Annotated in this window: 53 protein-coding genes and 1 pseudogene (2 of these 54 cut by a window edge); 26 read left to right on the forward strand and 28 right to left on the reverse strand. The window is 70.8% G+C overall.

The features are described 5' to 3' along the window. Nucleotides 1–1,060, reverse strand: partial view of a hypothetical protein gene (locus BLU79_RS10750; protein WP_093905408.1) — the 5' portion only. It extends 842 nt beyond the left edge of the window; 1,060 of the gene's 1,902 nt are visible here — the first part of the coding sequence; its start codon is at nt 1,058–1,060; its stop codon lies beyond the left edge, outside the window. Nucleotides 1,061–1,255: 195 nt separating this feature from the next. On the opposite strand from BLU79_RS10750, the gene BLU79_RS48145 reads away from it, so the two are divergent. After that, nucleotides 1,256–1,405, forward strand: a complete 150-nt coding sequence (locus tag BLU79_RS48145; RefSeq protein WP_177000963.1) for a hypothetical protein — start codon at nt 1,256–1,258, stop codon at nt 1,403–1,405. Nucleotides 1,406–1,471: 66 nt separating this feature from the next. Here the strand turns inward: BLU79_RS48145 and BLU79_RS10755 are convergent, their stop codons facing one another. Next, nucleotides 1,472–2,716 carry a PucR family transcriptional regulator gene (locus tag BLU79_RS10755; protein ID WP_093905409.1) on the reverse strand — a complete coding sequence of 415 codons (1,245 nt, stop codon included), beginning with the start codon at nt 2,714–2,716 and terminating at the stop codon, nt 1,472–1,474. A 99-nt stretch (nt 2,717–2,815) separates the two neighbouring features. Between BLU79_RS10755 and BLU79_RS10760 the strand changes: the two genes are divergently transcribed. The 5 genes from BLU79_RS10760 (at nt 2,816) to BLU79_RS10780 (ending at nt 9,548) form a co-directional block, all read left to right on the forward strand. Continuing rightward, a complete protein-coding gene (locus BLU79_RS10760; RefSeq protein ID WP_093905410.1) occupies nt 2,816–3,265 on the forward strand; it encodes a nucleoside deaminase in 450 nt (149 codons plus the stop codon). Further along, nucleotides 3,246–4,223, forward strand: a complete 978-nt coding sequence (locus tag BLU79_RS10765) for an isopenicillin N synthase family dioxygenase (protein WP_093905411.1) — start codon at nt 3,246–3,248, stop codon at nt 4,221–4,223. Before BLU79_RS10760 ends, BLU79_RS10765 begins: the two co-directional genes overlap by 20 nt. A 113-nt stretch (nt 4,224–4,336) precedes the next feature. After that, nucleotides 4,337–5,749 carry a condensation domain-containing protein gene (locus BLU79_RS10770; RefSeq protein WP_093905412.1) on the forward strand — a complete coding sequence of 471 codons (1,413 nt, stop codon included), beginning with the start codon at nt 4,337–4,339 and terminating at the stop codon, nt 5,747–5,749. A 95-nt stretch (nt 5,750–5,844) separates the two neighbouring features. Continuing rightward, complete coding sequence (locus tag BLU79_RS10775; protein WP_093905413.1) at nt 5,845–7,965, forward strand: hypothetical protein; 2,121 nt, start codon at nt 5,845–5,847, stop codon at nt 7,963–7,965. After that, on the forward strand, nt 7,965–9,548 hold the full coding sequence (locus tag BLU79_RS10780) for a type 1 periplasmic-binding domain-containing protein (RefSeq protein WP_093905414.1): 1,584 nt from the start codon (nt 7,965–7,967) through the stop codon (nt 9,546–9,548). The genes BLU79_RS10775 and BLU79_RS10780 overlap by 1 nt, the downstream gene beginning before the upstream one ends. Nucleotides 9,549–9,567: 19 nt before the next feature. On the opposite strand, the gene BLU79_RS10785 is transcribed toward BLU79_RS10780, so the two are convergent. The 8 genes from BLU79_RS10785 to hemL form a co-directional block, all read right to left on the reverse strand. Next, nucleotides 9,568–9,972 carry an SRPBCC family protein gene (locus BLU79_RS10785; protein WP_093905415.1) on the reverse strand — a complete coding sequence of 135 codons (405 nt, stop codon included), beginning with the start codon at nt 9,970–9,972 and terminating at the stop codon, nt 9,568–9,570. Nucleotides 9,973–10,189: 217 nt separating this feature from the next. Next, nucleotides 10,190–11,290, reverse strand: a complete 1,101-nt coding sequence (ccsB, locus tag BLU79_RS10790) for a c-type cytochrome biogenesis protein CcsB (protein WP_093905416.1) — start codon at nt 11,288–11,290, stop codon at nt 10,190–10,192. Beyond that, nucleotides 11,287–13,044, reverse strand: coding sequence for a cytochrome c biogenesis protein ResB (locus tag BLU79_RS10795; RefSeq protein WP_093905417.1), 1,758 nt, complete (start codon nt 13,042–13,044; stop codon nt 11,287–11,289). The genes ccsB and BLU79_RS10795 overlap by 4 nt, the downstream gene beginning before the upstream one ends. Nucleotides 13,045–13,047: 3 nt before the next feature. Beyond that, complete coding sequence (locus BLU79_RS10800) at nt 13,048–13,821, reverse strand: cytochrome c biogenesis CcdA family protein (protein WP_177000965.1); 774 nt, start codon at nt 13,819–13,821, stop codon at nt 13,048–13,050. Between the two features lie 4 nt (nt 13,822–13,825). Further along, nucleotides 13,826–14,428 (reverse strand): TlpA family protein disulfide reductase, encoded by a 603-nt coding sequence (locus BLU79_RS10805; RefSeq protein WP_093905418.1) that lies wholly within the window; start codon nt 14,426–14,428, stop codon nt 13,826–13,828. 66 nt (nt 14,429–14,494) lie between these two features. Next, nucleotides 14,495–15,796, reverse strand: a complete 1,302-nt coding sequence (locus BLU79_RS10810) for a polysaccharide deacetylase family protein (RefSeq protein ID WP_093905419.1) — start codon at nt 15,794–15,796, stop codon at nt 14,495–14,497. Between the two features lie 110 nt (nt 15,797–15,906). Continuing rightward, nucleotides 15,907–16,638: a histidine phosphatase family protein gene (locus tag BLU79_RS10815; protein ID WP_371131840.1), complete on the reverse strand. Its 732-nt coding sequence runs from the start codon at nt 16,636–16,638 to the stop codon at nt 15,907–15,909. Next, entirely contained in the window at nt 16,635–17,969 is a 1,335-nt protein-coding gene (gene hemL / locus BLU79_RS10820) for a glutamate-1-semialdehyde 2,1-aminomutase (RefSeq protein WP_093905420.1), read from the reverse strand. The genes BLU79_RS10815 and hemL overlap by 4 nt, the downstream gene beginning before the upstream one ends. A gap of 585 nt (nt 17,970–18,554) precedes the next feature. On the opposite strand from hemL, the gene BLU79_RS10830 reads away from it, so the two are divergent. The 3 genes from BLU79_RS10830 (at nt 18,555) to BLU79_RS10840 (ending at nt 20,959) form a co-directional block, all read left to right on the forward strand. Beyond that, the gene (locus BLU79_RS10830; RefSeq protein WP_003974483.1) at nt 18,555–18,992 is read left to right on the forward strand and encodes a hypothetical protein; all 438 of its coding nucleotides are present in this window, start codon (nt 18,555–18,557) and stop codon (nt 18,990–18,992) included. A 228-nt stretch (nt 18,993–19,220) separates the two neighbouring features. Then, nucleotides 19,221–20,324 (forward strand): substrate-binding domain-containing protein, encoded by a 1,104-nt coding sequence (locus BLU79_RS10835; protein WP_256333242.1) that lies wholly within the window; start codon nt 19,221–19,223, stop codon nt 20,322–20,324. 116 nt (nt 20,325–20,440) lie between these two features. Then, complete coding sequence (locus BLU79_RS10840; RefSeq protein WP_093905530.1) at nt 20,441–20,959, forward strand: DUF6083 domain-containing protein; 519 nt, start codon at nt 20,441–20,443, stop codon at nt 20,957–20,959. Nucleotides 20,960–20,973: 14 nt separating this feature from the next. On the opposite strand, the pseudogene BLU79_RS10845 reads toward BLU79_RS10840, so the two are convergent. Further along, nucleotides 20,974–21,261 (reverse strand): annotated as a pseudogene (locus BLU79_RS10845) (family 1 glycosylhydrolase); the annotation flags it as partial. Between the two features lie 2 nt (nt 21,262–21,263). After that, on the reverse strand, nt 21,264–22,631 hold the full coding sequence (locus BLU79_RS10850) for a glycoside hydrolase family protein (protein ID WP_093905421.1): 1,368 nt from the start codon (nt 22,629–22,631) through the stop codon (nt 21,264–21,266). Between the two features lie 180 nt (nt 22,632–22,811). Between BLU79_RS10850 and BLU79_RS10855 the strand changes: the two genes are divergently transcribed. From BLU79_RS10855 to BLU79_RS10870, 4 genes are all read left to right on the forward strand, one after another. After that, nucleotides 22,812–23,831 (forward strand): LacI family DNA-binding transcriptional regulator, encoded by a 1,020-nt coding sequence (locus BLU79_RS10855; protein WP_093905422.1) that lies wholly within the window; start codon nt 22,812–22,814, stop codon nt 23,829–23,831. A gap of 95 nt (nt 23,832–23,926) precedes the next feature. Further along, nucleotides 23,927–25,285 (forward strand): ABC transporter substrate-binding protein, encoded by a 1,359-nt coding sequence (locus BLU79_RS10860; protein WP_093905423.1) that lies wholly within the window; start codon nt 23,927–23,929, stop codon nt 25,283–25,285. Between the two features lie 94 nt (nt 25,286–25,379). After that, complete coding sequence (locus BLU79_RS10865; protein WP_093905424.1) at nt 25,380–26,369, forward strand: carbohydrate ABC transporter permease; 990 nt, start codon at nt 25,380–25,382, stop codon at nt 26,367–26,369. 6 nt (nt 26,370–26,375) lie between these two features. Further along, nucleotides 26,376–27,218 carry a carbohydrate ABC transporter permease gene (locus BLU79_RS10870; RefSeq protein WP_093905425.1) on the forward strand — a complete coding sequence of 281 codons (843 nt, stop codon included), beginning with the start codon at nt 26,376–26,378 and terminating at the stop codon, nt 27,216–27,218. Between the two features lie 28 nt (nt 27,219–27,246). Here the strand turns inward: BLU79_RS10870 and BLU79_RS10875 are convergent, their stop codons facing one another. Continuing rightward, nucleotides 27,247–27,873, reverse strand: a complete 627-nt coding sequence (locus BLU79_RS10875; RefSeq protein ID WP_093905426.1) for an NAD(P)-dependent oxidoreductase — start codon at nt 27,871–27,873, stop codon at nt 27,247–27,249. Nucleotides 27,874–28,001: 128 nt separating this feature from the next. Further along, nucleotides 28,002–28,667: a TetR/AcrR family transcriptional regulator gene (locus BLU79_RS10880; protein ID WP_256333243.1), complete on the reverse strand. Its 666-nt coding sequence runs from the start codon at nt 28,665–28,667 to the stop codon at nt 28,002–28,004. Between the two features lie 146 nt (nt 28,668–28,813). On the opposite strand from BLU79_RS10880, the gene BLU79_RS10885 reads away from it, so the two are divergent. From BLU79_RS10885 to BLU79_RS10895, 3 genes are all read left to right on the forward strand, one after another. Beyond that, nucleotides 28,814–29,986 (forward strand): oxygenase MpaB family protein, encoded by a 1,173-nt coding sequence (locus tag BLU79_RS10885; RefSeq protein ID WP_093905428.1) that lies wholly within the window; start codon nt 28,814–28,816, stop codon nt 29,984–29,986. A 175-nt stretch (nt 29,987–30,161) separates the two neighbouring features. After that, on the forward strand, nt 30,162–31,688 hold the full coding sequence (locus BLU79_RS10890; protein ID WP_093905429.1) for an MFS transporter: 1,527 nt from the start codon (nt 30,162–30,164) through the stop codon (nt 31,686–31,688). A gap of 53 nt (nt 31,689–31,741) precedes the next feature. Beyond that, nucleotides 31,742–32,365 carry an ABATE domain-containing protein gene (locus BLU79_RS10895; RefSeq protein ID WP_093905430.1) on the forward strand — a complete coding sequence of 208 codons (624 nt, stop codon included), beginning with the start codon at nt 31,742–31,744 and terminating at the stop codon, nt 32,363–32,365. A 165-nt stretch (nt 32,366–32,530) separates the two neighbouring features. Here BLU79_RS10895 and BLU79_RS10900 read toward each other — a convergent pair whose 3' ends face one another. From BLU79_RS10900 to BLU79_RS10935, 8 genes are all read right to left on the reverse strand, one after another. After that, nucleotides 32,531–33,259, reverse strand: coding sequence for an FHA domain-containing protein (locus BLU79_RS10900; protein ID WP_256333244.1), 729 nt, complete (start codon nt 33,257–33,259; stop codon nt 32,531–32,533). Next, nucleotides 33,256–35,196 carry a serine/threonine-protein kinase gene (locus BLU79_RS10905; RefSeq protein ID WP_256333245.1) on the reverse strand — a complete coding sequence of 647 codons (1,941 nt, stop codon included), beginning with the start codon at nt 35,194–35,196 and terminating at the stop codon, nt 33,256–33,258. The genes BLU79_RS10900 and BLU79_RS10905 overlap by 4 nt, the downstream gene beginning before the upstream one ends. Nucleotides 35,197–35,335: 139 nt before the next feature. Beyond that, nucleotides 35,336–36,601 (reverse strand): ArgE/DapE family deacylase, encoded by a 1,266-nt coding sequence (locus tag BLU79_RS10910; RefSeq protein WP_177000966.1) that lies wholly within the window; start codon nt 36,599–36,601, stop codon nt 35,336–35,338. 68 nt (nt 36,602–36,669) lie between these two features. Next, the gene (locus BLU79_RS10915; protein ID WP_371131841.1) at nt 36,670–38,091 is read right to left on the reverse strand and encodes a sensor histidine kinase; all 1,422 of its coding nucleotides are present in this window, start codon (nt 38,089–38,091) and stop codon (nt 36,670–36,672) included. Beyond that, complete coding sequence (locus BLU79_RS10920; RefSeq protein WP_093905431.1) at nt 38,092–38,838, reverse strand: response regulator transcription factor; 747 nt, start codon at nt 38,836–38,838, stop codon at nt 38,092–38,094. Between the two features lie 73 nt (nt 38,839–38,911). Next, complete coding sequence (locus BLU79_RS10925) at nt 38,912–39,499, reverse strand: FMN reductase (RefSeq protein ID WP_093905432.1); 588 nt, start codon at nt 39,497–39,499, stop codon at nt 38,912–38,914. Beyond that, nucleotides 39,496–40,581 (reverse strand): LLM class flavin-dependent oxidoreductase, encoded by a 1,086-nt coding sequence (locus tag BLU79_RS10930; RefSeq protein ID WP_093905433.1) that lies wholly within the window; start codon nt 40,579–40,581, stop codon nt 39,496–39,498. Before BLU79_RS10930 ends, BLU79_RS10925 begins: the two co-directional genes overlap by 4 nt. A gap of 472 nt (nt 40,582–41,053) precedes the next feature. Beyond that, entirely contained in the window at nt 41,054–41,644 is a 591-nt protein-coding gene (locus BLU79_RS10935) for a TIGR03086 family metal-binding protein (protein ID WP_177000967.1), read from the reverse strand. Between the two features lie 62 nt (nt 41,645–41,706). Between BLU79_RS10935 and BLU79_RS10940 the strand changes: the two genes are divergently transcribed. Continuing rightward, on the forward strand, nt 41,707–42,522 hold the full coding sequence (locus BLU79_RS10940) for a helix-turn-helix domain-containing protein (RefSeq protein WP_093905434.1): 816 nt from the start codon (nt 41,707–41,709) through the stop codon (nt 42,520–42,522). A gap of 77 nt (nt 42,523–42,599) precedes the next feature. Here BLU79_RS10940 and BLU79_RS10945 read toward each other — a convergent pair whose 3' ends face one another. Continuing rightward, nucleotides 42,600–43,493, reverse strand: a complete 894-nt coding sequence (locus BLU79_RS10945; protein ID WP_093905535.1) for an NADP-dependent oxidoreductase — start codon at nt 43,491–43,493, stop codon at nt 42,600–42,602. A 132-nt stretch (nt 43,494–43,625) separates the two neighbouring features. On the opposite strand from BLU79_RS10945, the gene BLU79_RS10950 reads away from it, so the two are divergent. Beyond that, nucleotides 43,626–44,051: a winged helix-turn-helix transcriptional regulator gene (locus BLU79_RS10950; RefSeq protein WP_093905435.1), complete on the forward strand. Its 426-nt coding sequence runs from the start codon at nt 43,626–43,628 to the stop codon at nt 44,049–44,051. 27 nt (nt 44,052–44,078) lie between these two features. Here BLU79_RS10950 and BLU79_RS10955 read toward each other — a convergent pair whose 3' ends face one another. Next, a complete protein-coding gene (locus BLU79_RS10955) occupies nt 44,079–44,558 on the reverse strand; it encodes a hypothetical protein (protein WP_256333246.1) in 480 nt (159 codons plus the stop codon). 115 nt (nt 44,559–44,673) lie between these two features. On the opposite strand from BLU79_RS10955, the gene BLU79_RS10960 reads away from it, so the two are divergent. Then, a complete protein-coding gene (locus BLU79_RS10960) occupies nt 44,674–45,009 on the forward strand; it encodes a YnfA family protein (RefSeq protein WP_093905436.1) in 336 nt (111 codons plus the stop codon). 39 nt (nt 45,010–45,048) lie between these two features. Here BLU79_RS10960 and BLU79_RS10965 read toward each other — a convergent pair whose 3' ends face one another. Next, complete coding sequence (locus BLU79_RS10965; protein ID WP_093905537.1) at nt 45,049–45,477, reverse strand: ester cyclase; 429 nt, start codon at nt 45,475–45,477, stop codon at nt 45,049–45,051. Nucleotides 45,478–45,584: 107 nt separating this feature from the next. Between BLU79_RS10965 and BLU79_RS10970 the strand changes: the two genes are divergently transcribed. Further along, complete coding sequence (locus BLU79_RS10970; RefSeq protein WP_093905437.1) at nt 45,585–46,364, forward strand: SDR family NAD(P)-dependent oxidoreductase; 780 nt, start codon at nt 45,585–45,587, stop codon at nt 46,362–46,364. Beyond that, entirely contained in the window at nt 46,361–46,507 is a 147-nt protein-coding gene (locus tag BLU79_RS48150; RefSeq protein ID WP_177000929.1) for a hypothetical protein, read from the forward strand. The genes BLU79_RS10970 and BLU79_RS48150 overlap by 4 nt, the downstream gene beginning before the upstream one ends. A gap of 18 nt (nt 46,508–46,525) precedes the next feature. On the opposite strand, the gene BLU79_RS10975 is transcribed toward BLU79_RS48150, so the two are convergent. Then, nucleotides 46,526–47,719, reverse strand: a complete 1,194-nt coding sequence (locus BLU79_RS10975) for an RtcB family protein (RefSeq protein ID WP_093905438.1) — start codon at nt 47,717–47,719, stop codon at nt 46,526–46,528. Between the two features lie 216 nt (nt 47,720–47,935). Between BLU79_RS10975 and BLU79_RS10980 the strand changes: the two genes are divergently transcribed. From BLU79_RS10980 to BLU79_RS10990, 3 genes are all read left to right on the forward strand, one after another. Beyond that, nucleotides 47,936–48,823, forward strand: coding sequence for a hypothetical protein (locus BLU79_RS10980; protein WP_093905439.1), 888 nt, complete (start codon nt 47,936–47,938; stop codon nt 48,821–48,823). Nucleotides 48,824–48,960: 137 nt separating this feature from the next. Then, nucleotides 48,961–49,851, forward strand: a complete 891-nt coding sequence (locus tag BLU79_RS10985) for a DUF3558 family protein (protein WP_256333247.1) — start codon at nt 48,961–48,963, stop codon at nt 49,849–49,851. A gap of 166 nt (nt 49,852–50,017) precedes the next feature. Then, nucleotides 50,018–51,313, forward strand: a complete 1,296-nt coding sequence (locus tag BLU79_RS10990) for a DUF2637 domain-containing protein (RefSeq protein WP_093905441.1) — start codon at nt 50,018–50,020, stop codon at nt 51,311–51,313. A 71-nt stretch (nt 51,314–51,384) separates the two neighbouring features. On the opposite strand, the gene lysS is transcribed toward BLU79_RS10990, so the two are convergent. After that, the gene (gene lysS, locus BLU79_RS10995) at nt 51,385–53,121 is read right to left on the reverse strand and encodes a lysine--tRNA ligase (protein WP_256333248.1); all 1,737 of its coding nucleotides are present in this window, start codon (nt 53,119–53,121) and stop codon (nt 51,385–51,387) included. A gap of 263 nt (nt 53,122–53,384) precedes the next feature. Between lysS and argS the strand changes: the two genes are divergently transcribed. Then, entirely contained in the window at nt 53,385–55,142 is a 1,758-nt protein-coding gene (gene argS, locus BLU79_RS11000; protein ID WP_093905443.1) for an arginine--tRNA ligase, read from the forward strand. Nucleotides 55,143–55,234: 92 nt separating this feature from the next. On the opposite strand, the gene BLU79_RS11005 is transcribed toward argS, so the two are convergent. Then, nucleotides 55,235–55,690 carry a peptidoglycan-binding domain-containing protein gene (locus BLU79_RS11005; RefSeq protein ID WP_093905444.1) on the reverse strand — a complete coding sequence of 152 codons (456 nt, stop codon included), beginning with the start codon at nt 55,688–55,690 and terminating at the stop codon, nt 55,235–55,237. Nucleotides 55,691–56,008: 318 nt separating this feature from the next. Between BLU79_RS11005 and BLU79_RS11010 the strand changes: the two genes are divergently transcribed. Continuing rightward, on the forward strand, nt 56,009–56,685 hold the 5' portion of the coding sequence (locus BLU79_RS11010; RefSeq protein WP_093905445.1) for a peptidoglycan-binding protein. Its footprint extends 130 nt past the window's final position; only the first 677 of its 807 coding nucleotides appear in the window; it begins with the start codon at nt 56,009–56,011; its stop codon lies off the right edge, out of view.

Genomic DNA, 56,685 nt, shown 5'->3' on the forward strand with positions numbered 1-56,685 from the left:
CGCGGGCCGGAGGGGCGTCGTCGCTGGTCATGGGGTTGTCCGGGCTGGACAACCCGTCCGGTTCGTCCTGCAGCTCCTCCGCGAGCTGTTCCAGGCGTTCGGCACCGTCGTCCAGGATCCGTGAGGCCTTCATCAGGGCGACGTCGATGTCGTCGGACGCGAGGTGAGCGGACGCCGGGGCCGACACGGGCAGGTCCCCTTCAGACAGTTCGTCCGTCTCGGCGGAGAGCCCCTCGTGCGTACCGCGGAGCCGCGCCAGTTCCTCGGTGAGCCGGCGTACCTGCTCGGCCGACTGCTCCGCGAGCCGGTCGGCCTTCTCCCGCTCGGCGCGGGCCCGGGCGAGCTCCGTTTCCGCGTGCGCGCGCTGGGCTTCGCTGTGGTGCAGCCGTTTCTGGACGCCGTCGAGAGCGTCCTGGCCCGCCGGGCGGGTGTGCGCGCGGTCTCGTTGCGCGGTCAGCGTGGAGATGTCCCGATGCAGTTTGTCGACGAGGGCGAGCAGGATCAGCACCATCTGGTTGGCGTCGTTGCGCGCCTTCTCCAGCTCGGCGGCCCGCTCCAACGCCCTCATCAGTTGGTCCGACAGTTCCAGCGACTGCCTTTGCACGCAGACGAGTTCGGCCGTCACGGCTGCGGCGCCGGTTTCCTCCGTTTCCCCAGTCGTCCCGGCGCCCGTCCGTGCCCGCTTCGGACCACGCGGCTCGGTCCCCGACCGCTTGGCGCGCTCAGCTGCTTCGAAGAGCGGCCGTGCGCGGTCCGTCCGCCGCTTGCACTCCGCTTGGTCGCGGGAGCAGATGTCGGCCACCGCTTCCACGAAGTCCCATTGCAGGTTCACACCGGCCAGTCGGCCCGCGACGGTGGACCGGCCGGGCACGACCTTGCTGTTGAAGTGATCGGGGGTCAACTTCTCCACCAGATCGTCGAGTCGCAGGCCGGCGTCGTCCAGCCACTCCCTCAGGAGCCCCGCCAGCTCGTCCGCCTCGCTCGAGCGCCCGCGGAGCGGCGCCCATGGGCGCGTCCGGCGGCCCTTGCCGGTACCGACACCACTGTCCGCGCCGCCCATTTGTCCACTCACTGCGCTGACGACCCCGCACTTGTCCGCACTTGTACGCAGGACTTCCTGGACTAGTGGAGCCGGGAACGGTCGACCAGCACGCTGAATGTGTCGCTCGACACCCCGTCCGCAGCCGACCACGGCTCATACGACGGCGATCCCACGATCCTGAGGAGTCCCCCCATTACCGGCCAACTCAATCACGTGCTGTCCCTTCTCGCACACGGACTGCTCACAGAGCTGCCCGCGCAGCTCGCAACGGCCGCGGTCATGGCCGCGGCGACCGCCGCGTGGCGGTACACGAAACGCCGGGGAGCCGCCGAGGAGCGGGACCGGCCGGACGCCGACGCATGATGCGGGGCCGGGGGGAGAAGGGGCGAAGGTCGGGCCTTCGGGTTCAGGCCGCCGACCGCAGCCCTCTCACGGTGGGCGCCCCGTCCCCCGCACCACCCGGTGCGCGCATGCCGCCGCCAGCAGCTCCCCCAGCAGATCCGGATCTCCGATCTCCAGCCCTAGCAGCGACTCGATCCGCTCCAACCGCTGATAGAGCGACTGCCGGCCGATGTGCAGCAGGGCGGCGGTGCGGGTGGGTGAGCAGCCGTGGCGCAGATGCACCTCAAGGGTGCGGACGAGGTCGCTCGGATGGGCCGCCTCCCACTCCAGCAGCGGGCCCAGCGCGTGCTGGACCATCCCGGCCAGGCGTTCCCGGTTGGCGTCCACTCCGCCGCGTGTCAGCTCCCGTTCGAGGGCCAGCGCACGCGACGACGTCACCAACGGCCCTTCGGGTACGGCCGGTTCGGCGGGTGGAACAGTCAGCGCGAGCTCCAGTGTCGTACGGGCCGCCCGCAGGGTGTCACTCCAGCGCAGCCAGCCGCCGCCCGCGTCGACGGCATGTCCGACGGCGACGGTCAGGCCCGGCTCGGCGGCTGCCGTACGGAAGGCGTCCTGGACCGTGCGTACCGGGTCGCGGCGGGGGCGCGACGTCCCGGGGAGGGCGAGGATTGCCAGTACGTCGCCCGGGAAGGCGGCCCGAAGCACCCCCGCCCCGCCCAGCAGCCGTACGGCACGGTCGACGACCCCGACCTCGCGCGTGCCGTGCGCGGACACGCCGATCAGTTGGGCGCCCGGCCCCGGGTGGAAGCCGGCGAGTGCCGCCCGTGCCTCCACCTCCGGCTGGTTCAGCGCCGCCCGGTCCGCGAGGTCCGCCAGCAGGGCCGCCGTATGGTCTTCGCCCCACCCCCGTACCACCGACTGCCCGGACAGCCCGCGCGCGACGATCGCCCGGTTCGCCGCCTCCGTGATCCGTACGAAGGGCACCACCCGGTGCAGGGCCAGCAGCGGAAGCCCCAACCGTCGGGCCTCGTCGATCACCTCCGCCGGCATCTGCGGCAGGGAGCGGCCGACCTCCACGGCGAGACCGGCGGCATCGCGGGCGGCCAGCTCACGGACGTACCGGCGGCGGACCTCCTCGTCGGGGTCGGTCAGCCCAAAGCCATTGGTGAGGAGCAGCTCGCCACCGTCGAGGAAGTTGGCGCCCTCGTAGACCTCGCTGGAGTGGACCCAACGGACCGGGCGGTCCAGTACGGACTCCCCGGCGAGCAGCTCGGGACCCGCGGCGCGGACGGGGTCGAGGGCCAGTACTTCGCGGAGGGTGAGTGCGGGCACGAGTACCTCCAGGGCGCTGACAGTTCGTCCGCGGGCGGGCTGCCGGGAGAGTACTTTCCGCACGTTGCCCTCGTGTTTCCGCCACAGGAGAGTGGAGGCATGGATCTACCGAACCCGCGCATCTGGCTCGCCACCGCCGTCGCCGAGGCCCGTGCCGGGCTGGCCGAGGGCGGCATCCCGATCGGCGCCGCCCTCTATGGCGCCGACGGCACCCTGCTGGGCCGCGGCCACAACCGGCGGGTGCAGGACGACGACCCCTCGATGCACGCGGAGACGGCCGCGTTCCGGGCGGCGGGTCGGCAGCGGTCGTACCGTGGCACGACGATGGTGACCACCCTCTCGCCGTGCTGGTACTGCTCCGGGCTGGTCCGGCAGTTCGGGATCTCCCGGGTCGTGGTCGGCGAGGCCGCCACCTTCCACGGCGGGCACGACTGGCTGGCGGAGCACGGCGTGGAGATCGTGCTCCTGGACGACCCCGAGTGCGTCGCGATGATGCGCGACTTCATCGAGAAGAACCCGGCTCTCTGGAATGAGGACATCGGTGTCTGAACCCCGTATCCCCACCATCGATCTGCGGCCCTGGCTCGACGGCGACGCCGAGGCCCGCGCGGCCATCGCCCGCACCGTCGACGAGGCCCTCCGGACCGCCGGCTTCCTCCTGGTCACCGGGCACGGTGTGGACCCGGTCCTGCGCACCCGCATCCGGGAGGTGGCCCGTGCCTTCTTCCTCCTCCCGGCGGACGTCAAGCAGCCCTACGCCGTGGAGGTCGGCGCCCGCGGGTGGCTCGGCCCCGGGGCGGAGGCCAACGGCTACTCGGAGGGGACCGAGACCCCGCCGGACCTGAAGGAGTCGCTGAGCTTCGCGACGCACGAGCCCTTCGACGACCCGGTGATCAACGCCGAGTGGTACGCGCCGAACGTGTGGCCGGCCGAGGTGCCCGGGCTGCAGGCGCTGTGCGAGGAGTACCTGACGCGGATGGCCGAGCTGGAGAAGGAGTTGCTGTCCCTGCTCGGCGAGGCCCTGGGCCTCGAACCGGACTTCTTCTCACGGCACATGGACCACCCGACGTACGGCTTCAACATCAACTGGTACCCGGGGATCGAGGTCGTCGGCGAACCGGCGCCCGGCCAGTTCCGCATCGGGCCGCACACCGACTTCGGCACGGTGACGATCCTCGACCGGCAGGCGGGGAAGGGCGGACTGCAGGTCTACACCGACGAAGGAGGGTGGGAGGACGCGCCGTACGATCCGGACGCCTTCACCATCAACATCGGCGACCTGATGGCCCGTTGGACCGGTGACCGGTGGCGGTCGGGCCGGCATCGCGTGCTGCCGCCGCCCGCCGACGCGCCCGCCGAGGAGCTGATGTCCCTCGTCTACTTCGGGGAGTGCACGCCCGGGACGCTCGTGGAGTCCGTGCCCGCGCCGGTCGGGCGGGTGGCGTACGCGCCGGTCTCCTCGCATGTGTATCTGCGGGAGAAGCTGGACTCGATCTCCGTCGGCTGATCACGTCCGGCCCGCCTTCTGCTGATCGCGGCGAACCGTTTCTGAGCAGGGGTTGCCTCGTTGGGCGGGATACCACCCTTTCGGGTGTCCCCCCGCCGCGAACGGAGCCGCCTGTGCGAATCACTGACATCCAGCGCTGCGAGGTCCGGCCCGGACGTCTCGTCGAATGGACGCTCAGCCCGGCGACCGTCGCGACGGCGACCGACCTGCCCGAGGACACACGGCCACCTGCGTACATCCAGGAGTCGCACATCAGGACCGCCCGGTCCGTGCGCGACGGCGGCCTGTTCGTGCCGACCTGGCTCGGCGCCGCCTTCGACATCCCGGGCCGGGCCGACCTCGACGCGCTTCAGGAGGCGCTGCGCGGCTGGACGCTGCGGCACGAGACGCTGCGCAGCGGCTTTCGCTGGTCCGGCGAGCACGGCGACGAGATGCGCCGGTTCACGCTCGACCCCGACGCCGTGTCCCTGCGGCGCGTGGACGTCGGCGACTTCACCGACCCGGCGGCGCTGGTCGGGCACCTCCAAGACCGCTTCGACGCCACGGCGGACGCGCTGCGCTGGCCCAACCTGATCTACACGGCCGTCGTCCGGGACGACTCCACCAGCGTGTACATGGCCTTCGACCACAGCAACGTCGACGGCCACTCCATCCACCGCATCCCCGGCGAGATCCACGAGCTGTACGCGGCGGCCGTCGCGGGCCGGCCGATGGAACTGGGGCCGGTCAGCAGCTACGTCGACTTCTGCGAGATCGAGCGGACGGACGCCGACCGGATCGACGACAGCCACGACATCGTGGCCCGCTGGCGGGAGTTCGTCGGCCGCTGCGACGGCCGGCTGCCGAACTTCCCCGTCGACCTCGGCCTGGACCCCGAAGCCGGGCTGCCCACCCAGAGGTTCCTGCGCGAGCAGCTCACGGACCCGGACACCGCCGCCGCGTTCGACGCGTACTGCCGTCCCTACGGCGGCAGCGCGGTCGGCGTGCTGGCCGCCACCGCCCTCATCGTCCACGAGATCGGCGGCGAGCCCGTCTACCGCACCGTCGTGCCCTTCCACACCCGGGTGAAGTCCCGCTGGTCGGACTCCGTGGGCTGGTACGTGGGCGGCGCCCCCATCGAGATCCCGATGTCCGAGGCCCGCGACTTCCCCAGCGCCCTGCGGACGGTACGCGCCGCGCTGCACGCCAACCGGCACATGGCCCGGATGCCGCTCGCCCGGGTGCTGCGCCTGCTCGGCGCGGACTTCCACCCCACCTCACCCGACCTGTACTCGATCGTCTCCTACGTCGACGCGCGCGGCGTCCCCGGCTCCGGGCGCTGGGCCGACCAGAAGGCGTACGGGCTGATCAGGGTGTCGTACGGCGACCAGGTGTGCGCCTGGATCACCCGGCTCCACGAGGGCCTGTGGTTCGCGAGCCGCTACCCGGACACCGACGTCGCGGGCAAGAACATGCGGCTGTACGTGGAGCGGTTGCGGGACGTCATCGCCTCGACGACCCGGTCGGCGCCGCCACCGGTTTCGTAGGTGTCCCGACAGTTTCGTAACCCAACGGACATCACGCGATCTAGTCCGAACCAACTCCCCCTCCTTACCCTTGAGTTGAGAGCCTTTGGGGGGAGGTGCGGGTGGGCGGACGGTTGCACGGGCGTGGCGCCCTCTTCGACGCGGACCCCGCCGGTCTCGCCGCACGGCTCGTGGGCCTGCGTCCGCACCAGCACCGGACCACGAAGGCCGAGCATCCGCAGGAGCTGCCCTTCGTCGTGCTCACCGGTGCGCGCGGCCTCGGCAAGTCGGCGGTGCTGCGGGAGCTGCGGGACGCCTACAAGGGGCACACCCCGGTCGCGCTGATCGACTGCGGGCACGCCGAGTTCGCCGCCCCGCCGTCCGGGCGGCCCGCCGAGGCCTGGTCCCCGGTGTCGCAGGGCCTGCTGGTGATCGCCGAGCAGCTCGCCGAGCCGGTCACCGGGGCCGGGCGGATCCAGTTCCCGCGGCTGATGTCGGGGCTGGTCGCGGTGGCCGCGGGCGGCTGGCGGGACGCCGACTCCGAGCGCATCCGGCGCGAGGTGGAGCGGATCCTGCTGCTGAACGAGAGCGGGTCGTGGGTCGCCGGGTTCGCGGGGCGGTGGGCCGGGCGGGTCGCCGCCAAGGTGGCCGCTGCGGCGACCGGTGGCGGGCCCCTGCTGTCGTCCGCCGTGGAGGCCACGCTGGAGGCCATCTCCGACAGCGTCGTGCACCGGCGCCGGCAGCGGGCGTCCACCTGGTACCGCGACTACCCGAACGCGGGCGGCAACGCCCGGCGCGGCCTGATGCTGCTCTCCGAACACTTCCGGGCGGGCGGCACCTCCCGCGAGCACGCCGAGCGCTATCTCGTACGGGCCCTGCTCGCCGACCTGGGCGAGGCGTACGCAGGGATGCTGCCCCGGATGCAGCGGATCGGCCGGCCGCTCGTCCTGCTGGACAACGCGCAGTCGGCGCCCGGTCCGGGGCTCGTCGAGGCCGTGCTGCGGGACCGCTCCGAGGGCCTCGCCGACCAGGTGGTGTTCATCGGCGGCCTGCGCGGCGACCGCCGCCCCGCCCTGCGCAACGCCGTCCGCCGCGCCCTGCCCGAGGTCGCCCGGCGCAGCGACTGGACGCCCGACCCGGCCGCCCCCTCCTCACGGGCGCTGCTCGTCTCGCTGCCGCCGCTCAGCCCCGACGACACCCTGCACATCATCGGCGCCGTCTGCGCCGAGGTCCGGGTACCGCCCCAACTCCCGCACGCCACCCACCGTCTGACCGGCGGCAACCCACTCGGTATCGCCCTGCTCGCCGAGTCCGCCGCCCAGCACCTGCCGGGCGCGGCCTCCCTCGGCGAGCTGCTCACCGCGCACGTACGGCTGCGGGAGGACCACGACGGAGAGCCCACCTATCTCGCGCTCCTCGACCGGCTCGTTCCCGCCGACCGCCTCGACGAGCTGACCGTCCTGGCCGCCGCCCACGACCACGACTCCGCCTGCGCCCTGGCCGACGAGCTCCTGCCGGACGACTTCGGCCCGGCGGACGTACGGGCGCTGCAGACCCGGCTCGTGGCGGAGGGACTGCCCGAGGTGCCGGGGCAGTTCGTCGGGGCCCCCTTCGTACGGACCCTGCTGCTGCTCCGGCTGCATCACGGTGCCGCGATGGACGCCGACCACGGACAGTGGCGCAAGGCGCACGAGACGCTGATCGCGTACTACGCCGACGACGACAGCGGGGGCCCGGACGGCCGGGTGCGGTACCGGCTGCATCACGAACTCGCCCTCGGGGCAGCCGAGTCGGCGGTCGCGCACCTGCGGGACACCTTCCACACGATGGACACGCGCGCGTGGCTGCGTTCCCTGCGCTTCATCGCCTCCGCGCCGTACTTCCACGCCCATGACTCCCAGGGCCACGACTTCACCGGCCGGGACGACCGCCGCACCGCCATCGCGCTCGGCCGCACCGACGCCGACCACGAGCCGCCGGCCGGCGTCGACGCCGCGCTGCATCTGCGGACACGGCGGCTGCTGCACGCCGTATGGCAGCTGACCGACCCTCTGACGCTGCCCGACCAGAAGGTGTGCGACCGGCTGCGCTTCGAGCTGGAGCAGTTGTCCAACTTGCGGCCCGCGGGCAACGCGCTGCTGTGGCGGGCCTCGCGGGACTGGCCCGAGGACGCGCTCGCGGGGCGGCCGCTCAGGGTTCCGGACGAGGACGACGAGGACGGGGACGGGGAGGCGTGATGCCGGTGAGAGGTCTCGGGGTGTGGCTGCGGGAGCACGTCTGGGAGATCCCGCTGCGCCGGTACGTCGCCCTGCTCGTCGGCGCCGGGGTGGTGGCCGGGGGCGTCCTCGGCATACGGGTGCTCCTGCACGACGACCGCTCGTGCGCGCCCGGGGTGACGATGCCCGAGGGCAGCGACGAGTGCGTGGGCGTGTCGACGACCGACTACGCCTTCGGCCGGGACCGGCTGCGGGACACCGTACGGGCCATCGACCGGGAGAACCGCTCCATCAAGGGCGACTACGTCACCGTCGCCCTGTTCGAGCCCTTCACCGCGACCGACGCCGACAACCTCAACGACACCCTGCACGAGCTCCAGGGCGCCTATCTCGCGCAGTACCAGGCCAACCACGACTCCAACGGCGAGTCCCCGGCGATCCGGCTGGTGCTGGCCAACCCGGGCGCTACCGGGGAACACTGGAAGCACACGGTCGAGCAGCTGGAGCGGATGGCCGACGGGCCGCAGCGGCTGCGGGCGGTCACGGGCATCGGACTGAGCACCGCGAACAACAAGCTGGCCGTCGAGGAGCTCACCCGGCGCGGGATCCCGGTGGTCGGCACCTCCATCACCGCCGACAACCTCGCCAACGGCCAAAACGGCAAGGACCCTTACCCCGGACTCGCCCGCGTCTCCCCCACCAACACCGACGAGGCCCGGGCCCTGACGTCCTTCGCCAAGGTGAAGGCGGGCGAGGCGGTGCTGGTCTACGACAAGCCGGGCGACCCGTACACAACGACGCTCCAGGAGTCGTTCGAGAAGCTGCTGAAGGGGTCGCCGTACCAGCCGTGGGCGTTCACCCCGCCCGACGACCGCAGCCAGGAGGGCTCCACCGCCAACGACTTCCGGCAGATCACCCACCTCGTCTGCGACACGGCCGAGGAGACCGACACGATCCTCTTCGCCGGCCGCCACACCCAACTGCGCCAGTTCATCAACGCGCTCGGCGAACGCGGCTGCCAGGACCGGGCGTTCACCCTGCTCACCGGGGACGAGGGCTCGTATCTCACCGGCGACAAGGACCTCGACCGGGACGCCCTGAAGCACAGGCTCTCCGTCCGCTACACGGCCCTCGCGCACCCGGACGCCTGGCTGACCAAGAACCCGCCCGCGACCGGCGGTTCCGCCGAGGACGCGCGGCGCCTGGCGGACCTGGTGCGCGCGGCGCAGGAGCCGGAGGCGGAGGGCTCCGGGGCGCGGGGCGGGCAGCGGGTCGGGCCCATCGGCGAGGCCACCCTCGAGGACGGCCAGCTGATCACCGCCTACGACGCGATGACGCTGACCTACCAGGGCATCCGCGAGGCCAAGCCGGACGGCAAGGACGTCCCGACCCTCGCCGACGTCCACGACCAGTGGGAGCTGATGACGGGCTCGCAGCGCGTGAACGGGGCGAGCGGCTGGATCTGCCTGGACAAGCACGGCAACCCGTACGACAAGGCCGTACCGATCGTCGAGGTCACCTCCGAGGGCCGGGCGCGCTTCGTCACCCTGGCGTGGCCGGAGGGGAGGCCACCGGGGAAGGAGTGCCTGCCGCCGGCGTCGTAGCGGTCACGCTTCCCAGGTGTCACGGGCCCGCTTCGAGTACCTCGATCAGCCGCTCGAAGCGCGCCCGCCACCGCTGCTCCGACTCCTCCCCGCCCCGGAACTCATGGGTGAAGCGCAGGGCGCTGCCCGCGTCCCCGTCCCGCTCCAGATGGAACCTGAGCCGGCCGCCGCCCTCCACCGTGTACTCGACGACCCGCTCCACGTCCCACGCGGTGACCCGCCCGGATCCGACGTCACGCAGGGTGACCGCTCCGCCCAGCCGGGGTTCCAGGACGTCGACGGGCGTGAACCACGCCGCGAGCCCCTCCCGCGTCGCCAGCGCCGGCCAGACCGCCTCCATGGGCCGGGGGATCCGCACCAGGAAGTGCAGGATGTGCGTGTTCCCGCGGGCCTGGCCGGCGCCCTGTTCGATGGAACCGCTCATGGCACCAGCCTGACTCCGCCGGGAGCGATGCGCGACCCTTGGGGGCTAGGGCCGCTGACCTGCCTTGGCCCGGTAGAGGGCGGCGGCCTGTGCGGGCGGCATCAGGGACTCGCGGGCGAGGTCGCCGACCAGGACGAAGTCGGCCTTACGCGTCGAAGAGCTGAAGGCCGGTTCCCGTGACTCAGGTCACAGAGAACCGGCCTTCACCGTACGGGGCTTACACCCCGGCGTACGAGTGCTTGCCGGAGACGAAGATGTTCACGCCGTAGTAGTTGAACAGCCAGCAGCCGAAGGCGATGAGGGCCAGGTAGGCGGCCTTGCGGCCCTTCCAGCCGGCCGTGGCGCGGGCGTGCAGGTAGCAGGCGTAGGCGATCCAGGTGATGAAGGACCAGGTCTCCTTGGGGTCCCAGCCCCAGTAGCGGCCCCAGGCGTCGCCCGCCCAGATGGCGCCCGCGATGATCGTGAACGTCCACAGCGGGAAGACGGCGGCGTTGACGCGGTAGGAGAACTTGTCGAGGGACGCCGAGGCGGGCAGCCGGTCGAGGACGGAGTTGGCGAAACGGCCCGGGGTGCCGCCGCTGGCCAGCTTGCTCTCGTAGCTGTCCTTGAAGAGGTAGAGCAGCGTGGAGACGGCGCCGACATAGAAGACCGCGCCGCAGAAGATCGCCGTGGAGACGTGGATGTACAGCCAGTACGAGTGAAGGGCGGGAACCAACTGGTCGCTCGCGGTGTACAAGACAGTGACGGCGAGGCCGAGATCGAGGAGGACCGTGGTGATCAGGAACAGCCCGAGCCAGCGCACGTTCTTCCGCAGCGCGAGCAGCGCGAGGTACACCCCGACGGCGACGGTGGAGAAGGTGATGTTGAACTCGTACATGTTGCCCCACGGCGCCCGCTGCACCGAGAGAGCCCGCGTGAGCACCCCACCGAACTCGATCAGAAACGCGAGGACGGTGAGGGAGATGGCGATCCGCCCGTAGAGGTCGCCCTGCGCGTCCCCGCCATGCGCCCCGGGCCCGTCCGGCACGTCCCGCTGCCCGGCCGTGGCCCGCACGACGACCTTCGGCCGTTCCAGTACGGCGGTGGAGCCGCCCTTCTTCACGGTGACGGCCGGCGCGGCGGCCTTCTCGGCCTTCCCCGGGGTGAGCGCGGCAGCCGTGCGACCGACCTTGCTGCGGCTGCCGAGGAGCCATTCGGCGATGTACGCGAAGAAGGCCAGCGTGTAGACGGCCATCGACGAGTAGATCAGCGTGTTGCTGATGTTCGCGAGGTTTTCGTTGGTGGCGGCGGCCAGCTCGGTCGCGGCGGCGAGAGTCACTTGGGCTCAGCCCCTTCGGCGGGTGCGACTTGGGGGTCGGGGGAGGAAGGATCTGCGGGTTCGTCGTCGGGGTCGGGTGCCCCCGGCGCCTGCTCGTACAGGATCCCGGCGAGGTCGCCGAGTTCCTCGGGGACCTTGGCGGACTCGCTGCGGCCGAGGCCGGCCATCTCGACGACGGTGACACCGTCGGGGCCGGGGGCGGCCCGCACCCATACGCGGCGGCGCTGGATGAAGAGGGAGGCGGCGAGGCCGAAGATCGCGGCGAGGGCACCGGCGAGCGCCCAGCCGCTGCCGGGCTGGCGGGCTACCTGGAAGCCGGCCCACTCCTTGATCTCCTTCTCGAAGGTGATCGAGCCGGCGCCGTTCGGGAGCTTCATGGTCTCGCCGGGCTTGAGGTTCTCGCGGAGCTGCTCGCCCTTGGAGTTCTTGAACCCCTTCAGCTTCTGCTTGTCGAGCTGGTACACGCTCTGCGGGAGCCCGGCGTTGACACCGAGGCTGCCGTGGTAGGCCTCCAGGTTCAGCACCGGGTTCAGCAGCGCCGGGAACTGCGAGACCACCGCGGTGCCGGCGCCGCCGTACGACGGCAGGAAGAACGCCTGGAAGCCGAGTTGGTCCCACTTGCCCTGGGCGTCGCGGTAGCCGTCCATGACCTTGATCGCACCGGTCGAGGTGACATTGCCGTCGAGCGGAAGGAGGGGGACGGCGTCTTGGAAGACGATGGTGCCCTTGCCGTCGCGGACCGTGATGACGGGGGCGTAGCCGTGGCTGACGAGGTAGACCTTCGAGTCGCCGATCTCCAGCGGCTCGTTGACCTTGACGGTGGTCTTCCGGTCCTTGCCGTCGGCGCCCGTGCTGTAGGTGAGGTCGGCCTCGTAGGTGCGCGGGGTGCCGCGGTTGGGGCCGCTCACCTCGTAGGTGCCCTTGAAGTCCTTGAGGGTGAAGCTGAACGGGTCGAGGTCGTCCTGCGAGAAGAGGCTGCCGGCCTTGAAGTCGTCGTACTGGGTGAGGGTGTTGGAGAACCCGTCGCCCTCGACGATCAGCTTGTTGCCCTCGGACTTGAACAACTGGCCCCAGGCGAAGGCGATCAGCATCACGATCAGCGCGATGTGGAAGGCGAGGTTGCCGACCTCGCGCAGATAGCCCTTCTCGGCGGCGACGGCGTCACCTGCGATGGGGGCACCTCCCACGTCTTTAAGACGGTGGGGGAGGCTGCGGAAGCGGCGCTTCTTCAGCAGGGCGAGCGCGGCCTCGCGGACCTGCTCGGGGTCGGCCTCGGTGCGCCAGGTGGTGTAGGCGGGCAGCCGGGTCAGGCGCTTCGGGGCGGCCGGCGGGCGGCTGCGGAGCTGGCCGACGAACTGCCAGGTGCGCGGGACGATGCAGCCGATGAGGGAGACGAACAGCAGGATGTAGATCGCGGAGAACCACACCGAGCTGTAGACGTGGAAGAGGCCGAGCTTGTCGTAGATCGGCGCGAGCGTCTCGTGCGCCTGGCGGAACTCGGCGACCTTCGCCTCGTCGATGCCGGTCTGCGGGATGAGCGAGCCGGGGATCGCGCCGAGCGACAGCAGGAGGAGCAGCAGCAGCGCGACCCGCATCGAGGTGAGCTGCCGCCAGAACCAGCGGGCCCAGCCGATGACGCCGAGGGAGGGCAGGCCGGCGATCTCATCGGCGGGGGCGGTGGAGAGCTGGGAGCCGGCGGCGCCCAGGTCCTCGTCACCGGCGGCCGGGGTCGGCTCGGTTGTCGTCTTGCTCATCGATCAGATCCCCACAGTGAAGCCGTTGGACCAGACCTGCATCTCCTGCACGATGCGGTCCCACGCGCCGGTCAGCAGCAGCACACCGGTCACGATCATCATGGTGCCGCCGATGCGCATCACCCAGACGTAGTGGCGCTTGACCCAGGCGAAGGCGCCGAGGGCCCTGCGGAAGGCTACTGCGGCGAGCACGAAGGGGATGCCGAGGCCGAGGCAGTAGGCGACGGTGAGTATGGCGCCGCGTCCGGCGCTGGCCTCGTTGATGGCGAGCGTCTGCACGGAGGACAGGGTCGGGCCGATGCACGGCGTCCAGCCGATGCCGAAGAGGGCACCGAGGAGGGGGGCGCCGGCCAGCCCGGTGGCCGGCTTGGTGTGGAAGCGGAACTCCCGCTGGGTGAGCCAGGGCATCAGGCCCATGAAGAAGACGCCCATGAGGACCATGAGGACGCCGAGGACCTTCGTCAGGACGTCCTTGTTCTCCTGCAGGGTCGAGCCCCAGTAACCGAACAGCGCCCCGCCGGAGACGAACACGACGGTGAAGCCGAGCACGAAGAGAGAGGCACCGGCGACCATGCGCCCACGCCGGGCCTCGGCCAGGTCGGTGCCGCTGACCCCGGTGACGTACGACAGATAGCCGGGGACGAGCGGCAGGACGCAGGGCGAGAAGAAGGACACGAGCCCGCCGAGTACGGCGATGGGCAGCGCGAGCAGCAGGGCGCCGTTCATCACGGTGCCGTTGTAGGCCGGTTCCGCGGCGAGTGTGAGCACTGCGGTCACCGGTTCACTTCTCCGCGAGAACGGGCTTGATCATGCTGCGCAGCGTCTCCTCGCTGAGGGGCTGCAGCGTGCGCGCCGCGATCCCGCCCTTCCGGTCGATGATGAGCGTGGAGGGGATCGCCTGCGGGTTGAGCGTGCCCTTCTTGAAGCGGAGCATCTGCTTGCCCGTGGGGTCGTACAGGCTCGGGTAGGTGACCCCGAACTCCTTCTCGAAGGCCTGCGCCGGGGTGGTGCTGGTGTCCCGGGTGTTGATGCCGACGAACTCGACGCCCTGGCCCTTGAGGTCCTCGTAGACGGTCTGGAAGTTCTTCGCCTCGGCCCGGCAGGGCGGGCACCACGATCCCCACACGTTGATGACGAGGATCTTGCCCTTGTAGTCGGCGGTGCTGAGCTGCTTGCCGTCGATGGTCTCGCCGGACAGGTCCGGCGCCGCGGCGCGCTTGCCCTGCCCGACCGTGTCGATGCCGTTGCTCCCGGGCACGAAGTTGGCGCCGCCACCGCCGCCCGACGTACCCGATCCGCACGCGGACAGGGTCAGCGCGGCAACGGCGGCGCCGGTGACGGCGAGCAGGGCGGAACGGCTACGGGCGCGACGGGCGGCACTCATGTGAAAAGTTTCGCATGTCCGTTCCGGGGATCTTGCGCACCCCCCTCTCGGACGTAAACCCGCATTTCAGGCGGCGTTTGAGGGGCTCTCGGAGGAGGTCGCCCCAGCGCCGTTGCCGATGCCCTTCAGGAACTCCTTCCACCCACCGAGCGGCTGCTGCCCCTTGCCCAGAGTCCGCAGCTTGGCGAGGACTTCCGGCTTCTGTACGTCCAGCCAGTCCACGAACTGCCGGAAGGAGACGAGCCGTACGTCGGCGCCCTTCTCCTTCTCCCGCGCGATGTGCTTGAAGGCCTGCTCGACGGCGTCCATGTAGATGCCGCCGTTCCACTGCTCGAAGTGGTTGCCGACGAAGAAGGGTGCGCGGTTTGTCTCGTATGCCCGCTTGAAGCCCGCTATGTAGGACTCGGTGGCCTGCTTGCGCCAGCTCGGGTAGTTGTAGGAGGGCGCGTTGGTGGAGTTGATCGACTGGTTCGCGAGCATGTTGTAGTCCATCGACAGGACCTCGAAGCTGCGGCCGGGGAAAGGTATCCCCTGCAGCGGCAGGTCCCACAGCCCCTGCTTCTTCTGCGGCCACACCTGAAGGCCGCCGGACGAGGAGGCGTCGTAACGCCAGCCCAGTTCACGGGCGGTGGGCAGCAGATTGTCCTGGCCGAGGAGGCAGGGCGTACGGCCGCCGACGAGTTCCTTCTCGTAGTCGAAGGGCAGGGACGGCAGGTCGGTCCACCCGCTGTTGGTCCGCCACTCCTTGACGAAGCCCTTGGCCTGGTCGATCTCGCTGCGCCACTGCTTCGGCGTCCAGTTGCCGACGGTGCCGGTGCCGCCGCAGAAGTGGCCGTTGAAGTGGGTGCCTATCTCGTGGCCTTCGAGCCAGGCGCGCCGGACGTTCGTCAGCGTGGCCTTGACGTGCTCGTCGGTGAGGTAGCCGATGTCGGAGGCACCGCGCGGGTTGTTCGGGGGGTCGTAGAGCCGCTTCTTCGACTCGGGCAGCAGATACAGCCCGGAGAGGAAGAAGGTCATGGACGCGTCGTGCTCCTTGGCCAGGTCCAGGAAGCGCGGGAAGAGGCCGTTGCCGACCTCCCCGGCCCCGTCCCAGGAGAAGATGACGAACTGCGGCGGCTCCTGACCGGGCTCCAGCGGCTCGGGCTTGCCGGGCTGGTGCGGCTGCTTGCCGGTGTAGGAGGTGGAGCCGTCGCCTATGGGGCGGGCGCGGTTCGTGTGCGTTCCGGGCTTGTTGGCTCCGCCGTTTCCGGAACCCGAGGACTGGTTCGACCCGTCTGACGACGTGAGAGTGCCGCATCCGGCAAGCCCGACGGTGGCGGCCGCCCCCACACCGAGCCCGATGGCTCCCCTTCGGCTGAAGTTGCCCATGTCCGCCCAATCCGTCGCACTTCTCTGGTGGTCACCCAGTCAGAGGGCGCGACGAACGGGCGGGTTCCTCCGCATCACGGAGGTTTGGCAACAAATATTACAAACGTGTATCAGGCGCCGAATGCCTTGTCCTTCCCCTTCACCGGCTTGGCGCCGGCGCGGAGATGGACGGGCACGAGATCGATGGCGGGCTCGGAGTAGCCGACGGACACGACCCTGTCGCCCTGGTACGTGAAGCTCGTCAGGGACGCGAGCGTGCACTGCCGCTTGCGCGGGTCGTGCCACAGCCGCCGCTTCTCGACATAGCTCCGCACGATCCAGATCGGCAGCTGATGGCTGACCAGCACGGCCTCGCGCCCCCGCGCCTGATCCTTGGCGGAGTCGAGCGCCCCCATCATCCGTACGACCTGGTCGACGTACGGCTCACCCCAGGACGGCTTGAAGGGGTTGACGAGGTGCTTCCAGTTCTCCGGCTTCTTGAGCGCCCCGTCGCCCACCCCGAAGGTCTTGCCCTGGAAGACGTTGTCGGCCTCGATGAGCCGCACGTCGGTCGCGAGGTCCAGCCCGTGCGCCTTGGCGATCGGCGTCGCGGTCTCCTGCGCCCGCTCCAGCGGGGAGGCGCAGACGTAGGCGACGTCACGGGAGGCGAGATGCTCGGCGACCCGGTCGGCCATCTGCCGCCCGAGCTCGGAGAGGTGGTACCCGGCGAGACGGCCGTAGAGGATCCCGTCCGGGTTGGCGACCTCGCCGTGCCGCATGACGTGGACGACGGTGATGTCGCTGTCGCTCTTGTTGCTGTCGCTCTTGCTGTTGATGTCGTTGGTCATGGCGTTCTCGGTCATGCCGCCGTGGCCTCCGCCGCCGCTCGGGCCGCCGCCGGGAGGGCGTCGGCGATCCGCTGGACGGCCCGCTCGTCGTGGGCCGTGGAAACGAACCAGGACTCGAAGGACGAGGGCGGCAGATAGACGCCCTGCGCCAGCATCGAGTGGAAGAAGGCGTTGAAGCGGAAGGACTCCTGCCGCTTGGCGTCCTCGTAGGTGCGGACCTCCCGGTCCGTGAAGAAGACGGAGAACATGTTGGAGGCGTTCTGCACCCGGTGCACGACGCCCTCCTTGGTGAGGGCCTCGGTGACGAGCGACTGGATGCTCTCCGACACCGCGTCGACCTTGTCGTACGCCGCCTGGTCGAGAAGCCGCAGCTGGGCGAGGCCGGCGGCGGTGGCGATCGGGTTCCCGGACAGGGTGCCGGCCTGGTAGACGGGCCCGGCGGGCGCGAGGTGCGCCATCACATCCGCACGCCCACCGAAGGCGGCGGCGGGGAAGCCGCCCCCCATCACCTTCCCGAAGGTCATCAGGTCGGGCTTGACCCCGTCGATGCCGTACCACCCGGCGCGACTGGTCCTGAACCCCGTCATGACCTCGTCGGAGATGAAGAGGGCGCCGTTCTTGCGGCAGGCGTCCTTGAGTCCCTCGTTGAAGCCGGGCAGCGGCGGGACGACGCCCATGTTGCCGGGCGAGGCCTCGGTGATCACGCAGGCGATCTCACCGGGGTAGCGGTGGAAGGCCTCGTGGACGGACTCGAGGTCGTTGTAAGGGATGACGATGGTGTCGCCGGCCTGGGCGCCGGTGACGCCCGGGGTGTCGGGAAGGGCGAAGGTGGCAACCCCGGACCCGGCCGCGGCGAGCAGCGAGTCGACGTGCCCGTGGTAACACCCGGCGAACTTGATCACCTTGGACCGCTGGGTGAACCCGCGGGCGAGCCGGATGGCGGACATGGTGGCCTCGGTGCCACTGGAGACGAGCCGCACCTGGTCGACGGGCTCGATCCTGGCGACGATCTCCTCGGCGAGCTCGACCTCGCCCTCCCCCGGCGTACCGAAAGAGGTACCGCGGGAGACGGCGTCCTGGACGGCGGCGATGACCTCAGGGTGGGAGTGCCCGAGGATCATGGGCCCCCACGAGCAGACGAGGTCGACGTACTCGCGCCCGTCGGCGTCGGTCAGATACGGACCGGCGCCGGACACCATGAACCGGGGCGTACCGCCCACGGCGCGGAAGGCGCGGACCGGGGAGTTCACGCCGCCGGGTGTGACGGCGGCCGCACGGTCGAACAGAGCCTGCGAGGCAGGCGCATCGTATGGATAGGGCGTACCTGAAGAGGGCGCTTCGCTCATGACCTGCGACTACTCCGACCTTCTCTGACCTTCTCCGATGATCTCGGACTCCGGTTGCCAGTGACCTCCTCAGGGTAGGCCAGCGGGCGGGGACGGCAGCGGGGGCCACTGACCGCGCTCTCCTGCACGCTCTTGCGCACCCCCTCCCTCTCCACCCCCTCCGCTCTCCTTCACCACCGCTCCCTGTCCGGGATCTGCGAGACTGGACGTGATACACACAGCTCATGCGGGGTGTGGTGGTCGGAGACTGAAAAGATCCTGCGGACAGGTGTTTCAGCGCACGTTTCGGCGGGCGGCCGTGGGGGAGGTCACTGACACGATGATCGGGTTGCGCGGCGGGGGCCACGCGTCCTAGAAAAGCAGTCGGGTGGAGATATGCATCGCGGTGGCGGACTGGGCGAGGGGACTGATGACCTGGGTCCTCGACGTGCCCGGGGAGGAAAGCACCGGCGCGACGCGGAGGATTCGAACGAACCACGTCAGGGACACGTAGTACCGGATATGCCGGGTGTACCGAACGAGTCAGAGCGGGCCGACCGACGCAGTGATCGGGATCGGCTGAGGGTGAGCAGGAATGGTGGTCGGGTGGGGGTGACGTACAAGTACTTCGGCGCGCCCGACGGCGCGACCGCGGCCCGGGTCCCCATCTCGATGCGCCCCGAAGAACTCGGCGGCGACGAACTCGGCATGAACGGCATGTTCACCAAGATCAAGCCGGAGACCATGGCCGCGATGGTCCTGACGGGCATCGAAGGCGTCCCCCTGCACAAGGTCCCGCCACTGGAACTGGTCGTCCTGCACCCCGACTACGCGGTGGTCAAGCTCCCGATGACGGTGGTGGACCCGCTGCGGGGCATAGGAGAGGAAGCGGTCGGGGCGGCCGCCTTCATCTGGTCGACTGTGCCGGATCGGGGTGGACCCCGGGATGCGTTCAACGTGTATCAGTTGCTGCACGAGTGGCAGGACTTCTCGCACCGGCTTCATGAGGCGGGGCATCAGCCGTACTGTCTTGTGTGGCCGTGACCTGGGGTTTCACCGGTAGCGGGCGGGGTCTTCGGGCCTCGCCCTTTTTGGTGCGCACCTCCGCCCACAGCGGCAGGGCCGGCGTCTCCAGGGCGAGGAATGGCACCGAACACCCGTCAGGGGTTCACCCGATCCTCCGAACCTTGCCGCGGAGCGCACGCGCTCAAGGGCCGCGCGCAGCCCGCATCTCGCCACCAGGCCCCCTGGCGTAGCCTCGGAATGAACGGCATGCCGGCATTCGAACCGGAGGTCGGAGGAATGAACCCCCACCTGCGCGGTGCCGCCATCGTCGTGGCCGCTCTGTCTCTGACCGTGGGCCTCGGCGCCTGCGCAACCACCCGGGACTCCGGCGCAAACACCTCCGGCGAGGGCGGCATGAAGATCGGCCTGCTCCTCCCGGAGAACCAGACCGCTCGCTACGAGCAGTTCGACCGGCCTCTTGCCGAGAAGAAGATCAAGGAACTCTGCGGCGGCTGCGCGGTGGAGTACGCCAATGCCCGCGGGGATGTGGCCACCCAGATCCGGCAGATGGACTCCATGATCAACAACGGGGTCGACGTGGTGATCCTCGGCGCCGTCGACATCAGGTCCCTCCGCTCCGCGGTCGGCGAGGCGCGGGATGCGGATGTTCCCGTCGTCGCCTACGACCGGCCCGTCGAGGGTCCGGTCTCGGCCTACGTCTCCTATGAGAGCAGGACCATTGGCAAGGTCCAGGGCGAGGCCCTCCTCAAGGCTCTGGGCGGCAAAGCGAACGGCGGCCAGATCGTCAGGGTGGAAGGCCCCGCGATGACTCCTGACGCGATCTTCGTCCTGAAGGGCAAGGTGAAGATCAAGACCTACCAGGCCCCGGCATGGGACGCCGGCGAGGCCAACGCCCTCATGTCCCGTGCCGTCGCCGAGCTCGGCGCCGACAACATCGACGGCGTCTGGGCCGCCAACGACGCCATGGCCACCGGCGCCATCTCGGCCCTCAGAGCCGCGCACATCAAGCCGCTGCCGCCCGTCGCCGGCCAGGATGCCGAACTCTCGGCCGTGCAGCGCATTGTGAGCGGCGCTCAGTACTCGACCGTCTACAAGCCCTACAAACCCGAAGCGGACGCCGCCGCCGAGCTGGCCGTCGCCCTGGGACGCGGTGAAAGCATCGACGGCCTGGCCAAGGACAGGATGAACACCGCCACCACCAGGAACATCCCGGCCGTCCTGCTCCAAGCGAGCTCCGTGACCGCCGACAACGTCGGGAGCACCGTCGTCAAGGACGGGATGCACACGATTGATCAGATCTGCACCCCGAAGTACCGGCCCGCTTGCGAGGCGGCCGGACTCACCCCGTAAGGCCGGACCACCGAGCCGGTGAGCCACCCGGCGCGCCTGTCTGCCCCGTGCTCGGCCACCATTGCGCCCGGATCGCGCCCTACCCCCACATAAGCCGTACGCCGACCCTCGACAGCATGGGGGAGCAGACGAGCGTCGGCGCAGTACCAGATCCGGACGACACGCAGCGCGTCATCCCGTTACCCAGCCCTGACGAGCAGCGGCAGCCGCCACCGGGCACCCCACAGCCGTGGGCGAACGTCGACCGCGCCCAAGCCGCCATGGACGGCGCCGACGCACCCGAACCGCCGTCCCCGCCCGTATGCCCGCAATGCGGGCTGGCCGGCGATCGACACCCGACCTACTACGGGGCGTACGTCCTCCTCGAACCCGGTCTGACAGCGCCCGCGCACATGGCGCCGGCGTGGCACAGGTGGTACGTCGACTCGAACGGCACGGCGTGGAACAGCGGACCCGAGGAGCCCGCACAGGGTGCTGAATGCCGAGTGCCTCACCGGTTGGCGTGTCCGGGGTTGACGCTGGAGGAAATCGGGCTGTGGCGGTGGCTGGACACCCTGCGTCAGGAGAACGCGCGGTGCGCGCAGCGTCAGGCCGATGAGAGGCAGATCCCAGGCAGCCTGCCGGACGTCGGCTGAGTCACGAGGGCACCTCAGCGGTCGGCGCGCGGCAGCGCCCTGGTGCGTCCGAGGTTCCCCAGCCAGTAGCCGCGAACGTCGAGGCCGTCCTCCAGCGCGGCGGCGACCGCGGACAGGGCTCCCGTGTAGTAGTCGATACGGCGGCTGTCGTCGGCGGTGGCGATGCCGTTCTCGGTGACGATCAGCGGGACGTCGCCCACGAGGGCGGCGGTGTGGCGCAGGGCGTGGCCGATGGCCTCGGGGTAGTACTCCCAGCCGGTGAGGGTGCGTTCGGCGTCGGGAGTGGTCGTCACGGTGGGGCCTCTCACCGCACCGTCGCCGGCCCCGGCCACACGGCCGACGCGTCGTCGCGGTCGGGGTCCGGCAGCCGGATCGGGCGGACGGGGATGGTGCGGGTGTGCCCTTCCGTCGTCGCCGTCCAGGGGGCGGGGTGGCCCGAGTAGCACAGGGTGGTCAGGGCGAAGACGCCGTCGGCGTAGACCTCGACGTACTCGCCGATGGTGAGGATGCGCAGGGTGCTCGCGGGCTCGGTCAGGACCGTCTCGCCCAGTGGTGCGCCTGCGGGGCCCGCGGCCCAGAGGTTCTTGCCGTCGCAGCCGACGACCAGGGCGGGGCCGTCGTCGCCGCCGTCGCCGTCGTCTCCCTTGCGCAGGGTGATCTCCACCCGCCCGGAGACATCGACATCACCGACCGCGTGCAGCACCCGCTCCTCCGTCTCCTCCAGCAGCCAGGCGTCCAGGCCGGGCCACCACTCCAGACGGGGTGCCGAATCCTCCCGTATGACAAGGGACTTGGGCTGGGCCAGCATGCCGCGGCAGCGGTCGCCCGCGTCCGTCAGGTCCACCCGGCGGGGGGTGGTGTGCAGGACGACACGGGAGCCGTCGGGGGCGGCGATGACGCGCGGGGCGTACGAACCGGTCGGGCCCAGGGGGCCCCGTCGGGTCCAGGGGCCCCGCAGCCTCGGCGCGGTCCATGCCTCGAAGCCGCGGGTCGCGCCGATCGAACCGATCAGCAACCAGCTGCCGTCGTCGAGGCGTTCGAGAACCGGGCACTCCAACTCGTCGACGTCACCGGGGGAGATGAGCGGCGGGTGGACCGTCCAGTGCTCCAGGTCGTCCGACGTCGCCCACGCCACGCAGCCGCTGACCTCGACCGGCAGGGAGGCGTCGGCCGCGCAGACGGCCATCACCCAGCCGTCGCCCTCGTCGTCGCGTACGACGAACGGGTCGCGCCAGCCCATGCGTTCACCGGTGCGGTACCAACGGGCGTCCGCCTCGGCGACCGGCCCGGTGCCGTGGCGGCGCCAGCCGGTGCCGTCGGTGCGGTCGGAGTAGGCGAGGCCGACGGACTGCAGTGGCCAGCCGGCCTCCGTCAGTCCGCTCACGCCCGTGTAGAACATCGCCATTCCGTCGCCGGAGCCGTGCCGGACGGGGTGCATCGTCCACACCGCCTGCTGGTCGAAGCGGCCGGGAAGGCCGTTGCCGAAGGCCGTGCCCTCGGGCCGCCAGGCGACCAGGTCGGTGGAGGTGGCCCTGCCGTAGGAGGTCTCCATCCGCAGATGGTCGAACTCGGCCGTCCACGGGCCCTGCAGATGCAGCACCGCGTAGGTGCCGTCGTCGTCGCGGAGCAGGGCGAAGTCGTTCACGCAGAGGCCGGGCGGGGCGTATCGCATGCACAGTTCCTGTCGGCTCGCAGCGCTCAAACGCGTGCGCTGATCACGGCTCTCGAAGGTCTCGGTCAAGAGTCGGCCCAAGTAGAACTCAACGCAAACGCTTGCGCAACAACGAAGGCGGGTTTACGGTCACGTCACCCCCAGATCACACCGACGTGAAACAGACGGGAGAAAAGCGCTGTGACCGTCAGCATCACCGATGTCGCCCGCGCCGCCGGAGTCTCGGCGTCCACCGTGTCCCGCGCCCTGCGCGGCCAGCAAGGCGTCTCCGACGAGGTGCGGGCGCAGATCACGGCCGTCGCCGCACAGCTCGGCTATACGGCGTCCCGCTCGGCGTCCAGCCTGGCCAGCGGGCGCACCTTCACCGTCGGGGTCGTGGTGCCGTACGTGGGCCGCTGGTTCTTCGGCACCGTGCTGGACGCCGCCGAGCACGTGTTCAGCGCCGCCGGGTACGACGTCCTGCTGTACAACCTGGGCTCGCCGGAGTCACGCAAGCGTTTCTTCACCAAGATGCCGGTCCGCAAGCGGGTCGACGCGGTGCTGTCGCTGCTCATCCCCGACGAGGAGGAGTCGGCCGCGCTGCGTTCGCTCGGGGTGCCGCTGGCCAGTACGGTCGGCGGCGCCCGGCCCGGCTTCACCGTGGTCGGCATCGACGACCGGGCCGGCGCGGAGAGTGCCGTACGGCATCTGGTGAACCTCGGCCATCGCCGGATCGGCATGATCAGCGGGTCGAGCGGGCCGCAGCACTGGACCACGCCCGTCGCGCGCCGCCAGGCGTACCTGGATGTGCTGGCCGAGGCCGGGATAGAGCACGATCCGGCGCTGGAGGCGGACGGCGACTACACCGTCGAGGGCGGCGAGCGGGCCATGACCGAGCTGCTGGCCGCCTCCCGGCCGCCGACGGCCGTGTTCGCGCAGTCCGACGAGATGGCGATGGGCGCGTTGCGCGCGCTCAGGCGGCATCGGCTGCGGGTGCCGGACGACGTGTCCGTCGTCGGTTTCGACGATCACGAGCTCGCCGATGTGATCGGGCTGACCACCGTCGCCCAGCCGGTCGCCGGGCAGGGCGCCGAGGCGGCCCGGCTGCTGCTGCGGCAGCTCGACGAGCCGGACGCCGAGCGGCCCGGGCATGTGCAGATGCCCATCCGTCTCGTCCTGCGCGAGACCACCGCACCGCCGCGCCCGCGCGGACCCCAGTAGTCCCTCCGCGGCCTGCAGGCCCCCGAGACCCCACTCCCCCACGCCGGAAAGCCCCAGCGCACCACGAACCCTCGCACCGCACGGAGGAACGCACCATGAGCTCGACCGACAGCTCGACCGACAGAAGGTACCGCCGCACCGCCTGTACGGGCCTCGCCCTCGCCCTGCCCCTCGCGGCCCTGGCCGCCTGCGGCGGCGGCAGCAGCGGCACCGACGCGTCCGCGGAGGCCGGCAGTGGCACGGGCACCATCAGCGTCTGGGCCCACCAGGGGCAGAAGAGCGAGGACACCGCCCTGCAGAACGCGGTGAAGTCCTTCAACTCCTCCCAGGACAAGATCAAGGTCGAGCTGAAGCTCATCCCCGGCAACGACTACACCAAGACCATCACCGCCACCGACGCCTCCGAGCTGCCGGACGTGATGGAGTTCGACGGGCCGACGATGGCGAACTTCGTCTACAACAAGAAGCTCGCCGCGATCGACGACTACGTCTCCGCGAAGACGATGTCCAACGCCACCGACGCGAGCAAGGCGCAGGGCGAGATAGCCGGCGAGCACTACGGGCTCGGCATGTACGACTCGGGGCTCGGCGTCTACGGCAACAAGAAGCTGCTGGACGCGGCCGGGGTGAAGTACCCGAGGGGCCTGGACGACGACTGGACGGCCGCCGAGTTCACGGCCGCGCTCAAGGCGCTCAAGGGCAAGGACTCCGACGGCAAGGTCGTCGACCTCCAGGAGACCAGCGGCTACGCCAACGAGTGGGGTACGTACGGCTTCGCGCCCATCGTCTGGTCGGCGGGCGGCACCCTGCTGAAGGACGGCAAGGCGGAGGGCGCTCTCGACACCCCGGCGGTGGTCTCGGCGATGAAGACCTTCCAGTCCTGGAAGACGTACACCGACCCCAACACCGACGGCAACGCCTTCGCCAAGGACCGCGTCGCGCTGAGCTGGGTCGGCCACTGGATGTACCCCGCCTACAGCGAGGCCCTCGGCGACGACCTCGTCGTCCTGCCGCTGCCCGACTTCGGCAACGGCCCCAAGACCGGCCAGGGCTCCTGGGCCTGGGGCATCGGCGCGAACAGCAAGAACGCCAAGGCCTCCGGCGCCTTCCTCGACTACCTGCTGAACGACGCCAACGTCACCGCGATGACGACGGCCAACGGCGCCCCGCCCGCCACGAAGAGCGCGCTCGCCGCAAGCCCCCTCTACAAGGAGGGCGGCCCGCTCCAGCTCTACGCCGACCAGCTCGCCAAGCCCTGCGGCGACAGCGACATCGCCAAGTCCTGCGTCGCCGTGACCCGCCCGGTCACCGCCGGATACCCCACGGTCACCGCCAAGTTCAGCGAGGCCCTGAACTCGATCTACGGCGGCGCCGACCCGAAGAGCGCCCTGGAGAAGGCCGCCCGCGCCATCGACCAGGACTTCTCCGACAACGCCGGCTACGAGATCCCGTAGTCCAGGCCCCAGCAGTCCAGGCCCCAGTAGGACCCTTCGGCCGGGGCGGGCGCACTTACACCGCGCCCCGTCCCGGCCGGGAACAGGACCCCCCGTGAAGACCGTGGAACCCGCGCACCCCGCGCCCACCGACAGGGAGCAAGGCCCGCCCGTGAACTCCGTGAAGCGCTCGCGGCCGGCGCACAAGAACCGGGACTGGCTGCACGGACTGCTCATGTCCACGCCCGCCGTGGCCGGACTCATCGCCTTCGTCGGTATCCCGTTCGGCTACGCCGTCGTCCTCTCCTTCTACAACGTGCGTCTCGGCTCCCCGCTGGAGCCCACCTTCTTCGGGATCGAGCAGTACCGGCGCCTGTTCACCGATCCGGACCTGTCCGGCCCGTTCCTGCGGGCCCTGCTGAACAACCTGACCTTCGCCGTGGTCGTCGTTCCGCTCCAGACGGGCCTGGCGCTGGCGCTCGCGATCCTGCTCAACCGCAAGCTGAAGGCGATCGGTCTGTTCCGGTCCCTCTTCTTCATGCCGGTCGTCTTCCCGATGACCCTGGTCGCCGTGATCTGGCGGCTCATCCTCGCCCGCAGCGACCAGGGCCTGCTCAACTCCGCGCTGGACGCGGTGAGTTTCGGCAACTGGGGCGCCTTCGACTGGCTCGGCGACACCGCCACCGCGATGGCCTCGATCATCGTGCTGTCCGTGTGGCAGGGCGTCGGCTTCCAGATGGTCATCCTGCTGGCCGGACTCCAGCAGATACCCGGCGAGCTCTACGAGGCCGCCGAACTCGACCGGGCCACCGGCCGGCAGCAGTTCCGCCATGTCACCCTGCCCGGCATCCGCGGCACCCTCGTCTTCGTCGCCATGCTGACCTCGGTGCTGTCCTTCCGGGTCTTCGACCAGGTCTACGTCCTCATCCACGGCGGCGGACTCGACGAGGACGCCACCCGCACGGTCATGTACCAGGCCGTCACCACCGCCTTCGACCGGAACAACATCGGCCAGGCGTCCGCGATCACCGTCGTCTTCTTCCTGATCGTCGTCGCCCTGACCCTCATCCAGCGCCGCGTCGTCCGGCCCGACAACGAGGACTGACCCACGATGGCCACGACCCGCGCTCCCCTGCGCCGCTTCGCCGACTACACCGTCCTCGGCGTCCTGGCGTTCATCTTCGTCCTGCCCGTCCTCTACCTGCTCCTGGGCAGCCTCAAGCCCTCGGACGAGGTGCTGAACGGCCTGACCGGCTTCCTCCCCACCCACCTGTCCTTCGACAACTACGCGAACGTTCTCGCCGCCCTCAACTCCGACAGCACCGGCTACTTCTGGCGCTTCATGGGCGTCTCGCTGCTCGTCGCGTTCGTGGTGGTGACGGGCGGCCTGTTCGTCAACTCGATGGCCGCGTACGGCATGTCACGGCTGAAGTGGCGCGGCCGGGAAGCCGTCTTCACGCTCGTCCTGCTGCTGATGCTGGTGCCGTTCGAGTCGGTGGCCGTGCCGCTCTTCTACATGTTCAACGACCAGCGCAACACCCTCTACATCCAGGCGGTCCCCTTCATCGCCAACGCCTTCTCGATCTACCAGTTCCACACGTTCTTCCGCTCGATCCCGCCGAGCATCGAGGAGGCGGCCCGGCTGGACGGCGCGGGCCCCTGGCGCACGTTCTTCGCGATCATCGTGCCGATGTCGAAGCCGGTGTTCGCCTCGGTCGCGATCCTCACGTTCCTCACCCAGTGGGGCGCGTTCCTGTGGCCGGTCCTGATGGTCTCCGACCCGTCCGTCCGCCCCCTCCCCCTGGAGATGAGCGTCTTCCAGGGCCAACAGCCCCCGGACTGGGGCCAGATCCTCGCCTTCGGCGTCCTCCTCGTCCTGCCCGTCCTGATCGTCTTCGCGTTCTTCCAGCGCTGGTTCGTGCAGGGCGTGGCCAGTTCGGCGGTCAAGGGGTGAGCACGGTCCTCGGTCGGTGACCGCCGCGTCAGTCGGAGATGACCGGGCTGCGCCGGCTCCACTCGCCGCCGTGCACCGCCTGGTGCATGAAGGCGGCGACGTCCGCGCGGCTGATCGACGGGTTGCCCTTCATCGGCAGCCGGTCGTCCGCGTGGTACGTGCCCTTGGCGGGGCCGTTGGTCAGCTTGGTCGGGAGGACGATGGTCCAGTCCAGGCCGCTGGAGCGGATGCTCTCGTCGGCGATCGCCTTGTCGGCGTAGAGCGACCGCAGCAGGGTGCGGTAGATCAGCTTCTGCGGGGTGCTCGACCAGTCGAAGGTGTGGCCGACGCCGAACGACGACAGCCACACCAGGCGGGATACGCCCGCTTCCTCCGCCGCCTCGATCACGGCCGCCGAGGCACGTGTGAAGAGGCCGTCGGCGCGCACCGAGTTGCCCCGGCCGAGGGCGGAGACGATCGCATCGTGCCCGGCCGCGGCGGCGGAGACGTCGCGCGGCGACGTGGCGTCTCCGGTGATCGGCGTGACCCGGTCGGCGAGGTCACCCAGGCCCGCCGGATTGCGCACCAGGGCGGTGACCGAGTCACCGGAGCGCAGGGCCAGGTCGACGAGATGGCGGCCGGTGGGGCCGGTCGCGCCGAGGATGAACAGCTTCATGGCCAGGACCTCCGAGTCGGGGAAGCGTAAACGGACAGCTGTCCGCTACGAGAAAACGTAACGGACAGCTGTCCGCTCAGCAAGGCACACGTGCCACCACCCCGGCCCGACCCGGGACACATCGCGCCTCAGGACCGCGCCCCCGGACCCGTCGCCAACAGCCCGTTGACCACCAGCGTCGCCAGCGTTTCGGCCGTTTCGGCGAGCTGTTGCGGCGAGGTGTGCTCGGGCCTGCCCAGGCGGCGGGCCAAGGGCACCTCCACCATGCCGGAGATGGGCGGGACGATGGCGAAGAACAGCACGTCCATCGGCACGGACGCCATGCGCCCGTCGGCCACGAGCCGGTCGACGATGGCTCCCATGGTCTGCACGATCGGGGCCATGTACTTCTCGTACAGATAGTCCAACCGCTCGCTGTCCAGGGTGAATTCGTTGACCAGGAGCCGCCCGACCAGCGGCGCGTCCGCCGCGCCCCGATAGAAGCCGACGATGATCTGCCGCAGCCGCTCGGCGTCGTCGAGCGAGGGATCCACCTGCGCCATGCCCGCCAGCTGCGCCCCCAGCGAGTGGTCCACCACCGCGCGCCAGAACGCCGCCTTGGATCCGTACCGGTCGTTGATGAAGTTGTGGCTGACGCCCAGGCGGCGGGCCAGTTCGCGCGCGGAGGCATGGTCGTAGCCCAGCTCCGCGAAGGCCTCGACCCCGCGCTGCAGGATGACCGCCTCGTCGGGCACCGCGGGAGCGCCCGCGCCCGGACGTCCCGGCCGCCGAGCGGATTCGGCTCTTGCACCCACCACTGCCTCCTTCACTGCATCACCCCGGCCCACCCTTGTCCCGGGTTTCCGGGGCTCGCCAACACTTTACTTGACACCTGTCAGACGCGAGCTAATCTGACAGACGTCAGGCAAATCTGACAACCGTCAGGAGAGGGCCCATCGCCATGACCGCACACCCCGCACACCACCCCCGGAACACCGGTGACCCGCTCGCCGACGCCGTCGTGGCGGAGCTGGACCGCCTCGGCGCCCCGGCGCAGCAGGCTCTCGACGTGGGCCTCCGGCACGGTCTGGACGGCCTGGACGAGCCGCCGCCCGACGTCGTCGCCGCGCTGCTGGAGCACCTGGAGTCCGGCCCCGCCCGGGTCGACCCTCTGATGCTCCACCGGGGCGACGTCGTGAGCCTGTCCGTGCCGCCCCTGTGGTTCGGGCTCTGCTCGATCACGAGCGCGCTGGCGTACACCTCCGCGTCCCCGGACGTCGCCCGGCTGCTCACCCTCGCGGGCAGACCGGCCGACACGGCGTCGCGCCGCCTCGTGGAGACCGGCGTGTGGGCGCGGCAGACCATCCGGCCGGGCGGGCTGCTGCGCGGCGGGCCGGGGTGCCTGGCCACCGTTCGGATGCGGCTGCTGCTCGCCCGTATGCGAACCTCCGCCCTGGAGTGCGGCTGGGACACGTCCGCGTGGGGGCTGCCGATCAGCCAGGCAGACCTGGCCCGCACCTGGCTCGGCTTCACCCTCGTGTCCTTCGAGGCCCTCGCGGCCGTCGGCATCGCCATCAGCCGCGAGGAGGAGCGCTACCTGTACCAGTACTGGTCGTACGTCGCCCATCTCCTGGGGCTCGGCAAGGAGGTCCACGGCGAGGTGGCCGACCACGCGGGCGCCCGTCGGCTGCGGGATCTCCTGGACGCCGGTACGGCCGCACCCGACGAGAACGCGCGGGCGCTGACCGCGGCGATGGTCGACGCGCAGGCCCGTGCGATGGCCGGCGCGCCGGGTGCGGTGCTGTCCGAGGAGCAGCTGCGCGCCCTCATCCACAGCGTGCTGCGCAGGGCCTTCGGGGACGGGCCGGGAGAGCGCCTGGGCATCCCCGCGCCCACCCCGACCGACCTGATGCCACTGATCGGCAGGCTCAACCGCGAGGCGCGCCACTGGCAGAACTTCTCGCCCGCTAGGGCCTGTCGTCAAATTCCCGTCGTCCGCCCGAAGGGCGGGCCCGGCGGTGTCTGGCGCGTGCGATCGCAAGGCGCCGGAGCGCCCTCGTGGCGGAGCCACGTGGGCGGTTCGGCAACGCGGCGAGCGCGCGTGCCAGACACCGCCGGGCAGGCGGGAATTTGACGACAGGCCCTAAGCCCAGGCGGCCCGGCGCCGAGCGCTCCAGGGCCCCGCACCCGAGCTGATCGCGGCCGTCCTCCCGGCGGCCTGATCCGCCGGACTCCCTTTTCCCTCCCGCCTGTTCACACCTTCATTCCCGCTCCCGCCTGTTCCCACCTTCTGATCCGGAGTCTTCGTCATGCCCAAACCCACCACCGACGCACCCACCACCACCGCCACCGGCACCGTGTCCACCCTCCCGCCCGCCGAGGCACCACCCGGGCCGCCCCGCCATCGCTGGTGGATCCTCGCCGTGATCGGTCTGGCCCAGCTGATGGTGGTGCTGGACGCGACCATCGTGAACATCGCCCTGCCCTCGGCCCAGCAGGACCTGGGCTTCTCCGACGGGGACCGGCAGTGGGTCGTCACCGCCTACGCCCTCGCCTTCGGCAGCCTGCTGCTGCTCGGCGGACGGATAGCCGATCTCTTCGGCCGCAAGATGACCTTCCTGGTCGGACTGGTCGGTTTCGCGGGCGCCTCCGCCGTGGGCGGCGCGGCCACCAGCTTCGAGATGCTCATCGTCGCCCGCGCCGGACAGGGCGTGTTCGGCGCCCTGCTCGCCCCGGCCGCCCTGTCGCTGCTCACCGTGACCTTCACCGACGCCAAGGAACGCGCCAAGGCCTTCGGCGTGTACGGCGCCATCGCCGGCGCGGGCGGCGCGATCGGCCTGCTGCTCGGGGGCGTCCTGACCGAGTACCTCGACTGGCGCTGGACGATGTACGTCAACCTCGCCTTCGCGGCCGTCGCCTTCGTCGGCGGCGTGATCCTGCTGCAGCGCACCGTCCGCGACAAGAACGCCAAGATCGACATCCCCGGCGCCGTCCTGGTCGGCAGCGGACTGTTCTGCCTGGTCTACGGCTTCTCCAACGCCGAGAGCCATGACTGGAGCTCGGTGGCCACCTGGGGCTTCCTCGTCGCCGGTGCCGTACTGCTCGCCGTGTTCACCTGGTGGCAGACCCGCGCCCAGCACCCCCTGCTGCCGCTGCGGATCCTGCTGGACCGCAACCGCGGCGCCTCCTTCGTCTCGGTGCTGATCATCGGCGCGGGCATGTTCGGTGTGTTCCTCTTCCTCACCTACTACCTGCAGCAGAGCCTCGGCTACACGCCCATCGAGACGGGGCTGGCCTTCCTGCCCATGATCGCGGCGCTGATGATCACCTCCACCCTCGCCACCACCGCGCTCGTCCCCCGGTTCGGCCCCAAGCCCGTCGTGCCGCTCGGCATGGGCATCGCGGCCGCCGGCATGGTCTGGCTGACCGGCCTCGACCTCGGCAGCGGCTACGTCGCGCACATCCTGCCGCCGCTGATCGTCGCGGGCCTGGGCTTCGGTCTGGTGATGGCGCCCGCGATGAGCCTGGCCACCAGCGGTGTCGCCGCCGAGGACTCCGGTGTCGCCTCCGCCGCCGTCAACACGATGCAGCAGGTCGGCGGTTCGCTCGGCACGGCCCTGCTCAACACTCTGTTCTCCAGTGCCCTCACCGACTATCTGGCCGACAAGGACCCCAGGGACCCCGCGGTCCTGGCGCAGGCCAGCCTGGAGGGCTACTCCACCGCCTACTGGTGGTCCGCCGTGTTCTTCGCGGTCGGCCTGGTCGTCAGCGTGCTCCTCTACCGGCGCGGCGCACCCGCCCAGGACCCGGACGCCGCACCCGTGGTCCACATGTGAGGTTCGACGGACTGAACCCGGCGCGACGCCCCGAGTCGCGCCGGGTTCCTACCATGAGAGCCATGAAGGAGACCGTCACCGCCATGAGGGAGCCCGTCGAGCCGCCGATCCCGCCCGCGCCGGGAGCGGAGCAGTACCCGTCGCTCGCCCTGGTCAACAGCGTGATCGCGCTGCCGGGCGGGCAGTTCGTCGACTTCCTCGGCACTCCGGCGGCGGCGAACCAGTGGCTGGTCGAGCGCGACCTCGCCCCGGTCGACGCCGGAATGCGGGAGATGTGCGCCGCACAGCTGCGCTCGCTGCGGGAACAGATCCGGTCCCTGTTCGACTCGCGGGTCGCGGCGCTGCCCGCCCTCCCCGCCGCCCTGGCCGCCGTGAACGACGCGCTGACCAGGGTCCCGACGGCCCCGCTCCTGCGGTGGGACGACAAGGACGGCCCGTTTCGCGCGGCCTCGCATCCCACCACCGAGATCGTCGACCACGCCCTGGCGACCCTCGCCGCCGACGCCGCCGACCTGCTCACCTCACCCGACGCCGAACGCCTCACCGCCTGCGGCTCCGCCCCCTGCAACCGCTACTTGCTCCGGCACGGCCGCCGCCACTGGTGCTCCACCCGCTGCGGCGACCGCGCCCGCGCGGCCCGCGCCTACGCCCGCCGCACCCGGCCCGAGGGCGGCTAGGGCCGGGTGCGGGCAGCTGCAAGGCGGAAGCGGACCGTCCCTGGGGCGTCCTGCCCGGCTCGGGCTCGGTCACGCCCCGTCGATCAACGCCAGGTCCATCGGCACGAGCGTCGTCGACGCCATCAGCGCCCGGATCAGGTGGTCGTTGAGCGCGTTGCCGACGGGTTAGCCGACCTCCTCACGGGTCAGACCGGGCGCCCCGTCGTGGGACAGCCGGACGCGCACGCCGTTGACGAGGTGCTCCACGCGTTTGTCCGTCCAGTTCTCGGCCGGCCGCACCTCGGCCAGCAGAGCTGCGGTCTGCCGCCAGGTCAGGGGCTGCGGGCGGGGTTCGTGCAGCAGATACCGGCGGCCGAGGGCGACCACGACGAGCCGCTCCTGGTCGGTGAGGGTCCACACCCTCGGCGGCCGGGTGACGTCCTCGTGCCGGGGCGCCCGGTGACCGCCCTCGGCGTCGGTGACGAAGACCTCCAGCAGATGCTCACGGCCCCGCGAACCGCCGACGAACAGCGGGGTGTAGCCGGTGTCCAGTGGCAGCGGCTCCTCGCCCGGGAACAGCAGCCGGCCTCCCGGGCAACGGATCGGCAGGCGCCCGGTGTTGCTCACCCACCAGCGCCCGTCCCGATGGGTGAGCGTGCCCTGGTGGCGGCTGACCTGGGGGTCGTCCTCGCCCAGACAGACGTGCACCTCGGGCCGGTTGCGCCCGAACAGCACCTCGCGGCCCTCGCCGGGGCCCAGCGTCATACCGCCGCCGAGCGCGAGGGCGAAGAGCGTGCCGGGCACGAGGGCGGAGGCGCCACGGGCGAGGCTGCCGTAGGTGGGGGGCAGGGCGCGGCCGTCGGGGAGGGCTCGTGCGCGGCCGGTGGGAACGGGGCCTGTACGACGGACTGTCACGTCCCCTCCGGCAGTTGCTCGGCGATGTTCTTCAGCGCGTCGGCCGTCAACGCCTCGGCCGTGGCACACTCCTTCTCGGTGGCCCGCTGCCCGTGCACGGTGACGCGTACCAGTTCGATCGTCGGGTCGCCGACGGAGTTGGTGTACGTACGGTGCGGTGCGTACACGGCACAGCTGTGGTCGCCCTCGTCGTCCGGTGCGACGTAGGCCGTCCTCCCGGCGATACGCGTCGGCCGGCCGTCGTCCTCCAGCCGGTTGTCCCGGTTGAACGCCAGCCGCACGAAGGACGTGTCGCCGTCCGGGCTCGCCCATTCGCAGGTCCAGTCGGCGAACCCGGGGTCGGACGGTTGTGTCCGCAGGTCCGGCACCCGCTTGAGCGCGGCGGTGTCGAGCAGTGCGCAGGCGTCGAGCCGGGCCAGGGAGGTGGCGGCGGGCCAGGACGCCGGGCGCCGGGGCACCGGGCCCCGGTCCAGCACCGTGACCGCGTGGTCGGTGGCGGCGTCCGCCAGGGCGCAGGGGTCGGGGGCGGCGGCCTTCTGCCGCTTGCCGATGACCACGATGCCCCGGTGATCGGAGGTGGCGATGTACCGCTCGCAGTCGTCGCCGGCCCGCGTCATGCTCGCGACCTCGATGGTGCCGACCCTTCGGACCGGCACACTGCCGTCGAACTGCCGGGCCTCGCTCAGGAAGTTGACCTCGACGCCGGCGAACTCGTCCCCGTCGCCGTTCACCAGCAGCACGTCGCAGCGGTCCAACTCGCCGTAGTCCGGGTCGAGTTCGGTGTCCCCGAAGCGGCTCAGCGAGGCGGCGTCGAGCAGCTCGCAGGGGTCGGCCGTGCCGACGTCGCCGAGGGCGCCGGCCGGGGCGGTGGCCGTGGGCTTCGCGTCGGACGCCCGGTCCTCCTCGCCCGCGTCACCGCCCGCCGTGAGGCCGTTGATCCCGGCCGTGACCGCGGCCGCCGCGACCAGCGCCCCCGCCGTGATCGCCAGGGGGCGCCGCCGACGCCGTACGGCACGCGGCAGCCGCAGGGTGAGCGAGGCGAGGTGCTGCGCGGGGCTGTCGGGCAGCTTGCCCCGGAGTTGCGGGGGCGGCGGGGCGGCCCGGGTCAGCAGGCGGTGTGCTTCGACGGCGTCGGGGCGGCGCCGGGAGTCCAGCTCCAGCAGCGCGGCCAGCGGGGCGGTGAGCAGGCCGGCCCGCTCGGCGGGTTCGAGGTGGCCCTCGACGGCCCGGGCGACGTAGGCCATCGGGTGCTCGGCCTCGCCGTACGGCGACTGCCCCTCGACGGCCGCGAACAGGCTGGCGCCGAGGGAGAACACGTCGGCCTTCTCGTCGGCGGGCCGCCCCTTGGCCAGCTCGGGCGCCAGGTACTTGGGCTTCCCCCGCACCACGCCCGTCGTGATCGTGTGCGTCTGTGTGACGTCGCTCCACAGTGCGCGGGCGATGCCGAAGTCGGTCAGCCGGGCGACGCCGTCCTCGGTGACCAGGACGTTCTCCGGGGTGACGTCGCCGTGCACCACGCCCATGGAGTGGGACTTCACCAGCGCGGCCGCGATCTGGCCGCCGACCGAGCCGGCGTCCTCGGGTGAGAGCGGGCCGCAGTCGGCGACGATCTGGGCGAGGCTGCGGGCGGGGACGTACTCCATGACGATCCAGCAGGTCGCCTCGCCGCCGGCCGACCCGTCCGGCCCCTCTTCCTCGACGAAGTCGAAGACCGGCACGATGTTCGGATGGTGCAGCCGCGCGGCGTACTGCGCCTCCTTCTTGAGCCTCCGGGCGGCCTGCTCGTCGTCCGGACGCGCGCACTTGACCGCGACGGTCCGCCTCAGCGTCTCGTCCCAGGCCTGCCACACGACACCCATCCCGCCGCGGCCGATGGGTTCCTGAAGGAGGTAGCGGCCGGCGACCACGTGCCCGGCCCGTAGCGTCAACACGGTCACGGAGTGTATGGAGCGGTGGCCCAACGGTGACTGTTTTCACGGGACTTCATACGGACGAGCACAGGACCCTCTCAATGCCCCGACCGGCCCTGTCCCCGCACCGCACCCACCGCACCCACCACACCCACCGCACCCGGCCTCACTTCGTCCCGACCGTCCGCAGCACCGTCACCGCCAACGTCCGCGCCACCTCCACCACGTCGGCGACCGACACCCGCTCCCGCGCGCTGTGCGCCACCCGGATGTCCCCCGGCCCGAACTGCAGCGTCGGGATCCCCGCCCCCGCGTACAACCGCAGATCGCTCCCGTACGGCGCCCCGCACTCCCGCAACCCCCCGGCTCCCACGGCGTCGGCGTACGCGCCCCGGATCACCGCCGGCAACGGATGCCCCTCCGGCAGCCGCCCGCTGGCGAACTGCCCGCCCGGCCAGGTCACGGTCGGCGGATGGTCCCGCAGCCACGGATCGTCGGCGCACGCCCGCGCCACGCACCGCTCGAAGGCGGCCCGCGCATCCGCCGGGTCCTCCCCCAGCCGTACCCCCAACCGCCCCTCCGCGACCAGCAGATCGGGCACGCTGCTCGCCCAGTCCCCGGCGCGGACCGTCCCCACCGACAGGGCGTACGGGATCGGATGCCCGGCCATCAGGGGATGCGGGTCCCGGTTACGCTCGGCCTCCAGCCGCCCCAGCGCCCGGTGCAGCGGCACATACGCGTCGATCGCGCTCACGCCCTGGTCACGGGCGCTGCCGTGCGCCGCCTTGCCGGGCACGGCGATACGGAAGGTCAACGCACCGGCGTTGGCGGTGACGAGGGTGCCGCCGGTCGGCTCGGTGATGACGCAGACGTCGCCCCGGTGGCCGCGCCGCAGCGTGCCGAAGGCGCCGAGACCGCCGTCCTCCTCGCCCACGACGAAGTGCACGCCGACGCGCCCGCGCAGCCGCACCCCGGCGGCCCTGAGCGCGCCGAGCGCGGCGAGGTGGGCCACCAGACCGGCCTTCATGTCACAGGCGCCCCGGCCGTGTACGACATCGCCGGTCACCCTCGGCACGAACGGATCGCCGTCCCAGGCGGCCGGATCCCCCGGCGGTACGACGTCCACGTGGCCCTGGAGGACGAAGGTCGGCCCGTCACCACCCTCCGGCGTCACCCCGACGAGGCCCCAGGCATCCTCCCGCTCCGTCTCCGCCCCCGGAAAGCCGGGATGTGCGCGCAGCTCGTCCAGGTCCATGGACCACAGGTCGACGTCCAGCCCGAGCCGTTCCAGCCGTCCCGCCAGCAGATGCTGAAGCTCCGACTCGGCCGCGCTCCCGGTCACGCTGGGCACCGCGATCAGCTCCAGCAGCGTCCGCCCGATCCAGGCCTCGTCGATCTCCGCCAGGACGGCGCCCTCCACGTCACTCAGCACGATGACGTTCCTCCCCTCAAGGACAGCGGTTCAAGCAACGCCGCCCAGGCGTCCGCGGAGGCGTCCGCTCAGGCGGAACCCCCCACCGTGAACCCGATCACGGCCCCGCCCCCGTCCCGCCGGAAGGCGAACGGCGCTCCCCCGTGCGACAGCGCCACCTCCCGCACGATCGACAGCCCCAGCCCGGACCCGGGCAGCGACCGCGCGTCGGCGGCGCGGTAGAAGCGGTCGAAGACCCGGATCAGATCGTCCTCGGCGATACCGGGCCCGCGGTCGAGGACCTCGACGCGTACCGTCCCCGGCCGGGCCGGACCGGCGACGTTGATCTCGATCGGCGCGGTGCCGTCCCGGTCGAACTTGGCCGCGTTCTCGACGAGGTTGGTCACCGCGCGCTGGAGCATCCCAGGCCGCCCGTCCGTCGTCGTCTCACCGCTGGCCCGGACCTGGATCCGCCGTCCCGTACGCCGTCGGGCGAGCCCCGCGACGTCCTCGGCGATCTCGGCGAGGTCCACCCGCTGGACCGGCCCGGTGTCGGACTGCCCGGCCGCCAGATCGACCAACTCGTTGACGAGATCGGTGAGTTCGCGGGCCTCCTGGCCCAGGTCGGCCACCAGCTCGTCGCGGGTGGCGGGAGGCAGCTCATCGATGCGCCGCAGCAAGGAGATGTTCGTACGCAGTGAGGTCAGCGGCGTACGCAGTTCGTGCCCCGCGTCCTGCACCAGCCTGCGCTGGTCCTCCTCCGACTGCGCCAGCCGCCCCAGCATGCGGTCGAAGGCCCGGCCCAGGCGGCCCACCTCGTCGTATCCGGTGACCGGCACCTGGATGCCGAGCCGCCGGGTGCGGGCGACGTCCTCGGCGGCGGCGGTGAGGACGACCAGGCGGCGGGTGATGCGCCGGGCCAGCCACCAGCCGAAGAGTCCCGCGAGGGTGACCACGGCCGCCATCAGCAGCAGGGTCCGCTGCTGGAGCGCCCGCAACAGGTCCTCGGTGTCGCTGAACTCCTGGGCCACCTGCACGGCGCCCCGCCCGCCGCCGAGCGCGACGGTGGCGACGCGGTAGACGTCGCTGCCGACACCGACGTCCTTGTACTGGACCATCCGCCCGGCCGTCGCGTCCGCCGCGATCCGCCGGTCGCCGGCCGTGACCGGCAACCCCGGCCGCCCCGGGTCGACGACGGCGCCGTCCGGGCCCAGCACCTGCACATCGGTACGGGCGGGCCGTACGAGATCGTGTCCGGGCGCGGACGACGAGAAGTCCTCCGGGTTCATCGGCCGCTGCCGCACCTCGCCGCGCAGATCCTGCACGACCTCGTCGAACACGGACTCCTGGTCCACCCGTACCAGCCGGGCCGCCGCGGTGTACGACAGCAACCCGACCAGGACCGTGACCACGGCGGTCACGGCCGCGAAGGACAGGGCGAAGGTGGTGCCGAGTCCCGATCTGCGCCGCCCCGTCAGCAGCCGCTCCAGCCGACGGCGGACCGAGCCCACTCAGTCCTCCCGCAGCACGTAACCCACCCCGCGCACCGTGTGGATCAGCTGCGGCGCGCCCGGCTCGTCGAGCTTGCGGCGCAGGTAGCCGACGTAGACGGCGAGGTTCTTGGAGCCGGGGCCGAAGTCGTAGCCCCAGATGCGGTCGTAGATGGTGGAGTGGTCCAGGACGATGCCGGCGTTGCGCACCAGCAGCTCCAGCAGCTCGAACTCGGTCCGCGTCAGCTCCAGCTCCCGCGCGCCCCGCCACGCCCGCCGCGCCTGCGGGTCCATCCGCAGCCCGGCGGCCTGGATCAGCCGATCGGGCGTCCCTGCCGTCCCGGGCACCTCGGGGGTCTCCGGGGTCTGCTTCGGTACGCCGGCGAGGGGGCCGTTCGCCTCACTGGTGCGGCGCAGCAGGGCGCGCAGCCGGGCGAAGACCTCCTCGACGTCGAAAGGCTTCACGACGTAGTCGTCGGCGCCCGCGTCCAGGCCGGCGATCCGGTCCTGGGTCTCCACGAGCGCCGTCAGCATCAGGATCGGGGTGCGGTCGCCCTCGGCGCGCAGCACCCGGCAGACCTGGAGCCCGTCGATGCCGGGCATCATCACGTCCAGCAGGAGCACGTCCGGTGGCGTCCGGTGGGCCTGCGCCAGCGCCTCGACGCCGTCGGCGACCGCGGTGACCTGGTAGCCCTCCAGGGTCAGCGCGCGCTCCAGCGCGTTGCGGATGGCGCGGTCGTCTTCGGCGAGGAGAACAGTCTGGGGCACGGGTTCATCTTGCCAAGCCGTGGCGGTCGTACGACGTGATGAACGGCTCACCCGGCCCCTTCTTACTGGCCTCTCACCCAGCCGGTCGCAACGCGGCCAGCTGCTCCTCGAACGGCACCACCTCGGGCTCCGCCGCCCTCTTCGCAGGTCGTCCGAGCATCTGCCCCGCCAACTCCCCCGCAGCCCGCTGGACCCGCCCGTCCAGCCCGTCCGCACCCCAGTCCTCCGACGCGGCGTACACCCCGGTCGGGACGACCACGGCCCGCAGATGGGCGAAGAGCGGCCGCAGGGCGTGGTCCAGTACCAGGGAGTGCCGGCCGGTCCCGCCGGTGGCGGCGATCAGCACCGGCATACCCGCGAGCGCGTCCTTGTCGATCACATCGAAGAACGACTTGAAGAGCCCGCTGTACGACGCGGAGAAGACGGGCGTGACGACGATCAGGCCGTCCGCCGAGGTCACCGACTCGATGGCGGCGGCCAGTTTCCGCCCCGGGAAGCCGCTGGTGAAGTTGTGCGCGATCTCCACGGCGAGGTCACGCAGTTCGACGACCTCGAGCTCCAGGTCGTCCACCCGGCTGCCGACCGCCGCGGCGAGCCGGTCGCCCAGCAGCCTCGTGGACGACGGCACGCTCAGCCCCGCGGACACGACGACGAGCTTCATGCGACGGTCACCTCCTGAGCGGCCTTGAGCGAAGCGTGGGTCGGCGCCTCCGGCACACCTGCGGGGCGCCGCGCTGCGAACTCCTTGCGCAGCACCGGCACGACCTCCTCGCCGAGCAGGTCGATCTGCTCCAGCACGGTCTTCAGCGGCAGCCCGGCGTGGTCGACGAGGAACAGCTGGCGCTGGTAGTCGCCGGCGTACTCGCGGAAGGCCAGGGTCTTCTCGATGACCTGCTCCGGCGTGCCGACGGTCAGCGGCGTCTGGGCGGTGAAGTCCTCCAGCGACGGCCCGTTCCCGTACACCGGCGCGACGTCGAAGTAAGGCCGGAACTCGCGCACAGCGTCCTGCGAATTGCGCCGCATGAAAACTTGCCCGCCGAGCCCCACGATCGCCTGCTCGGGCGTGCCGTGCCCGTAGTGGGCGTACCGGGTCCGGTACAGCTCGACCATCCGCTTGGTGTGGTCGGCCGGCCAGAAGATGTTGTTGTGGAAGAAGCCGTCGCCGTAGTACGCGGCCTGCTCGGCGATCTCCGGGGAGCGGATCGAGCCGTGCCAGACGAACGGCGGCACGCCGTCCAGCGGCCGGGGCGTGGACGTGAAGCCCTGCAGCGGCGTACGGAACTTCCCCTCCCAGTTCACGACGTCCTCGCGCCACAGCCGGTGCAGCAGGGCGTAGTTCTCGATGGCGAGGTTGATGCCCTGCCGGATGTCCTGGCCGAACCAGGGGTAGACCGGGCCGGTGTTCCCGCGCCCCATCATCAGATCCACCCGCCCGTCGGCCAGGTGCTGGAGCATCGCGAAGTCCTCGGCGATCTTCACCGGGTCGTTGGTGGTGATGAGGGTGGTGGAGGTGGAGAGAACCAGCCGCTCCGTCCGCGCCGCGATGTACCCGAGCATCGTCGTCGGCGACGACGGCACGAACGGCGGGTTGTGATGCTCCCCGGTCGCGAAGACATCGAGCCCGACCTCCTCGGCCTTCAGCGCGATGGCGACCATGGCCTTGATGCGGTCCCGCTCGGTCGGCGTACGCCCCGTCGTGGGGTCCGGCGTGACATCGCCGACGCTGAAGATCCCGAACTGCATGGTGGCTCACCCTCCAGGTTGTTGACCGTTCAACTATAGCTGGAGAACGGGGAGGGGGCGGGGAGTATTCCTGGCGGGTTACGGCGGGGGCGGGGAGGGGCACGGCGGTCCCAGGCGGGTTCCTGACGGGCCCCCGGACCGTCGCCCATGCGGGGATCGCTACCGGGGACCATCGCCCACGCAGGACCGGACGGCGAGTACTCCCGGCGGGCGTCAGCGGGTTCCCGGCGGGTTCCCAGATGCGGCAGTCACAGCATGTCCCCGGCGGATCCCGGCAGGTCCCGGCACGTCCCAGGCGGGTTCCCGGCGGCTCCCAGCGATCCCGGCGCGTCCCAGCAGTTTCCCGGCGGCTCCCGGGACCGTCGCCCGTGCGGGGATCGCCGCAGGGGACCATCCCCACGCGGATCGCTGCCCGGGACTCTCTCCCTCCGTATGGTTCCCGGCGCCGGGCGCCGATCCCGGCAGCCCAGGCCTATCGCCAGTACGGATCCCTACCCGTCCGCGCAAGCAGCCGCTCGAACGTCGACGCGCCCTCGGGCTCCGGCACCGGCTCCCCGAACACCCCCATCTTCCTGGCCGTCGGCGCCAGCTCGTCCACCGCGCCCGCCAGCTCCGCCACGACCGCCTCGTCGGCACCCGGGTAGTCCTGGCCCGTCGCCCGTGCCAGGTCCCACACATGCACGGTCAGATCGAGCAGCGCCATCGAGCCGACCAGCCGCGCGGGCATGTCCATCCCGCCGGTCGTCCCCTCCTCGGCACCCGGCGCCGACCAGGCCGCCACCAGCCGGTCCGCCTCGTCCGCGAGCCGCTCACGCCACTCGGGGCTCCCGTCGACCCGGTCGGGCGTCTCACCGAAGTCCGACGCCTCCTTCACGGCCAGCCGCTGGAACTGCACGATCACCTGGAAGAGGTGATTGACCAGGGCCTTCACGTCGTACTCGGCACAGGGCGTGGGAGCGGGGAGAGCGGCATCGGGGATCGCCCGGACCACCGGAACCGCCCGCTCGCGCGCCAGGCCCAGCAGCTCACCGATGCCGTACGTCCGCACAGAGTTCGTGTCCATGCCCCGACCGTAGGGACGTCCAGGGCTGCCCTTCTTGAAGAAACGCGACGTACGATCCGGCCATGGAGGCACCCCGCCACGACACCCGCGGGATCGTCGACCCGTCCGCGCTGCTGAACCGCGTACGGTTCCGCCGCCACGAGCCCGCCGAGCCGCTGCGCCGGTACATCGAGTGGTACTGGCTCATCGACTGGGACCTGCCCGAGCCGTACGCCTCCCACGTGGTCCCGCACCCGTCCGTCAACCTCACCTTCCAGTGGGACGAGGACGAGGGCCGGCCATACGGCGAGGTCACGGGAGTCGCCCTCGGCCTCTACACCCGCAAGCTGACCGGACGCGGCCGGGTCTGCGGGGTGAAGTTCCGGCCAGGCGGCTTCCGGCCCTACGCCCCCGAGGCGCCGGTGTCCCGCTGGACGGGCGAGGCGCTGCCCGCCGAGGAAGTCTTCCCGCAGGCCACGGCCGACATCACCCACGGGACGGTCACCCCTGCCGACGACCACGCCCGGGTCGCCGCCCTCGACGCCTTCCTCCTCTCCCTCCCCTGCGCCCCGGACCCCCAGGCCGACCTCGCCACGACCCTCGTCCAGCACATCCGCACCGACCGCACGGTGCGCCGCGTGGCCGACTTCGCCGACGCGCAGAACATGTCGGTACGTTCCCTGCAACGTCTCTTCTCGACCTACGTCGGCGTCAGCCCCAAGTGGGTGATCCTCCGCTACCGCATCCACGAGGCCCTGGAACACGCCGGCACCCGCACCGACGTCGACTGGGCCACCCTCGCCATCGAGCTCGGCTACGCCGACCAGGCCCATCTGGTACGGGACTTCACGGCGACGGTGGGGGTACCGCCCGCGGCGTATGCGCAAGGGGCGGAGTGACCCGAGGCGCGCCCCCGACACCAACTCGGCAACCTCACCAGCACCGGATCGCACCGCCACCCCACCCCCACGCCACCTCACGGCACCAGCACCAACCGCCCCCGAACCCCACCCTCCGCCAGCCGCGCATGCGCCTTGGCTGCGTCGTCCAGCGCAAACGTCTCGGCCACCCGAGTCGTCAGCACCCCCTCATCCACCAACCGCACCAACTCGGCCAGCCGCCCCCCATCGGCACTCACCTCGACCGCACCGGTCCGCACCCCCCGCACAGAACCAGGCTGCGCCTGCGGAATGACCCCCGCATACGCACCCCCGTCCCGCACCCAAGCCAACGCCGGCTCCCCGAGCACGGCCGCGTCCAGCACCGCGTCGACGCTCCCCGCCCCGACCTCACCGCTCACGAACTCCCCCGCCCCCAGCGACCGTACGAGCTCCTCGTCCCCCTCCCGAGCCACGCCGGTCACCGACACCCCCAGCCGCACGGCGAGTTGCACGGCATACCCGCCGACCGCCCCCGCGGCCCCCGTCACCACCAGCGACTGCCCCGGCACCAACTCCAGCAGATCCAGGGCCTGTACGGCGGTCAGCGCGTTCAGCGGCAGCGTCGCGGCGGCCACCGCGCCGACCGTCCTCGGCGCCGCAGCCACCGCACCCGAGTCCACGACGACGTACTCGGCATGCGTGCCCAACGGCTTCAGCAGCCCGGGGTCCAGCGCCACCACCTCGTCCCCCACACTCCAGGCGCCCCCGGCATCCCCCACCGCATCCACGGTCCCGGCCACGTCCCAGCCCAGCCCGAGCTGCCGCCCCGCACCCCCGAAGACACCGGACCGCACCCCCGCGTCCGCCGGATTCAGCGAGGCCGCCGCGACCTTGATCCGCACCTGCCCCGCCGCCGGCTCGCGCACCGCGGTCTCCACGACCTCGACGACCTCGGGCCCACCGAACCTCGACACCACAGCAGCACGCATGACACAACTCCCGCCCAAGAGCATTGATCCCATTCCGGGGCATTCACCCCGCTGCTGTGACAACCCTAGGAAGAGTTACTATCGAAAGGTAAGTAGTTACCCGAGAGTGTGTATGGACCCCAGAGGTGAGCCATGGCGACCATGACGGCGGCACAACGCCGCGAGCAGGCCCGCATCGAGTACGACGCGTTCCTCAAGGGCTGCCCCACCAACCAGCTCATGGAGCGCATCAGCAACAAGTGGGTCTGCCTCACCCTCGCCGCCCTCGCCCCCGGCCCCATGCGCTACAGCGACCTCGGCCGCAAGATCGCCGGCGTCAGCCCCAAGATGCTCACCCAGACCCTGCGCTCACTCGAACGCGACGGCCTCCTCACCCGCACGGTCACCCCATCGGTCCCGGTCCGCGTCGACTACGAACTCACCGCGCTGGGTGACGACCTGGCCCGACTGCTGACCGCGGTGAAGGACTGGGCGGAGACCCACTTCGACGAGGTACGCGAGGCCCGCGAGCACTACGACGCCGAGGACACGGGCGAAGCAGGGAACAGTCAGAAGTAGCGGGATCAGCCAGAAACAGCAGGTCGGTCAGAAGTAGTACGTGTCCCCTGTGTCCAACGCGAGCACCTGCTGCTGCCGCTGCCCGGCCAACTCCTCGAGCTGCTGACCGCTCCGCAAGGTGCCGAACTCCACCAGCACCTCCGACGGCGCCCCCTGCAGCCGTACCCGCAACCCGACCCGCGGCCCCACCCCGTCCGCGTCCGGCCCCTCGACTCGGCACATCACCACCTGTGGCTGCGCCAGCACGCACGTCTGCGGCAGCTCCTGCCGTTCCGCCAGCGGCGCCGACCAGCGCAGCAGCACCGTCACCTTCTCGCCCGACGCCGCGGCCGACCCGAGAACGTGCGGCGTGAACCGTACGTCGGCCTGCCCGGCGGCCAGCACCAGCGACCCGTGATAGGCGAGAGCCGGCTCGGGCCCGCCCACCGCCCCGGCGTCCGGAGCCACCCCACCGACCGTCGCCATCACGGCCGCACCGCACACCGCAGCAACCCGCATCCGCCGCATACCGCCCACTCCTCACTCCACGTGGTCGTACGGATGTATCCCACGCGGAGCGCCCGACAGGCGCCGTCCAACAGGTGACACTCACCCCACCCAAGCCCCATGCAAGGCTTCCCCCATGCTCATCCTCCGCTCCGCCGCCCTCTTCGTCGTCGCCGCCCTCTTCGAGATCGGCGGCGCCTGGCTGGTCTGGCAGGGCGTACGCGAGCACCGCGGCTGGCTGTGGATCGGCGCGGGCGTCATGGCCCTCGGCGCCTACGGTTTCGTCGCCACGCTCCAGCCCGACGCCGAGTTCGGCCGCATCCTCGCCGCGTACGGCGGTGTCTTCGTCGCCGGCTCCCTCACCTGGGGCATGGTCGCGGACGGCTACCGCCCCGACCGCTGGGACGTGACGGGCGCGCTGATCTGCCTCGCGGGCATGGCGGTGATCATGTACGCGCCGCGAGGAAACTGATCGCGCGCAATCCGATCCCGTCGGGGCTCAGGGCGGGGCTCAGGGCGGCGGCAGCAGCCCCAACTGCCCGAGGAAGTCCATCTCGTCGAAGTAGAGCCGGTAGTCGACGATGTGTCCGCTGTCGTCGACGGTGGCGAAGTCGACCCCGCGGATCCTGATCTCCTTCTGCGTCGGGGCCAGCGTCTCCCCCGTGGGCAACTGGATCGGCCCCGTGTTCCGGCCACTGAAGATGCCCTCGTCGATGGCCGTGTTGCCGACCTCGTACGAGTGCACCGACTCGTACGAGCCGTCGGGAACCGCCTCCGTCATCTGACGCCAGTACGTGGCGATGTCGTCCCGCCCGTGGAGTTCCCCGCCGTCGGGAGTGACGGCGACCGCGTCCTGCGCGTACAGCTCGGCGATGGTCTTGGAGTCCGCCGTGGTGATCGCTTCGGTGAGCCGGTCCATGACCTCACGTGCCTGTCCCATGATCCACCTCCCGTGGTGGAGGACCTGGTGGAGGACCACCCACCTCATTGTCCCACCGCCCGCCTATCCTGGCCGGACAGGCTTTCGACCACGCTCAAGGAGCAGCCATGCCCACCGCAGCCCCGTCCCCCGCCTCCCGCATCGCCGTCGTCACCGGCGCGAGCGGCGGAATCGGCGCCGCCACGGCACGACAGCTCGCCGCGGCCGGCTACCGGGTCGTCCTGACCGCCCGCCGCAAGGACCGCATCGAGGCGCTGGCCGAGGAGATCAACGCGGCCGGACACTCGGCGGCCGCCTACCAGCTGGACGTGACCGACCGGGCCGCGGTCGACGAGTTCGCCCTGGCCTTCAAGACGATCGGCGTCCTGGTCAACAACGCGGGCGGCGCACTCGGCGCCGACCCGGTGGCCACCGGCGACCCCGCCGACTGGCGCACGATGTACGAGACGAACGTCATCGGCACCCTGAATCTCACCCAGGCCCTGCTGCCGAAGCTGGACGCGAGCGGCGACGGCACGATCGTCGTCATCTCCTCCACGGCCGGCCACGGCACCTACGAGGGCGGCGCGGGCTACGTCGCCGCCAAGCACGGCACCCACGTCCTCGCCGAGACCCTCCGTCTGGAGATCGTCGGCCGCCCGGTCCGCGTCATCGAGATCGCCCCCGGCATGGTCAAGACGGACGAGTTCGCCCTGACCCGCTTCGCCGGCGACACGGACAGGGCAGCAAAGGTCTACGAGGGCGTCGCCGAACCCCTCACGGCCGACGACGTCGCCGACACGGTCACCTGGGCGGTCACCCGCCCCAGCCACGTCAACATCGACCTCCTGGTCGTCCGCCCGCGCGCCCAGGCGTCCAACACCAAGGTGCACAGGGAGCTTCGGTGACGGACGGCGACAAGGACAGGGCCCCGGCACGCAAGGACCCGCACGACGAACGCCAGATGTGGTGGTGGCTCGCCTACTTCCTCTTCGGCATCCACATCGTGGCGTTCGTCATGATCTACGCGGTGACCCACGCTCCCAAGTGAGGAGCGTGGGCCGGGGCGTCAGCCCTTCACGCACACGACCTGCTTCAGCTTCGCCACGACCTCCACGAGGTCCCGCTGCTGATCGATGACCTGCTCGATCGGCTTGTAGGCGCCCGGAATCTCGTCCACGACACCGGAGTCCTTACGGCACTCCACGCCCCGCGTCTGCTCCTCCAGGTCCTTCGTCGAGAAGCGACGCTTCGCCGCGTTCCGGCTCATGCGCCGACCCGCGCCGTGCGAGGCCGAGTTGAAGGACATCGGGTTCCCGAGGCCCTTCACGATGTACGACCCCGTGCCCATCGAGCCCGGGATGATGCCGTACTCGCCGGAGCCGGCCCGGATCGCGCCCTTACGGGTCACGAGCATGTCCATGCCCTCATAGCGCTCCTCGGCCACGTAGTTGTGGTGCGCGCTGATCTCCGGCTCGAAGGTCGGCTTGGCCTTCTTGAACTCCTTGCGGATCACGTCCTTCAGGAGCGCCATCATGATCGTGCGGTTGTACTTGGCGTACTCCTGCGCCCAGAACAGGTCGTTGCGGTACGCCGCCATCTGCGGGGTGTCCGCGATGAACACGGCGAGGTCGCGGTCGACCAGGCCCTGGTTGTGCGGGAGCTTCTGGGCCACGCCGATGTGGAACTCGGCGAGTTCCTTGCCGATGTTCCGGGAACCGGAGTGCAGCATCAGCCAGACAGAACCGTCCGTATCGATGCACACCTCGACAAAGTGGTTGCCGCTTCCCAGCGTCCCCATCTGCTTCCCGGCCCGCTCCTGACGGAACTTGACCGCATCCGCGATCCCGTCGAACCGCCCCCAGAAGTCGTCCCAGCCCGCGGTGGCGAACCCGTGCATCCGCGCCGGATCCACGGGATCGTCATGCATCCCCCGCCCCACCGGAATGGCCTGCTCGACCTTCGACCGCAGCCGCGACAGATCCCCCGGCAGATCATTGGCCGTCAGCGACGTCTTCACCGCCGACATCCCGCACCCGATGTCCACCCCGACCGCCGCAGGACACACAGCCCCCTGCATCGCGATGACGGACCCGACCGTCGCCCCCTTGCCGTAATGCACGTCCGGCATCACAGCGAGGCCCTTGATCCACGGCAGGGTCGCGACGTTCCGCAGCTGCTGCAGGGCCACGTCCTCGACCGTCGCCGGGTCGGTCCACATACGGATCGGAACCTTCGCGCCCGGCATCTCCACGTACGACATATCGTCCTCTATCCCCCGGAAATCACATACAAGTCTGAAATCGCAAAACCGGCGCCAGGGTCGATGAAAAGGGACAACGGACCGGCGTCCACGGCAGTGCGTGCGATACACATTGTCTCCAGGGGACGCCCCCGCGCAGCAAGCGAATAACCAGCGGGGACACTGGAACACCGGCATCGCACCGACCACACAGCCACCGTCGAAAGGAGCCTGACCGTGCAGCGAAAGGCGTATGTACCCGGCGTCGCCGCGCTCCTCGCGGCGTTGCTGGCCGGCTGCACCGGCAGTTCCGACAGCGGCGGTTCGACCGACGACTCCAACCCCGGTGACTCGGGCACGGCGACCGCGGCGGCCGAGCCCGGCCGGTACACCACGCTGCCCGAAGCCTGCGAAGTGGTGGGCCAGGACACGCTCGACGCGTTGCTGCCCGGCATCAAGGAGCTCACGGACGAGGAGCAGCGCGAGAAGGCGTACGAGGGCACGCCGACGCTGACCTACGACACGGACCGCAAGATCGGCTGCCGTTGGAAGGTCGAGTCGGCGGACGCCACGGACCATCTCTTCGTCGACTTCGAGCGTGTGGTGTCGTACGACACATCGGTCAGCGACGACAGCGAGGCGGAGCAGCTCTTCGCGACCCAGCAGGAGGCCGCCGACCTTCCGGAGCCGACGAGTTCGGAGAGCGGTGAGGGCACCGCCTCCGCCGACGCGAGCGGCTCGCCCTCCTCCTCGGTCTCGACCTCAGCCTCGGCCTCACCCTCGACCTCACCCTCCAATTCGCCCTCTACGTCCGACTCATCCCCTTCGTCCTCCACCTCCCCCTCCAACTCCTCCAGCCCCACCGACGGCGCGCCCCCCGCCGAGCTCCAGCCCCGCGTTCTCGACGACCTCGGTGACGAGGCCTTCCTCGACGACGCGCTCAGCAGCTCTGGTTCGACGGCCCAGCAGCGCACGGTGACTGTGGCGTTCCGCACGTCCAACGTGATCGTGAGGATCGTGTACGAGGAGCAGCCGGCGACCGTCGGCACGGTTCCGGACAGTGAGGAAATGCAGGACAGGGCCCTGAATCTGGCCTCGCAACTGGCGGACGAACTCGCGGAGTAGCGCCCCTCGCCCGCCCCACTGCGCCCGTGTGCGACGTAACCGAAACGAGACCACACACCTTCTTCACCGCGTACCGTGGCCCCTCGGACCCGATCCGACCGCAGGAACCACGAGTGTCAGTCATGAGTGAAGGAACCATGCAGCGAGCAGCAGAGCGAGACCAGCGTGACCGGCGTGACCAGCGCGAGCAGTGGGCAAGGGGCCTGCGCCGTGTCCTTGTCTGCGCGGCAGCCGTCCCGGTGATGCTGATCGCCACGGGCTGCTCCTCCGACTCCGGTTCGGACGACGGAGCCGGGGACAGCGCGAAGGCGTCGGCGTCGGAGTCGTCCGCGAGCCCGTCGCCGACGGTGCAGGCGGTCGCGTACAAGGCGCTTCCCGATCCGTGCAAGGTGCTGACGAAGAACACGCTGGAGGTGCTGGCCCCGAAGGCCAAGTCGGGCAAGAAGGGGTCGTCGGACGACGCCTCGACGCGCAGCTCCTGCTCCTGGAGCAGCCTCGACAACAACGGCGTGAAGGGCTCGCAGTTCCGCTGGCTGAACGTCTCCCTGCTGCGCTTCGACTCGGACGTCACACGCGGCTCGGGCAACCAGCTGGCGCGGGAGTACTACGAGACGCAGGTCGAGGACGCCCGTGCGGTGAGCGGCGCGAAGAACGTGAAGTCGGAGCCGGTCACCGGGGTGGGCGACGAGGCGACAGCGGTGCGCTACGACCTGAAGAAGAAGGAGGGCGCCTTCAAGCAGGAGACGGTCGTGGCCCGGGTGGAGAACGTGGTCGTCACGCTCGACTACAACGGCGCCGGTCTGGCCGGCGAGAAGACCCCGAGCGCGGACGACCTGAACAAGCTCGCGCAGAAGGCCGCCAAGGAGGCGGTGGCCGCCGTGACCAAGGAGAACGGCAGCGGCAGCGCGGGCACGCCGAGCAGCACCCCTTCGAAGTCGGCTTCGAAGTCTCCCTCGAAGTCGCCGTCCGGCAGCTCCTCGAAGGCGGCGTCCAGCTCCCCGTCCAAGTCAGCGTCGAAGAAGAGCTGACCGTCACACCTGCCCCATCGCTGAGTCACAACTCGCAGCTCAGCCACGCCTGTTGCATGAGCCCGGCCCCCTCCAGGGACCGGGCTCATGCCATCCGTGAATCCGGACGCCGCACAGATGTGCCACCCTGTTGCGCGCAACAGCATGCACTGGGAGGGGAGTACGAGTGGCCGCGCCACCACCGCAGCTGACTCGGACGCATCGCATTCTCATCGGTGTGGTCGTGTTCGGCGCCGTGATCATCGCCGGCATCGGCTTCGCCGGTTCGTACGCGGCCGTCCGCGAGCTGGCCATCCAGAAGGGCTTCGGGAACTTCAGCTATGTCTTCCCGATAGGCATCGACGCGGGCATCTGCGTCCTCCTCGCCCTGGATCTGCTTCTGACGTGGATCCGTATCCCGTTCCCGCTCCTGCGTCAGACGGCCTGGCTGCTGACGGCGGCGACGATCGCCTTCAACGGCGCGGCCGCCTGGCCGGACCCGCTGGGCGTGGGGATGCACGCCGTGATCCCGATCCTGTTCGTGGTGGCGGTGGAGGCGGCCCGCCACGCGATCGGCCGCATAGCGGACATCACGGCCGACAAGCACATGGAGGGGGTCCGCCTCACCCGCTGGCTCCTCTCCCCCCTCCCGACGTTCCTCCTGTGGCGCCGTATGAAGCTGTGGGAGCTGCGCTCCTACGAGCAGGTCATCAAGCTGGAGCAGGAGCGCCTGGTGTACCAGGCCCGCCTGCGCTCCCGCTTCGGCCGCGGGTGGCGCCGGAAGGCCCCGGTGGAGTCCCTGATGCCGCTGCGCCTGGCGCGGTACGGGGTGCCGCTGGCGGAGACGGCTCCGGCGGGCCTGGCGGCGGCGGGCATCGAGCCGGCACTGCTGCCGCCGGCGCCGAAGCAGGCCCTGGACGTGGCACCCGTGGCGCCTGTGGCCCCCGTAGCGGATGTGGCACCGGTCCCCCGGCAACCGGCGCCCCCTCGCGAGGAGCGCCATGAGCTGATGGTCGGCGCCCCGGGCCCCGAGCAGCAGGAGTACGTGCAGGACTGGTTCAACACCCCGCGCAACGTCGACTACCAGGGCGGCTACGACCCCGCGTACAACCCCCGGGAACAGTACGAGCAGTGGTACGAGGAGCAGGTCCAGGCCGAGCAGTACCAGGAGCAGTTCCAGGAGGAACCCCCCGCCCAGGAGCCCTCCCCGGAGGAGACCGGCAGCTTTCCCATCCCGGTGAGCCCCGGTCGCACCCGTGAACTCGGCGAGGGCGGCGGCCCGCCGGAACCCACCGAGGAGGACTACTACCTGGTCTTCCGTGAGTCGATAAAGGGCGGGAACGGGGCGCCCACTCCGCGTGGATTCATCGCCGACGTCGAGGCGACGTACGGCATCGCCCTGGAGGAAGCCGAGTCCAAGCGCATGGTGAACCGCTTCTCCAACCGCCTCAACGCGGAACTGACGGACGAGCACATCGCCTGACCGGCACAAGGAACCTGACCGGCACAAGGAAAGGGGGCCCTCGATCCGAGGGCCCCCTTTCCTGTCACGGCCTACTCGCCGAGCAGGCTCCGCACCCGCTCCTGCCCCACCGCCAACAGCAGCGTGGGCAGCCGCGGCCCGGTGTCCCGCCCGACCAGCAGGTGGTACAGCAGGGCGAAGAACGTCCGCTGGGCGGTCTTGATCTCGGCCGGCAGCTCCTTGGGCGTGGCGTCCGCGGAGAACCCTGCCTGCACCTTGGGCACGCCGTACACGAGGTGGGTCAGCCCGTCCAGCGACCAGTGCTCGGCGAGTCCGTCGAGCAGCAGCCGCAGCGACTGCTGGGACGCCTCGTCGAGGGACTTCAGCAGCTCGGCGTCGGGCTCGTCGCGCACGATGGTCCGCTGGTCGGCGGGCACCTGCGTGTTGATCCAGGCCTCTGCCTTGTCGTACCGGGGACGCGCCTCGTCCAGCGCGCCCAGCGGGTTCTCCGGGTCCAGCTCGGAGAGGATCCGCAGCGCCTGGTCCTGGTGCCCGGCGGTGATGTCGGCGACGGACGCGAGCGTCCGGTACGGCAGCGGCCGCACGGTCCTCGGCAGCTCACCGCCCGCCGTGCGCACGGCACGCGAGTGCGCGGCGATGTCGGCCGGCAGAGCGGAGCCGTCGGCGACCTTCCCGTCGAGCTTGTCCCACTCGTCGTAGAGCCGCTGGATCTCCTGGTCGAAGGCGATCTTGAAGGACTGGTTGGGCCGACGACGGGCGTAGAGCCAGCGCAGGATCTGCGGCTCCATGATCTTCAGCGCGTCGCCGGGCGTGGGCACCCCACCCCGCGACGACGACATCTTCGCCATCCCGGAGATCCCCACGAAGGCGTACATGGGCCCGATGGGCTGCTTGCCGCCGAAGATCCCGACGATCTGCCCACCGACCTGGAAGCTCGACCCGGGGGACGAGTGGTCCACGCCGCTCGGCTCGAAGACGACACCCTCGTACGCCCACCGCATGGGCCAGTCGACCTTCCAGACCAGCTTGCCGCGGTTGAACTCGTTGAGCCGGACGGTCTCCGAGAAGCCGCACTCGTTGCAGGTGTACGACAGCTCGGTGGTGTCGTCGACGTAGGAGGTGACGGTGGTGAGGTCCTTCTCGCAGTTGCCGCAGTAGGGCTTGTACGGGAAGTACCCGGCGGAGCCGAAGCTTCCGTCGTCCTCGCTCGCCGCGCCGGAACCCTCGGCGGCCTCCAGCTCGGCCTCGTCGACCGGCTTCTGCGACTTCTTGGCGCCGGCCTTCTGCTTGGTGCGGTACTGGGCGAGGACGGCGTCGATGTCGCCCCGGTGCTTCATGGCGTGCAGGACCTGCTCGCGGTACACGCCCGAGGTGTACTGCGCGGTCTGGCTGATCCCGTCGAACTCCACGCCGAGCTCGGCGAGCGCCTCGACCATGGCCGCCTTGAAGTGCTCGGCCCAGTTCGGGTACGCCGAGCCCTGCGGCGCCGGCACGGAGGTCAGCGGCTTGCCGATGTGCTGGAGGTGGGTCTCCTCGGAGACGCCCGCGATCCCCTGGGGCACCTTGCGGTACCGGTCGTAGTCATCCCAGGAGATGAGGTGGCGGACCTGGTACCCGCGCCGCCGGATCTCGTCGGCGACGAGGTGCGGGGTCATGACCTCGCGCAGGTTGCCCAGGTGGATGGGTCCGGAGGGGGAGAGACCCGACGCGACGACGACCGGTTTGCCCGGGGCCCGACGCTCCGACTCCTCGATGACCTCATCCGCGAAACGGGAGACCCAGTCGGTGGTCTCGGTGCTCTGAGCCACGTCGGCACGTCCTTCTTTCTCCAGGGCAGCCGTACGGTCAACGGCTGGCGCCCTCATTGTCCCAGCTAGGACGGCAACAATGAAAACGCCTTATCAGGGGCCGACCTAGGGGCGCGGGGCTGTACCGATTTGCGGCTCCGCCGCGTGGGCGCGACAAGCCCCCACCGTCCCGCACCCGGCAGCGAGACGGAAAAACCCCTTTGCGACCCCGTGGGATACTGACCGTGTCTATCTGATCCCCCGAGGAGAACGGCTCCCACCCCATGGCTTCGGTCACGTCGCTCACCGGTCAAGTCCACCAGCGCCTCGCGAACGCCCTCTCGGCCACCCTGCCGGAGACCGCGGACGCGGACCCGCTGTTGCGACGCAGCGACCGAGCCGACTACCAGGCCAACGGGATCCTGGCTCTCGCGAAGAAGGCGAAGTCGAACCCCCGGGAGCTGGCCACCCAGGTCGTCGAGAAGATCACAACCGGTGATCTCCTCGCGGACATCGAGGTCTCCGGCCCCGGCTTCCTCAACATCACCGTCACCGACAAGGCGATCACCGAGAACCTCGCCGCGCGCCACGCGGACGGCGAGCGCCTCGGCGTGCCGCTGAAGGAGAACGCGGGCATCACAGTCGTCGACTACGCCCAGCCGAACGTGGCGAAGGAGATGCACGTCGGCCACCTCCGCTCCGCGGTCATCGGCGACGCCCTGCGCGGCATGCTCGACTTCACCGGCGAGCAGACGATCGGCCGGCACCACATCGGCGACTGGGGCACCCAGTTCGGCATGCTCATCCAGTACCTGTTCGAGAACCCGGGCGAGCTGGCCCCTGCGGCCGACGTCGACGGCGAGCAGGCGATGAGCAACCTGAACCGGGTGTACAAGGCCTCGCGCGCGGTCTTCGACGCGGACGAGGAGTTCAAGGAGCGGGCCCGGGGGCGGGTCGTCGCCCTGCAGTCCGGCGACAAGGAGACGCTGGAGCTGTGGCAGCAGTTCGTGGACGAGTCGAAGGTCTACTTCTACTCGGTCTTCGAGAAGCTGGACATGGAGATCCGCGACGAGGAGATCGTCGGCGAGTCCGCGTACAACGAGGGCATGCCGGAGACCGCCCGCCTCCTGGAGGAGATGGGCGTCGCGGTCCGCTCCGAGGGCGCGCTGGTGGTGTTCTTCGACGACATCCGCGGCAAGGACGACCAGCCGGTCCCGCTGATCGTGCAGAAGGCGGACGGCGGCTTCGGCTACGCCGCCTCCGACCTGACGGCGATCCGCAACCGGGTCCAGGACCTGCACGCCACGTCCCTGCTCTACGTCGTGGACGTCCGTCAGTCCCTCCACTTCAAGATGGTCTTCGAGGCGGCCCGCCGCGCCGGCTGGCTGACCGACGACGTCACCGCGCACAACATGGGCTACGGCACGGTGCTGGGCGCGGACGGCAAGCCGTTCAAGACGCGTGAGGGCGAGACCGTACGGCTGGAGGACCTGCTGGACGAGGCGGTGCAGCGGGCCGCCGAGGTCGTACGGGAGAAGGCGCAGGACCTCACCGAGGACGAGATCCAGGAGCGGGCCGCGCAGGTCGGCATCGGCGCCGTGAAGTACGCGGACCTGTCGACGTCGCCGAACCGGGACTACAAGTTCGACCTGGACCAGATGGTCTCGCTGAACGGCGACACGTCCGTCTACCTCCAGTACGCGTACGCCCGGATCCAGTCGATCCTGCGCAAGGCGGGCGGGACGAAGCCGGCCGCGCACCCCGAGCTCGAACTCGCCCCGGCGGAGCGGGCGCTCGGTCTGCATCTGGACGCGTTCGGCGACACGGTCTTCGAGGCGGCGGCGGAGTACGCCCCGCACAAGCTGGCCGCGTATCTGTACCAACTGGCGTCGCTGTACACGTCGTTCTACGACAAGTGCCCGGTACTGAAGGCCGAGACGCCCGAGCAGGTTCAGAACCGTCTGTTCCTGTGCGACGTGACGGCCCGGACCCTCCACCAGGGCATGGCCCTGCTGGGCATCCGGACGCCCGAGCGGCTCTGAGCGGCTTCGCAGCTTGAACAGCTGAGGAAACGCATGCGGCCCGTCCTCTCCCCCGCTGGGAGGACGGGCCGCGGTCTTTACGGGATGACTCCTCAGCAGTACTGCTGGGAGGCGGCCGCGAAGTCCTTGAACGCGGCCTTGGTCCCCGATCCGGCGATGCCGTCGATCGCGCCGGTGTACCCGTGGTACGCCTTCAGGTCACGCTGCAGCGCCTTGATGGTGTTCGGGCCGACGATCCCGTCGATGCTGTCGTTGTAGCCCCAGTGCGCCTTGAGCCAGCGCTGCAGCGCCTTCCAGCTGTTGGTGCCCAGCTGCCCGTCGATGGCGCCGGTGTAGCCCCAGTAGTCCTGGATCCAGCACTGGACGTACTTGGCCTGCGTGGTGCTCAGGCCGAGGTTGTTCACCGCGAGGACACCGACCTCGGAGCGCACGGCCGGCTTCGCGTCCGACGCGGCGAAGCCGGTACCCGCGGTCGCGAGGCTTCCGGCGGCGAGGCCGACGACGGCGCTGACGCCGACGAGGGTCCTCGTCCAGACATTCGGTCGCATACGTTTCCCTCTCGATCTCGCTCGGGTGGCGGCCCGTGCCGCCTGGCTGGCGAAACGAGACTGCGGGGCCGACGGCAAGGGTTGCCACAGTTGCCGCGGAAGTGACGTCATCGCGGGACGTCCCAGACGCTGACCTGCGCGAACGCCGGCCGACGGGACGTCGTGGCGGGTCACCCGCGGCGGCCGATGGCCGATTCCCCACCCGTCCGGGAACCGGCTTCCGGTGCGGGCCGTGAATGCTGATGCAGAATGCGACGGGGCGCGGGGGACGCTGACCACGGACCGCGGGCCCGGACCGTGAACGCGAGTGGGGGGAACATGTCGCGTTGGGCAGTGCTGCCCGCGGAACTGGATCCGCGCGTACGGCAGTTGGTGGTGCGGCTGCGCCGGCTGAAGGACCACAGCGGCCTGAGTCTGCGGCAGCTGGCGGCGCGGACGGGGTACAGCCCGAAGTCCTGGGAACGGTATCTGGGCGGCAGGTCGCTGCCGCCCCGGGAGGCCGTCGAGGCACTGGCCCGGATCGGGGGCGAGGATCCGACCCGGCTGCTGGCGTTGCACGAGGTCGCCGCCGAGGCGTGGGCGAGGGGACCCGGGGACGTGACCGCGTCGGACGAGAACACGTCCGTACCGGAACCCCCGACGACAGCGCCGGAGATCCTGTCCGCCGAGGTCAACGGGGCACGGCCGCCCGGGGGTCCGCTGCTCGTCGCACTCGTGGCGGGCGCGGTGGCACTGGTGCTGGCCGTCTCCACGGCGGTCCTTCTCGTCGTACGACTGGGCGGCGGCGAGGGAGCCGGAGAGGGAGAGCGAACAACGGCTCCCGTCGCCGCACCCGCCGCGCCCGTCGCATCGACACCCCCGTACGCCTGCCGCGTCGAGCGGATCGACGGCCGCTGGTACGCGGGCAACAGCCGCACCCACGGCGCCGTCCTGGCCTACGGCCACGCAGGGCCGGAGGTGGCCGAGGCGCAGTGCCTGCTGCGCAGAGCGGGCGT

The organism is Streptomyces sp. cf386 (assembly GCF_900103585.1).
GTDB lineage: Bacteria > Actinomycetota > Actinomycetes > Streptomycetales > Streptomycetaceae > Streptomyces.

What these genes read in the sequence shown, in the direction of transcription:
- BLU79_RS10955 (WP_256333246.1), bottom strand. Translation starts at nt 44,558, where the DNA reads ATGCGGCGGATGCGGGTTGCTGCGGTGTGCGGTGCGGCCGTGATGGCG.
- BLU79_RS10850 (WP_093905421.1), bottom strand. Translation starts at nt 22,631, where the DNA reads ATGCGATACGCCCCGCCCGGCCTCTGCGTGAACGACTTCGCCCTGCTC.
- BLU79_RS10975 (WP_093905438.1), bottom strand. Translation starts at nt 47,719, where the DNA reads ATGTCGTACGTGGAGATGCCGGGCGCGAAGGTTCCGATCCGTATGTGG.
- BLU79_RS10810 (WP_093905419.1), bottom strand. Translation starts at nt 15,796, where the DNA reads ATGGGCAACTTCAGCCGAAGGGGAGCCATCGGGCTCGGTGTGGGGGCG.
- BLU79_RS10930 (WP_093905433.1), bottom strand. Translation starts at nt 40,581, where the DNA reads ATGCAGTTCGGGATCTTCAGCGTCGGCGATGTCACGCCGGACCCCACG.
- BLU79_RS10965 (WP_093905537.1), bottom strand. Translation starts at nt 45,477, where the DNA reads ATGGGACAGGCACGTGAGGTCATGGACCGGCTCACCGAAGCGATCACC.
- BLU79_RS10785 (WP_093905415.1), bottom strand. Translation starts at nt 9,972, where the DNA reads ATGAGCGGTTCCATCGAACAGGGCGCCGGCCAGGCCCGCGGGAACACG.
- BLU79_RS10925 (WP_093905432.1), bottom strand. Translation starts at nt 39,499, where the DNA reads ATGAAGCTCGTCGTCGTGTCCGCGGGGCTGAGCGTGCCGTCGTCCACG.
- BLU79_RS10875 (WP_093905426.1), bottom strand. Translation starts at nt 27,873, where the DNA reads ATGAAGCTGTTCATCCTCGGCGCGACCGGCCCCACCGGCCGCCATCTC.
- BLU79_RS10835 (WP_256333242.1), top strand. Translation starts at nt 19,221, where the DNA reads ATGCCGGCATTCGAACCGGAGGTCGGAGGAATGAACCCCCACCTGCGC.
- BLU79_RS10870 (WP_093905425.1), top strand. Translation starts at nt 26,376, where the DNA reads ATGGCCACGACCCGCGCTCCCCTGCGCCGCTTCGCCGACTACACCGTC.
- argS (WP_093905443.1), top strand. Translation starts at nt 53,385, where the DNA reads ATGGCTTCGGTCACGTCGCTCACCGGTCAAGTCCACCAGCGCCTCGCG.
- BLU79_RS10985 (WP_256333247.1), top strand. Translation starts at nt 48,961, where the DNA reads ATGCAGCGAGCAGCAGAGCGAGACCAGCGTGACCGGCGTGACCAGCGC.
- BLU79_RS10815 (WP_371131840.1), bottom strand. Translation starts at nt 16,638, where the DNA reads ATGACCGAGAACGCCATGACCAACGACATCAACAGCAAGAGCGACAGC.
- BLU79_RS10890 (WP_093905429.1), top strand. Translation starts at nt 30,162, where the DNA reads ATGCCCAAACCCACCACCGACGCACCCACCACCACCGCCACCGGCACC.
- BLU79_RS10795 (WP_093905417.1), bottom strand. Translation starts at nt 13,044, where the DNA reads ATGAGCAAGACGACAACCGAGCCGACCCCGGCCGCCGGTGACGAGGAC.
- BLU79_RS10960 (WP_093905436.1), top strand. Translation starts at nt 44,674, where the DNA reads ATGCTCATCCTCCGCTCCGCCGCCCTCTTCGTCGTCGCCGCCCTCTTC.
- hemL (WP_093905420.1), bottom strand. Translation starts at nt 17,969, where the DNA reads ATGAGCGAAGCGCCCTCTTCAGGTACGCCCTATCCATACGATGCGCCT.
- BLU79_RS11005 (WP_093905444.1), bottom strand. Translation starts at nt 55,690, where the DNA reads ATGCGACCGAATGTCTGGACGAGGACCCTCGTCGGCGTCAGCGCCGTC.
- BLU79_RS10765 (WP_093905411.1), top strand. Translation starts at nt 3,246, where the DNA reads ATGAGGACATCGGTGTCTGAACCCCGTATCCCCACCATCGATCTGCGG.
- BLU79_RS10780 (WP_093905414.1), top strand. Translation starts at nt 7,965, where the DNA reads ATGCCGGTGAGAGGTCTCGGGGTGTGGCTGCGGGAGCACGTCTGGGAG.
- BLU79_RS10760 (WP_093905410.1), top strand. Translation starts at nt 2,816, where the DNA reads ATGGATCTACCGAACCCGCGCATCTGGCTCGCCACCGCCGTCGCCGAG.
- BLU79_RS10885 (WP_093905428.1), top strand. Translation starts at nt 28,814, where the DNA reads ATGACCGCACACCCCGCACACCACCCCCGGAACACCGGTGACCCGCTC.
- BLU79_RS10895 (WP_093905430.1), top strand. Translation starts at nt 31,742, where the DNA reads ATGAGAGCCATGAAGGAGACCGTCACCGCCATGAGGGAGCCCGTCGAG.
- BLU79_RS10970 (WP_093905437.1), top strand. Translation starts at nt 45,585, where the DNA reads ATGCCCACCGCAGCCCCGTCCCCCGCCTCCCGCATCGCCGTCGTCACC.
- BLU79_RS10805 (WP_093905418.1), bottom strand. Translation starts at nt 14,428, where the DNA reads ATGAGTGCCGCCCGTCGCGCCCGTAGCCGTTCCGCCCTGCTCGCCGTC.
- BLU79_RS10940 (WP_093905434.1), top strand. Translation starts at nt 41,707, where the DNA reads ATGGAGGCACCCCGCCACGACACCCGCGGGATCGTCGACCCGTCCGCG.
- BLU79_RS10860 (WP_093905423.1), top strand. Translation starts at nt 23,927, where the DNA reads ATGAGCTCGACCGACAGCTCGACCGACAGAAGGTACCGCCGCACCGCC.
- BLU79_RS10840 (WP_093905530.1), top strand. Translation starts at nt 20,441, where the DNA reads ATGGGGGAGCAGACGAGCGTCGGCGCAGTACCAGATCCGGACGACACG.
- BLU79_RS10950 (WP_093905435.1), top strand. Translation starts at nt 43,626, where the DNA reads ATGGCGACCATGACGGCGGCACAACGCCGCGAGCAGGCCCGCATCGAG.
- BLU79_RS10935 (WP_177000967.1), bottom strand. Translation starts at nt 41,644, where the DNA reads ATGGACACGAACTCTGTGCGGACGTACGGCATCGGTGAGCTGCTGGGC.
- BLU79_RS10945 (WP_093905535.1), bottom strand. Translation starts at nt 43,493, where the DNA reads ATGCGTGCTGCTGTGGTGTCGAGGTTCGGTGGGCCCGAGGTCGTCGAG.